Origin of the sequence: Geopseudomonas sagittaria (genome assembly GCF_900115715.1) — a bacterium.
Taxonomy (GTDB): Bacteria; Pseudomonadota; Gammaproteobacteria; order Pseudomonadales; family Pseudomonadaceae; genus Geopseudomonas; species Geopseudomonas sagittaria.
In genome coordinates this window covers 1-57,671 of the sequence record NZ_FOXM01000003.1, presented here as the reverse complement: position 1 = coordinate 57,671, position 57,671 = coordinate 1, and the positions used below count along the sequence as shown (strand labels likewise).

45 protein-coding genes and 1 pseudogene are annotated in these 57,671 nt (G+C 67.0%); 34 read left to right on the top strand and 12 right to left on the bottom strand.

Annotated elements, in window-relative coordinates:
• Complete coding sequence (locus BM297_RS04480) at window positions 1-603, top strand: FMN-dependent NADH-azoreductase (protein ID WP_092428739.1); 603 nt, start codon at window positions 1-3, stop codon at window positions 601-603.
• Between the two features lie 36 nt (window positions 604-639).
• The gene (locus BM297_RS04475) at window positions 640-1,050 is read left to right on the top strand and encodes an OsmC family protein (RefSeq protein ID WP_092428737.1); all 411 of its coding nucleotides are present in this window, start codon (window positions 640-642) and stop codon (window positions 1,048-1,050) included.
• A 125-nt stretch (window positions 1,051-1,175) separates the two neighbouring features.
• Here the strand turns inward: BM297_RS04475 and BM297_RS04470 are convergent, their stop codons facing one another.
• On the bottom strand, window positions 1,176-2,603 hold the full coding sequence (locus BM297_RS04470) for a mechanosensitive ion channel family protein (protein WP_092429278.1): 1,428 nt from the start codon (window positions 2,601-2,603) through the stop codon (window positions 1,176-1,178).
• A 363-nt stretch (window positions 2,604-2,966) separates the two neighbouring features.
• Here BM297_RS04470 and BM297_RS04465 point away from each other — a divergent pair, with 363 nt between their 5' ends.
• The 12 genes from BM297_RS04465 to BM297_RS04410 all read left to right on the top strand — a co-directional run bounded on the left by BM297_RS04465 (window position 2,967) and on the right by BM297_RS04410 (window position 15,806).
• Window positions 2,967-3,857: a VOC family protein gene (locus BM297_RS04465; RefSeq protein ID WP_092428735.1), complete on the top strand. Its 891-nt coding sequence runs from the start codon at window positions 2,967-2,969 to the stop codon at window positions 3,855-3,857.
• Between the two features lie 11 nt (window positions 3,858-3,868).
• Window positions 3,869-4,747, top strand: a complete 879-nt coding sequence (locus BM297_RS04460) for a CoA transferase subunit A (RefSeq protein ID WP_092428733.1) — start codon at window positions 3,869-3,871, stop codon at window positions 4,745-4,747.
• Between the two features lie 12 nt (window positions 4,748-4,759).
• Window positions 4,760-5,572 (top strand): CoA-transferase subunit beta, encoded by an 813-nt coding sequence (locus BM297_RS04455; RefSeq protein ID WP_092428731.1) that lies wholly within the window; start codon window positions 4,760-4,762, stop codon window positions 5,570-5,572.
• Window positions 5,573-5,582: 10 nt separating this feature from the next.
• Window positions 5,583-6,506 (top strand): enoyl-CoA hydratase, encoded by a 924-nt coding sequence (locus tag BM297_RS04450; protein ID WP_092428729.1) that lies wholly within the window; start codon window positions 5,583-5,585, stop codon window positions 6,504-6,506.
• Window positions 6,503-7,609 (top strand): NAD(P)H-dependent flavin oxidoreductase, encoded by a 1,107-nt coding sequence (locus tag BM297_RS04445; RefSeq protein WP_092428727.1) that lies wholly within the window; start codon window positions 6,503-6,505, stop codon window positions 7,607-7,609. The genes BM297_RS04450 and BM297_RS04445 overlap by 4 nt, the downstream gene beginning before the upstream one ends.
• 32 nt (window positions 7,610-7,641) lie before the next feature.
• Window positions 7,642-8,394, top strand: a complete 753-nt coding sequence (locus tag BM297_RS04440) for an enoyl-CoA hydratase family protein (RefSeq protein WP_092428725.1) — start codon at window positions 7,642-7,644, stop codon at window positions 8,392-8,394.
• Window positions 8,395-8,403: 9 nt separating this feature from the next.
• Window positions 8,404-9,567, top strand: coding sequence for an acyl-CoA dehydrogenase family protein (locus BM297_RS04435; RefSeq protein ID WP_092428723.1), 1,164 nt, complete (start codon window positions 8,404-8,406; stop codon window positions 9,565-9,567).
• Between the two features lie 10 nt (window positions 9,568-9,577).
• Window positions 9,578-10,636 carry an acyl-CoA dehydrogenase family protein gene (locus tag BM297_RS04430; protein ID WP_092428721.1) on the top strand — a complete coding sequence of 353 codons (1,059 nt, stop codon included), beginning with the start codon at window positions 9,578-9,580 and terminating at the stop codon, window positions 10,634-10,636.
• 3 nt (window positions 10,637-10,639) lie between these two features.
• Window positions 10,640-11,791 (top strand): acetyl-CoA C-acetyltransferase, encoded by a 1,152-nt coding sequence (locus tag BM297_RS04425; RefSeq protein ID WP_092428719.1) that lies wholly within the window; start codon window positions 10,640-10,642, stop codon window positions 11,789-11,791.
• A 142-nt stretch (window positions 11,792-11,933) separates the two neighbouring features.
• On the top strand, window positions 11,934-12,812 hold the full coding sequence (locus BM297_RS04420; RefSeq protein WP_092428717.1) for an SDR family oxidoreductase: 879 nt from the start codon (window positions 11,934-11,936) through the stop codon (window positions 12,810-12,812).
• Window positions 12,813-12,907: 95 nt separating this feature from the next.
• Complete coding sequence (locus BM297_RS22270) at window positions 12,908-14,566, top strand: methyl-accepting chemotaxis protein (RefSeq protein ID WP_281250234.1); 1,659 nt, start codon at window positions 12,908-12,910, stop codon at window positions 14,564-14,566.
• Between the two features lie 244 nt (window positions 14,567-14,810).
• Entirely contained in the window at window positions 14,811-15,806 is a 996-nt protein-coding gene (locus BM297_RS04410; protein ID WP_092428715.1) for a helix-turn-helix transcriptional regulator, read from the top strand.
• Window positions 15,807-15,987: 181 nt separating this feature from the next.
• Here BM297_RS04410 and BM297_RS04405 read toward each other — a convergent pair whose 3' ends face one another.
• Both BM297_RS04405 and BM297_RS04400 read right to left on the bottom strand, forming a co-directional pair.
• Entirely contained in the window at window positions 15,988-17,667 is a 1,680-nt protein-coding gene (locus BM297_RS04405) for an arylsulfatase (protein WP_092428713.1), read from the bottom strand.
• Between the two features lie 84 nt (window positions 17,668-17,751).
• The gene (locus tag BM297_RS04400; RefSeq protein ID WP_245768215.1) at window positions 17,752-18,960 is read right to left on the bottom strand and encodes an OprD family porin; all 1,209 of its coding nucleotides are present in this window, start codon (window positions 18,958-18,960) and stop codon (window positions 17,752-17,754) included.
• A gap of 384 nt (window positions 18,961-19,344) precedes the next feature.
• Between BM297_RS04400 and BM297_RS04395 the strand changes: the two genes are divergently transcribed.
• The 10 genes from BM297_RS04395 (at window position 19,345) to BM297_RS04350 (ending at window position 32,529) form a co-directional block, all read left to right on the top strand.
• On the top strand, window positions 19,345-21,630 hold the full coding sequence (locus BM297_RS04395) for a tetratricopeptide repeat protein (protein WP_245768206.1): 2,286 nt from the start codon (window positions 19,345-19,347) through the stop codon (window positions 21,628-21,630).
• Between the two features lie 108 nt (window positions 21,631-21,738).
• A complete protein-coding gene (locus BM297_RS04390; protein ID WP_092428707.1) occupies window positions 21,739-22,524 on the top strand; it encodes an SDR family oxidoreductase in 786 nt (261 codons plus the stop codon).
• A gap of 10 nt (window positions 22,525-22,534) precedes the next feature.
• Complete coding sequence (locus tag BM297_RS04385) at window positions 22,535-22,993, top strand: MaoC family dehydratase (protein ID WP_092428705.1); 459 nt, start codon at window positions 22,535-22,537, stop codon at window positions 22,991-22,993.
• 13 nt (window positions 22,994-23,006) lie between these two features.
• Window positions 23,007-24,221, top strand: a complete 1,215-nt coding sequence (locus BM297_RS04380) for an acetyl-CoA C-acyltransferase (protein ID WP_092428703.1) — start codon at window positions 23,007-23,009, stop codon at window positions 24,219-24,221.
• Between the two features lie 319 nt (window positions 24,222-24,540).
• Window positions 24,541-25,515 carry a YCF48-related protein gene (locus BM297_RS04375; RefSeq protein ID WP_092428701.1) on the top strand — a complete coding sequence of 325 codons (975 nt, stop codon included), beginning with the start codon at window positions 24,541-24,543 and terminating at the stop codon, window positions 25,513-25,515.
• A gap of 10 nt (window positions 25,516-25,525) precedes the next feature.
• Complete coding sequence (locus BM297_RS04370) at window positions 25,526-27,955, top strand: efflux RND transporter permease subunit (protein ID WP_092428699.1); 2,430 nt, start codon at window positions 25,526-25,528, stop codon at window positions 27,953-27,955.
• Window positions 27,956-28,232: 277 nt separating this feature from the next.
• A complete protein-coding gene (locus BM297_RS04365) occupies window positions 28,233-29,426 on the top strand; it encodes a helix-turn-helix transcriptional regulator (protein ID WP_245768205.1) in 1,194 nt (397 codons plus the stop codon).
• Window positions 29,427-29,519: 93 nt separating this feature from the next.
• On the top strand, window positions 29,520-30,287 hold the full coding sequence (locus BM297_RS04360; protein WP_092428695.1) for an SDR family oxidoreductase: 768 nt from the start codon (window positions 29,520-29,522) through the stop codon (window positions 30,285-30,287).
• 215 nt (window positions 30,288-30,502) lie between these two features.
• The gene (locus BM297_RS04355) at window positions 30,503-31,351 is read left to right on the top strand and encodes an SDR family NAD(P)-dependent oxidoreductase (protein WP_092428693.1); all 849 of its coding nucleotides are present in this window, start codon (window positions 30,503-30,505) and stop codon (window positions 31,349-31,351) included.
• 137 nt (window positions 31,352-31,488) lie between these two features.
• The gene (locus BM297_RS04350) at window positions 31,489-32,529 is read left to right on the top strand and encodes a 3-ketosteroid-9-alpha-monooxygenase, oxygenase component (protein ID WP_092428691.1); all 1,041 of its coding nucleotides are present in this window, start codon (window positions 31,489-31,491) and stop codon (window positions 32,527-32,529) included.
• Between the two features lie 130 nt (window positions 32,530-32,659).
• Here the strand turns inward: BM297_RS04350 and BM297_RS21770 are convergent, their stop codons facing one another.
• Window positions 32,660-32,830 carry a hypothetical protein gene (locus BM297_RS21770; protein ID WP_175526600.1) on the bottom strand — a complete coding sequence of 57 codons (171 nt, stop codon included), beginning with the start codon at window positions 32,828-32,830 and terminating at the stop codon, window positions 32,660-32,662.
• Window positions 32,831-33,212: 382 nt separating this feature from the next.
• On the opposite strand from BM297_RS21770, the gene BM297_RS04345 reads away from it, so the two are divergent.
• The 4 genes from BM297_RS04345 to BM297_RS04330 all read left to right on the top strand — a co-directional run bounded on the left by BM297_RS04345 (window position 33,213) and on the right by BM297_RS04330 (window position 39,974).
• The gene (locus BM297_RS04345; RefSeq protein ID WP_175526599.1) at window positions 33,213-34,235 is read left to right on the top strand and encodes a WD40/YVTN/BNR-like repeat-containing protein; all 1,023 of its coding nucleotides are present in this window, start codon (window positions 33,213-33,215) and stop codon (window positions 34,233-34,235) included.
• A gap of 17 nt (window positions 34,236-34,252) precedes the next feature.
• Window positions 34,253-36,661: an efflux RND transporter permease subunit gene (locus tag BM297_RS04340; protein ID WP_217648239.1), complete on the top strand. Its 2,409-nt coding sequence runs from the start codon at window positions 34,253-34,255 to the stop codon at window positions 36,659-36,661.
• 317 nt (window positions 36,662-36,978) lie between these two features.
• Window positions 36,979-38,556 carry a DUF1302 domain-containing protein gene (locus BM297_RS04335; protein WP_092428687.1) on the top strand — a complete coding sequence of 526 codons (1,578 nt, stop codon included), beginning with the start codon at window positions 36,979-36,981 and terminating at the stop codon, window positions 38,554-38,556.
• A 17-nt stretch (window positions 38,557-38,573) separates the two neighbouring features.
• Window positions 38,574-39,974 carry a DUF1329 domain-containing protein gene (locus BM297_RS04330; RefSeq protein WP_092428685.1) on the top strand — a complete coding sequence of 467 codons (1,401 nt, stop codon included), beginning with the start codon at window positions 38,574-38,576 and terminating at the stop codon, window positions 39,972-39,974.
• Between the two features lie 268 nt (window positions 39,975-40,242).
• On the opposite strand, the gene BM297_RS04325 is transcribed toward BM297_RS04330, so the two are convergent.
• On the bottom strand, window positions 40,243-40,722 hold the full coding sequence (locus tag BM297_RS04325) for a VOC family protein (RefSeq protein ID WP_092428683.1): 480 nt from the start codon (window positions 40,720-40,722) through the stop codon (window positions 40,243-40,245).
• Window positions 40,723-41,032: 310 nt separating this feature from the next.
• Here BM297_RS04325 and BM297_RS04320 point away from each other — a divergent pair, with 310 nt between their 5' ends.
• Entirely contained in the window at window positions 41,033-42,040 is a 1,008-nt protein-coding gene (locus BM297_RS04320; protein ID WP_092428681.1) for a PIN domain-containing protein, read from the top strand.
• 129 nt (window positions 42,041-42,169) lie between these two features.
• Here BM297_RS04320 and BM297_RS04315 read toward each other — a convergent pair whose 3' ends face one another.
• On the bottom strand, window positions 42,170-42,547 hold the full coding sequence (locus BM297_RS04315) for a hypothetical protein (RefSeq protein ID WP_092428679.1): 378 nt from the start codon (window positions 42,545-42,547) through the stop codon (window positions 42,170-42,172).
• A 580-nt stretch (window positions 42,548-43,127) separates the two neighbouring features.
• Entirely contained in the window at window positions 43,128-44,597 is a 1,470-nt protein-coding gene (locus tag BM297_RS04310; protein ID WP_092428677.1) for a flavin-containing monooxygenase, read from the bottom strand.
• Window positions 44,598-44,889: 292 nt separating this feature from the next.
• Here BM297_RS04310 and BM297_RS04305 point away from each other — a divergent pair, with 292 nt between their 5' ends.
• Window positions 44,890-45,522, top strand: coding sequence for a cell wall hydrolase (locus tag BM297_RS04305; RefSeq protein ID WP_092428675.1), 633 nt, complete (start codon window positions 44,890-44,892; stop codon window positions 45,520-45,522).
• 9 nt (window positions 45,523-45,531) lie between these two features.
• Window positions 45,532-45,612, top strand: a pseudogene (locus tag BM297_RS22075) (hypothetical protein); the annotation flags it as partial.
• 107 nt (window positions 45,613-45,719) lie between these two features.
• On the opposite strand, the gene BM297_RS04300 reads toward BM297_RS22075, so the two are convergent.
• Window positions 45,720-47,468, bottom strand: a complete 1,749-nt coding sequence (locus BM297_RS04300) for an FAD-binding protein (protein ID WP_245768204.1) — start codon at window positions 47,466-47,468, stop codon at window positions 45,720-45,722.
• Between the two features lie 128 nt (window positions 47,469-47,596).
• Window positions 47,597-48,838 carry an NADH:flavin oxidoreductase gene (locus BM297_RS04295; RefSeq protein WP_092428671.1) on the bottom strand — a complete coding sequence of 414 codons (1,242 nt, stop codon included), beginning with the start codon at window positions 48,836-48,838 and terminating at the stop codon, window positions 47,597-47,599.
• Window positions 48,839-49,459: 621 nt separating this feature from the next.
• Between BM297_RS04295 and BM297_RS04290 the strand changes: the two genes are divergently transcribed.
• The 3 genes from BM297_RS04290 (at window position 49,460) to BM297_RS04280 (ending at window position 52,956) form a co-directional block, all read left to right on the top strand.
• Window positions 49,460-51,208 (top strand): FAD-binding protein, encoded by a 1,749-nt coding sequence (locus BM297_RS04290; RefSeq protein ID WP_092428669.1) that lies wholly within the window; start codon window positions 49,460-49,462, stop codon window positions 51,206-51,208.
• Between the two features lie 84 nt (window positions 51,209-51,292).
• On the top strand, window positions 51,293-52,171 hold the full coding sequence (locus tag BM297_RS04285; protein ID WP_092428667.1) for an SDR family NAD(P)-dependent oxidoreductase: 879 nt from the start codon (window positions 51,293-51,295) through the stop codon (window positions 52,169-52,171).
• 65 nt (window positions 52,172-52,236) lie between these two features.
• A complete protein-coding gene (locus BM297_RS04280) occupies window positions 52,237-52,956 on the top strand; it encodes an EthD domain-containing protein (RefSeq protein ID WP_092428665.1) in 720 nt (239 codons plus the stop codon).
• A gap of 157 nt (window positions 52,957-53,113) precedes the next feature.
• On the opposite strand, the gene BM297_RS04275 is transcribed toward BM297_RS04280, so the two are convergent.
• From BM297_RS04275 to BM297_RS04265, 3 genes are all read right to left on the bottom strand, one after another.
• Entirely contained in the window at window positions 53,114-53,473 is a 360-nt protein-coding gene (locus BM297_RS04275; RefSeq protein ID WP_092428663.1) for a copper-binding protein, read from the bottom strand.
• Entirely contained in the window at window positions 53,470-56,643 is a 3,174-nt protein-coding gene (locus BM297_RS04270; protein WP_092428661.1) for an efflux RND transporter permease subunit, read from the bottom strand. Before BM297_RS04270 ends, BM297_RS04275 begins: the two co-directional genes overlap by 4 nt.
• The coding region (locus BM297_RS04265) for an efflux RND transporter periplasmic adaptor subunit (protein ID WP_139231017.1) at window positions 56,640-57,671 on the bottom strand (1,032 nt) is incomplete at its 5' end. The genes BM297_RS04270 and BM297_RS04265, both read right to left, overlap by 4 nt.

Here is a 57,671-nt window from a genome sequence, read left to right as displayed (position 1 = left end):
GTGAGCAAACTTCTGCAGATCAAGACCAGCCTGTTCGCCAATCAGGGCCACTCCAGCCAGCTTGCCGATGCCTTCATCGCCGCCTGGCAAGTCAGCCATCCCGATGCCGAGATCGTGACCCGCGACTTTGCCGTCGATCCGGTGCCGCATCTCGATGGCGCCGGCTTCCAGGCCTTCCTCACCCAGCCGGAGCAGCGCACCCCCGAGCAGCAGGCCAAGGTCGCCTATTCCGATGCGCTGATCGAGGAGCTGAAAGCGGCCGACATGCTGGTGATCGGTCTGCCGATGTACAACCTCGGCGTACCCTCGATGCTGAAGTCCTACTTCGACCACATCGCCCGCGCCGGCATTACCTTCCGCTATACCGAAACCGGGCCGCAGGGGCTGCTCGCCGGCAAGAAGGCCTACATCCTGGCGACGCGTGGCGGCCGCTATGCCGGCACGGCGTTCGACACGCAGACCGACTACGTGCGTAACTTCCTCGGTTTCATCGGCATCGCCGACGTCGAGTTCGTCTACGCCGAGGGGCTGAACATGGGCGACGAGAGCCGCGCCGCCGGCCTGAACGCCGCCCATGACGAGCTGGCGCGGATCACCGCCTGAGCATCGTCTTCACCAATCCCGCGAAAAGGAGCTGCCATGCCCGCTATCCCGACTGTCAAAGCAGTGCTGCAGGAAACCCCCTATCTCGTTTCCTTCACTGACGATCTCGGTCATGCCTGGAGTGCCGACGAGCCGACCGAGGTTGGCGGCGGCAACACGGCGCCGACGCCAGAGCGACTCATTCTGGCCAGCCTCGGCGCCTGTACCGCGATCACCCTGAAAATGGTCGCTGCGCGCCGTCAGCTGCCCCTGACGGGCGTCCAGGTCGAGTTGCAGCTGAATCCCAGCGGCAAGCCCGAGTCCGGCAACGACATCGTCCGCCAGATCACGGTCCAGGGCGACTTGAGCGACGAGCAGCGCGAGCAACTGCTGAAAATCGCCAATGCCTGTCCCATGCACAAGTTGCTGAGCGGCGAGATTCGTATCCACACCGACCTCGGGATCTGAAAACCGCCCATCCTGGCGTTGGCCTGCAGGGTCGCCGGCATTGCCCAGTCGCTGGCGGCGGATGAGCGGGGCCTGGTGTTTCCTCGGCACGGCGGCGCGCCCCCGCATACGGGGCGCAACCGGCATCAGGAATGCCGCAGCCAGCTGAGGAAGCCGCCTTTCTTGATCGCTACCGGCTTGTGCAGTAGCAGCGAGGCGCTGGCTTGCTGACGGAATTTCTGCAGCTTCGATAGCGCGCTACCAACCTCCGTGCGCTCCTTGAGGCACGCCTGGATCATGTCCTGGTCGATGCGATAGATCACGCTGGAAGTCAGCGCCGTGAACCGGGCCTGGGATGGCGCACCGAGCGTGACGCCTTCTTCCCCCATGACTTCCCCCGGCCCCATGCGCCCAGCCTCGACGAATCTATCTCCATCCGGTATCGAGGCGGATACCACACCCGTGCCGATCACCAGCAGCTGGTCGGTGGCTTCGCCGAACTCCAATACAACCTGGCCGGCGCTGAACTGCTGCGGGACCAGCTGCTGGCTGAGGCGGTCCTTCTCTTCGGCGTCCAGCGAGCGGAATATTTTCACGTCATCCAGCAATCGGCGTGGCCGGCTGGTCGGCACCTCAAGCTGGTGTTCGCCGGTCGGAACGCCGGCCGCCCTGAGGTGGCGGTAGGCCAGGTCGAACATCAGGTTGCGGGTTTCGACCTTGTCGGTTTCGGTGCTGACAAAACCACTGGCCTCGTACTCCACCGAGGTGAGGTCGGAGCTTTTGATCGAAACCTTGGCCTTGGGCGTCGGCAGCAGCGCACTGACCCCCTGAAGGGTCTTGTGCAGCGCATCCAGCACCAGGCGTGGCCGGACCTGGGCGGGCACGGTCACACTGATGGCGATATTACTGATATTGGCAGAGCGGTTGAGGTTGAGAATCTTGGCTTTGGCCGCTACCGAGTTGGGAATCACCAGGGTGCCGCCCTGGCTGGTCAGCAGATGGGTGGCGCGCCAGTCGATCTCGACGACCTTGCCCTCGGTGCCATCGATGGAAACCCAGTCATCCAGGCGATACGGTTTAGTCGTGTTGAGCACGATGCCGGAGAACACGTCGCTCAAGGTGTTCTGCAGCGCAAGACCGACGACGATGGCGACCACCCCCGAGGTCGCGAGCAGGCCTTTGACCGGCAGCTGCATGACGTAGGCTGCCGCAGCGACTACGGCGGCGAGGAATATCGCTGCGCCCAGGACATCCTTCAGCAAACGGCCGGCATGCCCGCTGCGGGGTATCAACAGCAGACCCAGCACCACGGTGAGGGTTCGGGCGCAGAGTAGCCACCAGGCGATGCCAAGCACGGTACCCATCATGCTCAAGGAGGCTTCCGTCCAGGGCGGCGGCTGCATCGGGCTCATGCCGGCCTCGAAGATCACCACACTGTAGACGGTGAAGAACACCAGCCGCAGGAGCACCCGCCAGACCTTGCGATCCACCGGCAGCAGACGCCAGCAGGCGAGGTCCGCAAGCAGGAGGCTGACGGCGAAGATCATGGGGTGGTTGTGAATCGCTGTGAGCATGAAGCTCTCCTGCATGATTTTCTTCCGAATTAAGGCGAGCCGAAGAGTCCCCCGACCCGCTCAGGATCGCCTGGAGGGACCCGGCGAAACGCCGGTCCCCAGCGGGGCGAGCAATCCGAGCCTCTTCTGGCGCTGGGGATGGGGGCCAGAATAACCGGTAGACCATGCGTTGGTGGCCTGACCACCAAGATACACATGCTCTAGCCAAAACCGGCGATGCAGGCCACGCCGCCCCCTGCAGTTCCCCGCCACCTCCAGGCCTGCTGCCCCTTCCCTTGCTTAGTCTCAACGGACGATGAGGCGCTGGCGCGGCCTGCCCACAATCGGCTCCAGTCATGAAACGACCATTTCAGGAGCAGGGGCATGATCGACATCCGTGGACTGAGTTACTTCGTTGCCCAGGTCGGCAATCTCGGCGACTGGCAGTGCTACGCCGAGGACGTGCTGGGCATGCCGACCAGCCCCGCGCCGGGCGGCGGCCTGTACGTGAAGATGGACGAGCGGCCGTTCCGCATGCTGGTGGTCGAGGGCGACTCGCCGCGCTACCTGGCTTCCGGCTGGGAGCTGGCCGGCGAGAAGGCCTTCCGCCAGGCCATCGCGGTGTTCGAGGCCAAGGGCATCGCCTGGCAGCCGGGCAGCGCCGAGGAGATCGAGCAGCGCGGCGTGCAGGCACTGGCCATCGTCGTCGATCCGGCGGGCAACCGGCATGAATTGAGCTGGGGTCATCGCTCCGACTGCCTGCCGTTCGTCTCGCCGCAGGGCGTGCCGCGCTTCCTCACCGGCGACATGGGCCTCGGCCACACCGTGCTGCCGGCGCCGAACTTCGACGCCACCCTGGCCTTCGTCACCGAGGTGCTCGGTTTCGAGGTCTCCGACATCTTCAACTTCCGTCCGGACCCGAGCGCCCCGGCGACCCGCATCCACTTCCTGCACTGCGCCAACGCGCGCCACCACAGCCTGGCGCTGGCCGAGTACCCGGTGCCGAGCGGCTGCGTGCACGTGATGGTCGAGGTCGACTCGATGACCGAGGTGGGCCGCGCCCACGACCGCATGCAGGCCCACGGCGTGCCGCTGTCGGCGACCCTCGGTCAGCACCTCAACGACCGCATGACCAGTTTCTACATGAAGACCCCCTCGGGCTTCGATCTGGAATACGGCTACGGCGGCCTGCAAGTCGACTGGGCCGAACACAGCGCCTTCGAGTTCACCCGCGTGAGCATCTGGGGCCACGACTTCTCCGCCGGCCGCGAATAAGGAGTACAGCGATGAACAAGCAACTGACGGCGGCCGATGCGGTCGCCCAACTGCGCGACGGCATGACCGTCGGCTTCGGCGGCTGGGGCCCGCGGCGCAAGCCGATGGCCATCGTCCGCGAGATCCTCCGCTCGGACGTCAAGGACCTCACCGTGGTCGCCTACGGCGGCCCCGAGGTCGGCATGCTCTGCGCGGCCGGCAAGGTGAAGAAGCTGATCTTCGGCTTCGCCACCCTCGACGCCATCCCGCTGGAGCCGTGGTACCGCAAGTGCCGCGAGGCCGGCCAGCTCACCGAGCTGATGGAACTGGACGAGGGCATGTTCGAGTGGGGCCTGCGCGCCGCCGGCATGCGCCTGCCGTTCCTGCCGACCCGCTGCGGCCTGGCCACCGACGTGCTCACCCACAACCCCGAGCTGAAGACCGTGCAGTCGCCCTACGCCGACGGCGAGGTGCTGCTGGCCATGCCGGCGCTCAACCTCGATGTGGCCTTCCTGCACGTCAACGACGCCGACCGCCTGGGCAACACCCTGGTGACCGGTCCGGACCCGTACTTCGACCATCTGTTCGCCCGCGCCGCCCAGCAGTGCTTCGTGTCCTGCGAGCGCCTGCACGAGCGCTTCGAGCTGACCGCCGCACAGGCGCGCTTCAACACCTTCGAGCGCTACCTGGTGACCGGCGTGGTGCACGCACCCTACGGCGCCCACCCGACTTCCTGCCCGTCCGACTACGGCTGGGACATGAGCCACTTCAAACGCTACGTCGCCAGTGCGGCGGAAGAGGGCGGCTGGCAGGCCTACGTCGACGAGTTCGTGACTGCCGGCGAGCTGGCTTACCAGGACAAGAACGGCGGCGCCGAGCGCCTGGGCAAACTGCCCCTGCCGGTATTCTGAGGAGGATGCGCGATGACCGATACCTGTGATTTCACCCTGGCCGAACTGCTGATCGTCGCCGCCTCGGAAGCCTGGCGCGGCAACGGCGAGGTGCTGGCTTCGGGCCTGGGCGTGATCCCGCGCCTGGGCGCCAGCCTGGCCAAGCTCACTCATAGCCCGGAACTGCTGATGACCGACAGCGAGGCGTTCCTGGTCGAGGAGCCGATCCCGCTCGGCCCGCGCGGCGACTACGTGCCCAAGTACTCCGGCGGCATGAGCTTCGAGCGGGTGTTCGAGTGCGTGTGGGGCGGCCGCCGCCACGCGATGATCGGCCCGACCCAGATCGACCGCTGGGGCCAGACCAACCTTTCGGCGGTCGGCGACTACCGCCAGCCGAAGATCGCCATGCTCGGCGTGCGCGGCCTGCCGGGCAACAGCATCAACCACATCAACTCGTTCTTCGTGCCCAGCCACAACAAGCGGGTGTTCGTCGCCGGCGAGGTGGACATGGTTTCCGGCGTCGGCTTCAAGCCCGAGCGCTGGGCCGAGGGCATGCGCCGCGACCTGATGGACATCCGCCGGGTGGTCAGCGACCTCTGCGTGATGGACTTCGAGGGGCCGGACCGCGCGGTGCGCGTGCGCTCGCTGCACCCGGGGGTGAGCTTCGAGGAAGTGCAGGAAGCCACCGGCTTCCCGCTGCTCAAGGCCGACGGCCTGGGCGAGACCGCGCATCCGACCGCCGAGCAGCTGGCGATCATCCGTCGCCTCGACCCGCACGACCTGCGCGCCTCCGCCCTCAAGGGCAATCCGCCCGGCATCCGTGCCGCCACCGTGGCCCAGGCCTGAGGAGTCCGCCATGAGCGTCCCGAGCAGCGACAGCGAATTCGTCACCCGTGCCGACGCCTCGGTCTACGAGACCGACACGCCGGTGCTCTATGCGGTGGCCGACGGCATCGCCACCCTGACCCTGAACCGTCCGGGGTTCAACAACGCGCAGAACTCGCAGATGACCTACGCCCTCGACGCGGCCCTGCGCCGCGCGGTGGACGACGACGCGGTCAAGGTCATCGTGCTGTGCGGCGCCGGCAAGCACTTCTCCGCCGGCCACGACATCGGCACGCCGGGACGCGACATCAACAAGCCGTTCGAGCGCGCCCACCTGTGGTGGGACCACACCAACAAGCCGGGCGGCGAGTACCTGTACGCCCGCGAGCAGGAGGTCTACCTCGGCATGTGCCGGCGCTGGCGCGAGCTGCCCAAGCCGACCATCGCCATGATCCACGGCGCCTGCATCGCCGGCGGTCTGATGCTGGCCTGGGTCTGCGACCTGATCGTCGCCAGCGACGATGCCTTCTTCCAGGACCCGGTGGTGCGCATGGGCATTCCGGGGGTGGAGTACTTCGCCCACCCCTACGAGATGAACCCGCGCATCGCCAAGGAATTTCTCATGTGCGGCGACCGCATGCCGGCCAGCCGCGCCTACGAGGTGGGCATGGTCAACCGCGTGGTGCCGCGTGACGAGCTGCAGGCGACCACCTATGCGCTGGCGGCGAAGGTCGCCGCCCAGCCGCGCATGGGTCTGGCGCTGACCAAGCAGGCGATCAACCACGTCGAGGATCTGGCCGGCAAGCGCACCGCGATGGACGCGGTGTTCGCCTGGCACCACTTCGCCCACGTGCACAACGAGCTGCTGTCCGGCGACAAGCTGGGCGGCTACGACGCCAAGGCCATGGCCAAGGCCAACAAGCAGGCCGCGGCCAGCGAAGGGGAAAGCGCATGAGTGCCCTGCTGCAGACGCCGCTGACCGAGGCGCTCGGCTGCCGCTATCCGATCGTGCAGACCGCGATGGGCTGGGTGGCCGACGCCAACCTGGTGATCGCCACCACCCGCGCGGGCGGCTTCGGCTTCCTCGCCGGGGCGACCATCCCGGCCGCCGAGCTGGAAGGCGAGATCCGCAAGGTGATCGCGGCCACTGGCGGCAGCAACTTCGGTCTCAACTTCCACATGTTCCAGGAAAACGCCGCGCAGTGCGTGGACCTGGCGATCAAGCACCGCCTGCGCGCGGTCAGCTACGGCCGCGGCCCGGACAAGCAGACCATCGCCCGCTTCAAGGCCGCCGGCGTGCTGTGCATTCCCACCGTCGGCGCGCTCAAGCACGCGCAGAAGGCCGTTGAGCTGGGCGCAGACATGATCACCATCCAGGGCGGCGAGGGCGGCGGCCACACCGGCGGCGTGCCGACCACCATCCTGCTGCCGCAGGTGCTGGATGCGGTGAAGGTGCCGGTGATTGCCGCCGGTGGCTACTCCACCGGCCGCGGCCTGGCTTCGGCGCTGGCCGCCGGCGCCGCCGGCATCGCCATGGGCACGCGTTTCCTGATGACCAGCGATTCGCCCACTCCCAAGGCGACCCTGCAGCGCTACCTGGCGGTCAACGACCCGCAGCGCATCCGCGTCACCCTGGCGGTGGACGGCATGCGCCACCGGATGATCGACAACCCGTTCATCAACCGCCTGGAAGGCGCCGGGCCGCTCGGCCGCCTGCGCATCGCCCTGGGCAGCGCCTGGCAGTGGAAGCAGCAGACCGGCATGAGCTTCGGCCACATGCTCGGCGTGCTGCGCCAGGCGCTCAAGGAAGACCCGGGCGCGGTGTCGCAGACGGTGATGGCCGCCAACCAGCCGGTGCTGCTGCAGCGCTCGATGGTCGACGGCTTCCCCGACGAGGGCATCCTGCCCAGCGGCCAGGTGGCCGCCGCCATCGGCGAGCTGCAGAGCTGCCAGCAACTGATCGACGAGATGGCCGCCGAGGCCGAACGCTGCCTGGCCGCGCTCTGTGCCCGCCAGGCCGCGGCCGATGCCGCGCCGGCGTGCACCACCACGAATTGAACCTGCCCCTGCCGATTGAGGAGACAACAACAATGAATCAGGCATTCATCACCCGGATCGACGCGGGCATCGCCGAACTGACGATCGCCAAGCCGCCGGTCAATGCGCTGGACAGCCAGGAATGGCTGGGACTGGCGCGCTCGATCGACGAGCTGGGCGCCAACCCCGAGGTGCGCGTCATCGTCATCCGCGCCGAGGGCCGCGGCTTCTGCGCCGGGGTCGACATCAAGGAACTCGACGCCCATCCCGAGCGCATCGTCGCCGTGAACAAGGGCAACTACGAGACCTTCCGCGCCGTGCACCGTTGCCCGGTGCCGGTCATCGTCGCGGTGCACGGCTTCGTCCTCGGCGGCGGCATCGGCATCACCGGCGCGGCCGACATCGTGGTCGCCGCCGAGTGCGCCACCTTCGCCCTGCCGGAAGTGGACCGCGGCGCCATGGGCGGCGGCGCCCACCTGCAGCGCCTGTTCCCGGTGCAGAAGGTGCGCTACCTGTTCTTCACCGGCGACAAGATCGGTGCTCGCGAGGCAGCCCAGTACGGCTTCATCGAGCGCGTGGTGCCCAAGGAGCAGCTGCGCGAGACCGCGCTGGAGATCGCCGCGAAGATCGCCGCCAAGAGCCCGGAGATGATCCGCATCGCCAAGGAGGCGCTCAACGGCATCGAGGACGGCAACCTCGAAGACAAGTATCGCTGGGAGCAGGGCTTCACCCTGCAGGCCTACACCAGTCCGGACTCGGCGGAGACCCGCCGGGCCTTCGTCGAAAAGCGCGACGCCAAGTTCTGAGGACGCACCATGGACCTTGCCTATACCCCGAAACAACAGGCCTTCCGCGCCGAGGTGCGGGCCTGGCTGGCGGACAACCTGCCGCGTGAGCCGCTGGCCAGCTACGACACCCGCGAAGGCTTCGAACAACACCGCGAATGGGAAAGCCGCCTGTTCGACGCCCGCCTGTCCATGGTGATGTGGCCGGCCGAGCTGGGCGGGCGCGGCTGCGACCTCACCGAATGGCTTATCTTCGAGGAGGAGTACTACGGCGCCGGCGCACCGATGCGCGTCAACCAGAACGGTCAGCTGCTGCTCGGCCCGACCCTGATGGAGTTCGGCACCGAGGAGCAGAAGAAGCGCTTCCTGCCGCGCATGGCCGCCAGCGCCGACATGTGGGCGCAGGGCTGGTCGGAGCCGAATGCCGGCTCGGACATGGCGGCGATCACCAGCAAGGCGATCCGCGACGGCGACCACTACGTGCTCAACGGCCAGAAGACCTGGTCGACCCGCGCGATCTTCGCCGACTGGCTGTTCGGCCTGTTCCGCAGCGATCCAGGCTCCAGCCGCCACCACGGCCTGTCCTTCCTGCTGGTGCCGCTGGATGCGCCGGGCGTGACCATCCGCCCGATCAAGGCGCTCAACGGCAAGGACGCCTTCGCCGAAGTGTTCTTCGACGACGTGCGCGTGCCGGTGGACAACCGCATCGGCGCCGAAGGGCAGGGCTGGCACGTGGCGATGGCCACCGCCGGCTTCGAGCGCGGCCTGCTGCTGCGCTCGCCGGCGCGCTTCCAGTACACCGCGCGCAAGCTGGTCGAGCTGTACCGCGCCAACCAGGCCAGCGCCGACCGCGACCCGAGCATCCGCGAGGCGGTCTGCGAGGCGTGGATGGCCGCCGAGGCCTACGCGCTGTCCGCCTACCACACGGTCGGCCGCCTGGCCCGCGGCGCGCGCATCGGCGCCGAGTCGAGCACCAACAAGATTTTCTGGTCCGAGCTGGACTTGCGCATGCACGAGACCGCCATGCGCATCCTCGGCGCCCGCGGCGAGCTGCTCGCCGGGGCCCCCGAGAGCGGCGACGACCACGGCTGGCTGGAAGGCTTCCTGTTCGCCCAGGCCGGGCCGATCTACGCCGGGACCAACGAGATCCAGCGCAACATCATCGCCGAGCGCATGCTCGGCCTGCCGAAGTAAGGGGCGGATCATGGACTTTACCTTTACCGACGACCAGCTCGCCTTCCGCGAGGCGGTCAGCCGCTTCCTGATGACCGAAGCGGCCCCCGAGATGCTCCGCGACGTCTGGGAAACCGATGCCGGCCGCTCTCCCGAACTGCGCAACAAGATCGCCGAGCAGGGTCTCACCGGCCTGTCGGTACCCGAGGACTGCGGCGGCCTGGGCATGGACGACGTGGCCTGGGCGCTGATGACCCAGGAGCTGGGCTACTACGCGATCCCCGACTCGCTGGCCGATACCGCCTACGTCGCCAGCGGCCTGCTCGCCGGGCTCGGCGATGGCGTGAGCGGGCGCGCCGACTGGCTGGCGCAGGTCGCCGAGGGCAGCATCCGCATCGCCGTCGGCCATCCGGTCAACCCGCTGGTGGCCGACGCGCACCTGGCCGACCTGCTGCTGCTCGCCCACGGCGACGAGGTGCATGCCGTGCCGCGCCCGCTGGCCGACGTGATCGCCAATCCGAGCATCGACGCCTCGCGCCGTCTCAGCCAGGTGGTGTGGGAGCCGAGTTCGGCGACCCGCGTCGCCGCCGGCGAGAGTGGTCGCGCGCTGTGGGCGCAGACCCTGGACCGCGGCGCCCTGGCGGTGGCCGGGCAGTCGCTGGGCCTGGCCCAGCGCATGCTCGACCTGTCGGTCGACTACGTGGCCCAGCGCAAGCAGTTCGGCAAGCCGATCGGCAGCTTCCAGGCGGTCAAGCACCACCTGGCCGACGTCGCCACCCGGATCGAGTTCGCCAAGCCGGTGCTGTATCGCGCCGCCCACGCCCTGGCGCAGGGTGCGCGCGACGCCGCGGTGCATGTCTCCCACGCCAAGCTGGTGTGCGGCGAGGCGGCCTGGCTGGCGGCCCGTCACGGCATCCAGGTGCACGGCGCCATGGGGTACACCTGGGAGGTCGACCTGCAGATGTTCATGAAGCGGGCCTGGGCGCTCGACGCCTCCTGGGGCGACCGCGCTTTCCACAAGTCCCGGGTGGCCGGTTTCGTGCTGGCCGACGGCGCCCCGCTGGGGCCGGGCAACACCTTCGAGGAGTAACCCATGGCTGAAGCCTATATTGTCGATGCCCTGCGCAGCCCGACCGGCAAGCGCAAGGGCGGTCTGTCCCACGTGCACGCCATCGACCTCGGCGCCCACGTTCTCAAGGCGCTGGTCCAGCGCAACCCGATCCCGGCCCACGAGTACGACGACGTGATCTTCGGTTGCGTCGACACCATCGGTTCGCAGGCCGGCGACATCGCTCGCACCAGCTGGCTGGCCGCCGGCCTGCCGCTCAACGTGCCGGGCACCACCGTGGATCGCCAGTGCGGTTCGTCGCAGCAGGCGCTGCACTTCGCCGCGCAGGCGGTGATGAGCGGCACCCAGGACGTGGTCGCGGTCGGCGGCGTGCAGACCATGACGCAGATCCCGATCTCCTCGGCGATGCTAGCGGGCCAGCCGCTCGGCTTCGCCGACCCGTTCTCCGGCAGCAAGGGCTGGCAGGCGCGCTTCGGTGACCAGCCAGTCAACCAGTTCTACGCCGCCCAGCGCATCGCCGATCACTGGCAGCTCAGCCGCGCGCAGATGGAGGCCTTCGCCCTGGAGAGCCACTGCCGCGCGCTGGCCGCCATCGCCGGTGGCCGCTTCACCCGCGAGATCGTGCCGCTGGAAGGCGTCTGGTACGACGAGACGCCGCGCGAAACCACCCTGGAGAAGATGGCCAGCCTGGAGCCGGTGGGCGCGGAGTACCCGGCGATCACCGCGGCGGTATCCAGCCAGACCTGCGACGCCTCGGCGGCGCTGCTGGTGGTCTCCGAGGCGGCGCTCGAGCGCTACGGCCTGACTCCGCGGGCGCGTATCCACCATATCAGCGTGCGCGGCGACGACCCGATCTGGCACCTCACCGCGCCCATCGAGGCGACCCGCCATGCCCTGAAGAAGGCCGGCATGACGATGAACGACATCGACCGGGTGGAGATCAACGAGGCCTTCGCCTCGGTGGTGATGGCCTGGGCCAAGGAGCTGGACTACGACCCGGCGCGCACCAACGCCAACGGCGGCGCCATCGCCCTCGGCCACCCGCTGGGCGCCACCGGCGCGCGGCTGATGACCACGCTGCTGCACGAACTGGAGCGCACGGGCGGCCGCTACGGCCTGCAGACCATGTGCGAGGGCGGCGGCCAGGCCAACGTGACCATCATCGAAAGGCTGTGAGACCACGCCCCGTAGGGTGGGTTAGCCGCGCAGCGGCGTAACCCACCGGTGCGACCGACCAATACGCCGGGCCTCGTCCCGGATGGTGGGTTACGGCCTGCGGCCTAACCCACCCTACGTTCTACCGGATAAGGAAAAAACCATGGCTATCTGTGCAGGAAGAACCGTGATCATCACCGGCGCCGGCGGCGGGCTGGGCCGCGCCTATGCGCTGGCCTTCGCCGCCGAGGGCGCCAACGTGGTGGTCAACGACATCCGCCAAGCCGCCGCCGACGACGTCGCCGGCGAGATCCGCGCCGCCGGTGGGCAGGCCATCGCCAACGCCGACGACATCACTCGCCTGGAAAGCGCCCAGCGTATCGTCGACGCCGCGCTGGCGGCCTTCGGCGAGGTGCACGTGCTGGTCAACAACGCCGGCATCCTGCGCGACCGCATGTTCCTCAGCCTCAGCGAAGAGGACTGGGACCTGGTCATGCAGGTGCACCTCAAGGGCCACTTCTGCCTGGCCAACATCCTCGCCCGCCGCTGGCGCGACCAGGCCAAGGCCGGCCAGCCGGTCGACGCGCGGATCATCAACACCAGCTCTGGCGCCGGCCTGCAGGGCTCGGTGGGGCAGTCCAACTACTCCGCAGCCAAGGGCGGCGTCGCCGCGCTGACCCTGGTGCAGGCCGCGGAACTGGCCCGCTACGGCATCACCGCCAACGCCCTGGCCCCGGCGGCGCGCACCTCGATGACCGAGAGCGCCATGGCCGAGGTGGTGAAGAAGCCCGAGGATGGCAGCTTCGACCTGTGGGCGGCGGAGAACGTCGCGCCGCTGGTGGTCTGGCTGGGCAGCGCGCAGTCGCGCCACGTCACCGGCCAGGTGTTCGAGAGCCAGGGCGGGCGCATCTCCCTGGGCGACGGCTGGCGCACCGGGGTGACCCGCGACAAGGGCGCGCGCTGGCTGCCGGAGGAGATCGGTGCCGCGGTCGACGCGATCCTCGCCGAAGCGCCCAAGGCGCAGAAGGTGTGGGGGACCTGAGGGAGCGGTGAATGTCGCGACGCCTCGGCCTGGTGGCCGGGGCGTCGTTCATTTTGGCCTGGAGAGCATGCATGGATTGGTTGAGACGACAGACAGTGGGCACCAAGTTGGTCTGTGGATTTTTTCTGGTATCGCTGATCGGCGCCTTCGTCGGTCTGCAGGGCATTATGAAGGCCGCGCAGCTGAAGGAGCTGGCGTCCCTCATGTACGAGCGCGAGGCCACCGGCCTGCGTCATGCCAGCGAAGCGAACAGCCAGTTCTTGGCCGCGGCCTCGGCCATTCGCAGCGCGATCCTGACGGCGTCGATCGAGGAGCGGCAGGAGTATCTGAACGAGCTGGATGAACACCTGGAGCTGATACGCAGCGAGATGGCCAGGGCCGGGGAAACCTTCGTCAGCGAGGATGACAAGACGCGGCTCGGCTATCTGCTGGAGGTGCAGGCGGAATTCGAGCAGAACATCAAGGATGTGGTCCGCCGCCTCGACGGCGAAGATGTGCCCTATCCGCGCTCCTCGACCGAATACCTGCTCACCTCCATTCGGCCGGTTGCCGACCAGGCTACCGAGATGATGACTCAGCTGGTCGAGAGCAAGATGGGCAACGCCGCCGAACTCAGCCATCAGACCGACGAGATCTACGCCGACATCCGTCTGCTGATGATCGGCCTGACCGTCGCTGGTCTGCTGGCCGGTGTGCTGATCGGCGTGCTCCTGACCCGCGGCCTGACCCGCCAGCTGGGCGGCGAGCCGGCCGCGGTGGCCGATCTGGCGACCAGCATCGCCAATGGCGATCTCACCGCGCGCATCGACATGTCGCGGGCGTTGCCGGGCAGCGTGACCCACGCGATGCAGCGGATGCAGGGTTCGCTGACCCAGCTGGTCGGTTCGGTACGCGCTAGCAGCGAGAGCATCGCCAGCGGCTCGGCGCAGATCGCCAGAGGCAACGTCGACCTGTCGGCGCGTACCGAGCAGCAGGCGGCCTCCCTGGCGCAGACGGCGGCCAGCATGGAGGAGCTGACCGCCACGGTGCAGCAGAATGCCGACAACGCCCGCCATGCCCGTGCGCTGGCCAACGATGCCTCGAGCACTGCGGAGCACGGCCGCGAAGTGGTGCACGGGGTGGTCGAGACCATGCAGGGCATCACCGACAGCTCGCAGCGCATCGCCAGCATCATCAACGTGATCGACTCGATCGCCTTCCAGACCAACATCCTCGCCCTGAACGCCTCAGTGGAGGCGGCGCGCGCCGGCGAGGAAGGCCGCGGTTTCGCGGTGGTGGCCGGCGAGGTGCGCAACCTGGCCAGCCGCTCGGCCTCCGCGGCGAACGACATCAAGGCACTGATCGAGGAGTCTACGCGCCGGGTCGAGGATGGCTCGCAACTGGTCGAGCAGGCCGGCAGGACCATGGCCGACGTGGTCGGCGCCGTGCGCCGGGTGGCCGACATCATCGACGAGATCTCGGCGGCCTCCCAGGAGCAGAGCCAAGGCATCGCCCAGGTCAACGCCGCCGTCGCGCAGATGGAACAGGTGACCCAGCAGAACGCCGCACTGGTGCAGGAGGCGTCCACCGCGTCGCTCTCGCTGGCCGACCAGGCGCAGACGCTGCAGGAGGCGGTTGCAGTATTCCGGCTGGGCGACGAACCGCAGCAGCCGGATGCGTTGCCGCCGCGCGAGCTTCCCAAGCGCGAAGTCGTGGCGCCGGCAGTGGCTGCCAGGGCGTGCGGCGTCAGGGACGGGGCCTGGGAGACCTTCTGAGCGGCAGCCGACGAGCGCCGGGAAGGGCTCGCCGGCTGCCGGCGGCAGCATTGATCATCTGGTCGATAAGCTGACCGGTGCTCGCCGGAACAGGATTCTCTCGTGAGTCATGTAGTTGTGATTTTCGCTGGCGAATGGCAGTAGACTGTCCCGCGTTTGAACGCCAGCCCGAAAATAACAACAGAAGCCCCGCCCGAACCGCTCAGAGGGTATCGGCAGCCGGGGCGCATGAGAGGCTCTCGTGATGGACAGTCACGCCCATTCCCTTGCGACTCGCCCGGCGAGCGGCAGCTTGCCCTTCGCCGGGCGGCCCTGGTTGGCTTCCCGCGATCTGGAGGAGGTCGCGACGCTGCTCAGCAGTCAGGTCGAGGAACGCAGCCTGCAGCCCTGTCGACGCGGCCAGGCCGATATCCATTTCAACATGCAGGTCATGCCGCAGCTGAAGCTGTTCGGTGCCGAATGGGGACTCGAAATCGGGGTCCGCTCGATGCCACTGGCCAGCTGGCATGGCATCCTGCCCTTGCAGGGCGCGGTGAGCAGCCTTCCGGACGGGCAGTGCGCCGCGGCCGGGGAGCAGCTGGTGTTCACCCCCGGCCACGAGGTGGACGTGGTCTGGCACGAGGGGACGCAGGCGGTGGTGATCGCGCTGGATGCGTCATGCTTGTCCGATCATGTGATGCGCCACCATCAGCGCGAGGTGGCGCAGTTGCCTGCCCAGGCCCAACTGATCGGGCGTCAGCACCCGGCCCTGGTCAGCCTCGGCAACCTTCTCAGTCTGGTGGACAGCGAAGCGGGCCGTCCCTCGGGGCTGTTGGCGACCCCGATAGGCCAGCAACACCTGCAGCAGCTGTTCTGCGAGAACCTGCTGCATCTCATCCCTTCCCTGAGCACCCTGCCGCAGCGCAGCCTGCTGCCCGGTACCGTGAAGCGGGTGGTGGACTTCATCCATGCCCATCTTGACCAGCCGCTGTGCATCAGCCAGTTGGTCGCCGTCAGTGGCGCCAGCCGACGCAGCCTGGAACAGGCCTTCCGACAGAGCCTGGGCACCAGCCCGCAGCGCTATATACAGAGCTGCAGGTTGAAGGCTATCCGCGAACTGTTGCTGCGCCACCAGCCGGGTGAGTTGCAGTTGTCCGAGCTGGCTTTCCGTTGGGGCTTCGCCCAGCCCAGTCATTTCACCACGGCCTACAAGCAGGCCTTCGGGGAACTGCCGTCGCAGACTTTGTCTCGGCTTCCTTGAGTGGCAGGCGGATGCAGATCCCTGTGCGCCTGGCTGCCTTGCCGGTGCATCCGGTCGATGTCTTGGCCGCACGGTTACATGGCGATGGCTTCAGGAAGTGAAACACCCTGCCAGCGAGCAAGCCGGGCAGGGTGTCGGGTGAGCTTCTCGGCAGCCCCGGCGTTCCCGCCGGGGCTTTCGGTCATTGGCCTTGTTGGAAACAGTGATCGTACAGGCAGGTTTCGAAGCCGTACTTGATCTTTACCGGGCCGAGCAGCACGTTGTTGCGCTGCACATAGGCATCCCACTCCTGGGTCAGCTCGGCCAGCTTGGCCGGCTCCTGCTTGGCCAGGTCGTGGGCCTCGACCGGGTCCTTGGCCAGGTTGTACAGCTGCCACTGCGCGGAGCCGTAGGGCGCGGTCATCCAGGTCATCTTCCAGTCACCCTTGCGCAGGGCGCGGCGGCCGAACAGCTCCCAGCCGACGGCGCGCTCGGGCATCGCCTGGCCGTGCAGGCCGGGCAGCATGGACACGCCCTGCATGGGCTGCACCTCGCGGCCGCGGAACTGCGTGCCGGGATGCTCGACGCCGGCCAGTTCGAGGATGGTCGGCATGACGTCCATCACGTGGAAGAACTGGCCGTTCAGCTGGCCGGCCTGCGCCTTCAGGCTGGAGTGGCTGAGGATCACCGGCACCGTGGTGCCGCCCTGGCTGGTGAAGCCCTTGAAGAACGGGAACGGGGTGGCGCCCACCTGCGCCCACTGCGCGCCGTAGTCGATGTAGGAGCCCTTGCGGCCCATGTTCTCCAGGCTGTTGTCGAACTCCTTGGCCATCCATTCGCGGTTGCCCGGCAGGTCGATGGGGCTGTTGCCGTCGGCGCCGTTGTCGGACATGAACAGCACGAAGGTGTTGTCCAGCTCGCCGCTCTGGCGCAGGTAGTCGAGCATGCGGCCGATGTGATGGTCCATGTTGTCGACCATCGCGGCGTACACCTCCATGCTGCGTGCCTCACGCTGGCGCTGTTCCTCGGTGAGCTGCTCCCAGGTCGGCAGTCCTCCCTCCATCGGCGTGTTGGCGCTGACCCCCTTGGGCACGATGCCCAGCTCCTGCATGCGCTTCAGGCGCTGCTGGCGCAGGGCTTCGTAGCCTTCGGCGTAGCGGCCCTGGTACTTGTCGATCCACTGATCCGGCGCATGCAGCGGCCAGTGCGGCGCGGTGTAGGAGAGCACGGCCAGGAATGGTTTCTTTTCGGCCTTGTCGCTCTCGATGTAGTCGATCAGGCGATCGGTGTAGAACTCGCTGGAGAAGAAGCCCTTGGGCACCTCGACCTGCTTGCCGTCTTCGCGGTAGATGGCCTTGGGATCGACGCTGATGATCGCCTTCTGGTCGTCGAAGTGGCTGGCGCCGCCCTGCACCAGGATGAACGAGCGGTCGAAGCCGCGCGCCTTGGGGCTCAGCTCCTCGGTGCGGCCCAGGTGCCACTTGCCGGTGGTGTAGGTGTTGTAGCCGGCGTCCTGCATGACCTCCGCGAGGTTGGCGACCCGCTGGTTCAGATAGCCCTCGTAGCCCGGCTTGCCTTTCTGGTTCTCCTGCAGCAGCTCGCCCATGTTGCCGAGGCCGGCCTGGTGGCTGTCGGTGCCGCTGAGCAGCATCGAGCGGGTCGGCGAGCAGGTCGGCGCGGCCTGGAAGTTGGTCAGGCGCACTCCCTCGCTGGCCAGGGCGTCGAGGTTGGGTGTCTCGATCTCGCCGCCGAAGCTGCCCAGGTCGCTGTAGCCCATATCGTCGGCGATGATGATGAGGAAGTTGGGCTTCTCGGCGGCCTGACAGCTCAGACTGACAAGACCGGTGATGCAGAGCGCCACGCTCAGGTGCCTCAGGTTCATGGTGGAGTCCTTCTTTTTCTTGTTGTTGGTGGTGGCCATGGCTGGCCGGATCGCACTCGCGGTGTGTTTGGCGCGGCAGTCGATCTACCAGAGCTTCCAGGTGTAGGTGGCGATCAGCCGGTTCTCGTCGTAATCGCTGCCGTGCTCGAACTTGCTGTCGATGTTCATCCAGGCGAGGCCGACGCCCTTGAGCGGGCCGCTCTGCACCACGTAGTTCAGCAACAGGTCGCGCTCGCTCTCGCTCGAATCGCTGAGGTTGCCGCCACGGTCGATGCCGGTGCCGCGGAGGTAGCGGGTCATCAGTCGCAGCCCCGGCACGCCCAGCGCGGCAAAGTCGTAGTCGTAGCGTGCCTGCCAGGAGCTCTCGTTCGGCCGGATGAAGGCCACGGCCGACCAGTTCACCAGGAAGGGTTGCGGGGTGAAGCCGTTCAGGGTGGGGAAGGCGCTGTCGCCGAGCATGCGCTGGTAGCCCAGGCTGAAGGTGTGGCCGCCTTTTGTCAGGGCGCCCAGCAGGCCGTAGGAGCGATTGTCGATGTCGCCGTACAGCGCCTCGCCATCCTCGCGGTTGTCGTAGTAGCGCAGATCGGTCTTCAGCGAGTAGCCATCGCCGAGGGAGACGTTGTGGGCCAGGCCCAGGTAGTGCTGCTGGTAGATGTCTTCCAGCTGGCCGTAGAAGTAGGTGGCCGACAGGCCCGGGGTGAAGGCGTAGGTGCCGCCGGCGAAATTGAGCCCGTCGCTGGGGCGGCGCGGACCGTTGGGGCGGGTGAACAGGTACAGCTTCTCGTGATCGGAGGATTCGCGGGTGCTGATCTCGTTGAAGCGGCCGGCGGTGAGGCTCAGTCCGTCGATTTCCTGCGAAGCGACCTGGAAGCCGTGGAAGGTGCTGGCCAACTGGCGGGAGTCGTCGAAGTAGGCGACCGGCAGGCGCGGGCGGTGTTCGCCGACCGTCAGTTCCGTTTTCGAGTAGCGCACCTTGGCGGTCAGCGCCGAGCGGCCGTAGTCCTGCACCTGCTCGCCCTTGCTGTCGTCGTAGGGCAGCACGGTATCCGGTCCGCGCCCGCCACCGCCGTCCAGGCGGTAGGCGTATTGCGCCGAGGCATCCAGGCCGAACTGCAGGGGCCCTTCGGTGTAGCCGGACTGGAAGCGCAGGTCGAAGCCCTGGCTCCAGCTGCCCACCCGGGAGATCGGCGCGGCGTCGCCGCGGAAGTCGCGATCCAGATAGAAGTTGCGCAGGCCCAGGTTGAGCTGGCTGTCCTTGGCGAAGTCGGCGTGGGCCGCCAGCGGGCAGAGCATGCCGAGCAGGCTGGCGACCGAGATGCAGGTACTTGCCAGACTGATCTGGCGCGCTGGTTCGCAGCGCCTGATCTGGCCAGCAGCGCTCGGATCGCCGGGTCGAGTGGAAGCGAGTGAGGTCGTGACAGTCGGTGTCATGGAAAGCTCCGCAAGCATTTTTGTTGTTGTTTTGCCGAGCCAGTATTTCCAAGCCTGATTCCGTAGCGTTATCCGCTGCGCGCAACGGATATCGTCAAAGCGCAGCTATTCGCCGTGAGGGCTTTTCGCCGATCAGGCCTGCGGGCAGCATGGGGCTGCTGCTTGTGCCCCGAGCATGCCTGTCCTGGGATGAACGCCATGTCGAACGCTCCCCGCTCACCTTTCGCCAGCCGACGCAGCCTGAGCATGATCCTGCTGGCCGCCGGCCTGTCGTTGCTTGTCGGACTGACCTGCTGGCACCGCTTGGGTGTCGCCAATGAGAAGGGCGGCCGCGGGCCCGAGTTCGTCGGCAGCCAGACCTGTGCGGGCTGCCACGCCCCGCAATTCCAGGCCTGGCAGGGCTCGCAGCACGCGAAATCCATGCAACATGCCAGGCCCGGCACGGTGCTCGGTGATTTCGCCGACGCGACCTTCACCTATGCGGGGATCGAGTCGCGCTTCTACCGTCGCGACGGGCGTTTCTTCGTGCGCACCGACGGTGCCGACGGGCAGCTTGCCGAGTTCGAGGTCCGCTACACCTTCGGCGTCGAGCCGCTGCAACAATATCTGGTGGAGTTTGCGGACGGACGTCTGCAGGCCTTGTCCATCGCCTGGGACACTCGCCCGGCCAGTGCGGGCGGGCAGCGCTGGTTCCACCTGTACCCCGATGAACAGGTCGGGCACCGCGACGAGTTGCACTGGACCCGGCCTTCGCAGAACTGGAACTACATGTGTGCGGACTGTCACTCGACCGATCTGCGCAAGGGCTACGACGCCGCCACCGATACCTTTGCCACGCGCTGGGCGGAGATCAACGTCGGCTGCGAGGCCTGCCATGGCCCGGCCTCGAAGCATCTGAGCTGGGCGCGCGAGGGGGGCGGCGATCCTGGCAAGGGCCTGACGTTGCTTCTCGATGAACGCCGTGGCAGCGGCTGGCGCCGGGCCATCGAGCAGGTCACGGCGCACCGCGCGACGCCGCTGCAGGGGCGCAAGGAGCAGGATGTCTGCGCGCAATGCCACTCGCGGCGCAGCCAGATCGCCGAGGGCTACCACGCAGGCAAGCCCTTCCTCGATCACTACCGTCCGGCGCTGCTGCAGCCCGGCCTCTACCATCTGGACGGCCAGCAGCGGGAGGAAGTGTTCGTCTCCGCGTCCTTCGAGCAGAGCCGGATGCACGCGGCGGGGGTGACCTGCAGCGATTGTCATGAACCGCATGGCCAAAAGCTGCGCGCGGAGGGCAATGCGCTGTGCGGCCAATGCCACCTGCCCAGCCACTTCGACAGCCCCAGGCATCATTTCCACCCGGCGGGATCGCCCGGGGCCCAGTGCGTGAGCTGCCACATGCCGGAGTCCACCTACATGGTCATAGATCCGCGGCGTGACCACAGCCTGCGCATTCCGCGCCCCGATCTGAGCGCCCGACTGGGCACGCCCAATGCCTGCAACGCCTGCCACACGGAGCAGTCGGCCGAATGGGCGGCGCAGGCGATCCGCGAGCACCACCCGCAGCCGCTCGAGGGCTACCAGCGCTTCGCCGACGCCTGGGCGGCCGACGAGCGCAACCTGCCCGGTGCGTCCACGGCGCTGGCCAAGCTGCTGGATGACCCGGCGCAGCCGCCGCTGGTGCGCGCCAGCGCGGCCAGCCGCTTGCACGGGCATTCGGAAAGGGTGGCTTGGCCGGCGCTGCGCAAGGCGCTGGACGATCCGAGCCCGCTGGTGCGCCAGGCGGCGCTGGGAGCCTTCGAGTCGCTGCCGGCGAGCCAGCGCGGCGAGTGGCTGGCGCCACTGTTGAGCGACCCCGTCCTTGGCGTGCGCAGCGAAGCGGCGCGCCTGCTCGCCGACGTGCCCTTGCCGGAATCCCGGCAAGCCGACTACGCGCGTGCGCTGGGTGAATACGAGGCCGCGTTGCAGTTGGATGCCGACCGTGCCGACGGGCGCACCGCCCTGGCCCGCTTGCGCAGTCGTCAGGGGCGTGCGGCGGAGGCCGAGACGCAGCTTCAGGCGGCGCTGCGCCTGGATCCTCTGTATCAGCCGGCCTATCTGGAACTCGCCGAGCTGCAGCGCAGCGCCGGGGGCGAGTCCCAGGCCGAGGCGGTGCTGCGCCATGGGCTGGCACAGCGGCCGCAGGCGGCGCTGCTGCACTACGCGCTCGGGCTTGCTCTGGTGCGTCAGCGGCGCAGCGGCGAGGCGCTCGAGCGCTTCGAGCAGGCCCGGCAACTGGCCCCCGAAGATCCGCGCTTCGCCTATGCGCTGGCCCTGGCCTTGCGGCCAAGCTCGCCGGAGCGGGCGCTCGCGGTGGTCGAGCAGGTATTGCGCGAACACCCGCATGAGTCCGATCTGCTCTGGCTTGCCGGCGTCTACAGCCTGGAGCAGGGGCGACCAGCCGCAGCTGCGGCCTATGCCGAGCGGCTGCTGGTGGTCAGTCCCGGTTCGCCCAAAGCCATGGCGCTGTTGCAAAAGGCCAGAAGCCGCAGTGCCGGGGGTGATTCATAGCCTGGACAGGCCTGCTGCCGAACGCCATCCCCCGTCCGTTTTGACGATGTGACGCCCCCGATCGCCCCGTATACCTGTGGCAGACCCTTTACCGATGAGGTTTCTGCCATGCGACAAGCTCCCCCCTACGTGCCCGGCCACCAGCTGCTGGCCGGCAAGTCCGTCCTGATCACCGCCGCCGCCGGCGCCGGCATCGGCTTCGCCGCCGCCAAGCGCTGCGCGGAGGAGGGCTGCCGGGCGCTGATGATCTCCGACATCCACCCGCGCCGCCTCGAGGAGGCGGTCGAGCGCCTCAAGGCCGAGACCGGCCTCGCCGCCGTCTACGGCCAGCTGTGCAACGTCGCCGTGGAGAGCGAGGTGCAGGCGCTGGTGGCCGCCGCCGAGCAGGCTCTGGGCGGCGTCGACGTGCTGATCAACAACGCCGGCCTCGGCGGGCAGAAGCTCGTCGTCGAGATGAGCGACGAGGAGTGGTCGCGGGTACTCGACATCACCCTCACCGGCACCTTCCGCATGACCCGCGCCATGCTGCCGCACATGCAGCAGCGCGGCCGCGGGGTGATCGTCAACAACGCCTCGGTGCTCGGCTGGCGCGCGCAGAAGGAGCAGGCCCACTACGCCGCGGCCAAGGCCGGGGTGATGGCGCTGACCCGCTGCAGCGCGCTGGAAGCCGCCGAGTTCGGCGTGCGCATCAATGCCGTGTCGCCGTCCATCGCCCTGCACGACTTCCTCAAGAAGGCCTCCAGCGAGGAGCTGCTCGCCAGTCTGGCCAGCCGCGAGGCCTTCGGCCGCGCCGCCGAGGTCTGGGAAGTGGCCAACGTGATGGTCTTCCTGGCCAGCGACTACGCCTCCTACATGACCGGCGAAGTGCTGTCGGTCAGTTCCCAGCAGGCCTGAGGAGCGCGCCATGACCACCATCTTTTCCAGTGCTGCCGAGCTGCTCGCCGCCGAGGGCCAGGACCTGGGTGCCACCGACTGGCTGCAGATCGACCAGGCGCGGGTCAACCTGTTCGCCGAGGCCACCGGCGACCACCAGTGGATCCACGTCGACCCCGAGCGCGCCGCCAGCGGCCCGTTCGGCGGCTGCATCGCCCACGGCTACCTGACCCTGTCCCTGGTCAACCTGTTCCTGCCGCAGCTGATCGAGGTCGACAACCTGCGCATGGGCGTCAACTACGGCTGCGACCGCGTGCGCTTCCCGGCGGCGGTCAAGGTCGGCGCGCGGGTGCGCGGCCGCGCCGAGATTGTCCGCGTCGAGGCGATCGGCGCAGCGGTGCAGGCCACCGTGCGGGTCAGCGTCGAGATCGAGGGCGGCGACCGCCCGGGCTGCGTGGTCGACACCATCAGCCGCTACACCTTCAACTGAGCGAGAGATTCCCATGCAAGCCAATCCGAACGATGCGGTGATCGTATCCACCGCGCGCACCGCGCTGACCAAGTCCTTCCGCGGCTCCTTCAACGACACCGAGGCGCCGGTGCTCGGCGGCCACGTGGTGCGCGCGGTGGTCGAGCGCGCCGGCATCGAGCCGGGCGCGGTGGAGGACGTGATCATGGGCGCGGCGGTGCAACAGGGCACCCAGGCCTACAACATCGGCCGCCTGTGCGCCTACACCGGCGGCCTGCCGGACACCGTGCCGGGCATGGCGCTGGACCGCATGTGCGCCTCCGGCCTGATGACCATCGGCGTCGCCGCCAAGGGCATCATCGCCGGCGAGATGCAGGTGGCGGTGGCCGGCGGCGTCGAGTCGCTGTCGCTAACCCAGACCAAGCACAAGAACAGCTACCGCGCGCAGTCGCTGGCGGTACAGGAAGTGGTGCCGGCGGCCTACATCCCGATGCTGGAGACCGCCGAGATCGTCTCGCGCCGCTACGGCATCGCGCGCGCCGCCCAGGACGAGTATTCCCTGCAGAGCCAGCAGCGCACCGCCGCGGCGCAGGCCGCCGGGCTGTTCGCCGACGAGATCGTGCCGCTGGCCGCGCGCAAGCTGTGCTTCGACAAGGAGGGCAACCCGACCGGCCATGAGGAGGTGCTCGCCGACCGCGACGAGTGCAACCGCCCGTCGACCAAGCTGGAGGATCTGGCCGCGCTGAAGCCGGTGTGGAAGGACGGCAAGTGGGTGCCGCAGGGCGAGTTCATCACCGCCGGCAACGCCTCGCAGTTCTCCGACGGCGCCGCGGCGACCCTGTTGATGAGCCGCGCCGAGGCCACCCGCCGCGGCCTGGCGCCGCTCGGCGTGTACCGCGGCATCGCCGTGGCCGGCTGCGCGCCGGAGGAGATGGGCATCGGCCCGGTGTTCGCCGTGCCCAAGCTGCTCAATCGCTTCGGCCTGACCGTGGCCGACATCGGCCTGTGGGAGATCAACGAGGCCTTCGCCTGCCAGGTGATCCACTGCCGCGACGTGCTGGGCATCCCCAACGACCGGCTCAACGTCAACGGCGGCGCCATCGCCATCGGCCATCCGTTCGGCATGTCCGGCGCGCGCATGGTCGGCCATGCCCTGCTGGAAGGCCGTCGCCGCGGCGTGCGCTACGTGGTGGTGGCCATGTGCATCGGTGGCGGCATGGGTGCCGCCGGCCTGTTCGAGATCGCCTGAGTTACGCCCATCCCCCAGGGCAATCGCATGACGCCATGCCACTCGGCCATGGCGTGTATAGGGGCGCATTCATTCGCCAAAACGCCTCGCAAAGGCGAATGAATTCGCCCCTACAGCGGGCTCATCCGATAGCCCAGCCCATCCCCATTCCCCCCCTCTGTGCCGGCGTACTCCTTATGGACGATGCCGGCACAGCTCTGTCTTGCGGACTATCGGGCCGTATCAACGCCTGCGTCGCGCGGCCGCCGCGTCGCGGTCGCCCACAACAAGAACAAGGGAAAGACAGCATGAAAGCACTCAATCACCTGTGGAGGTCGCCATGCGCCAGCTGATCGCCTACGCCATGTCGGCCGTGGTGGCGGCGACCGCCGTGTACGCCTTCTCGCACCGCACGCCGCCCCCCCTGCCGGCCACCCAGCTGCGCACCGACCGCCTGCTGATCAACGATATGGCCGTCGACGGCCGCCGGGTGGTCGCCGTCGGCGAGCAGGGCATCATCCTCACCAGCGACGACCTCGGCGACAGCTGGCAGCAGGCCAGCGTCGAGCCCAAGCGCGGCAGCGCGCTGACCGGCGTGGCGGCACTCTCCGCCGAGCGCCTGGTGGCGGTCGGTCACGACGGCTGGATCCTGCGCTCCGAGGACGGCGGCAAGAACTGGCAGGAAGTGCTGATCGACGCCGAGCTGGCCGAGCCGCTGCTCGGCGTGTGGGCCGGCGGCGAGAACACCGTGGTGGCCTACGGCAGCTACGGCAAGTACTTCGTCTCCAGCGATGGCGGGCGCAGTTGGCAGGCCCGCGAGCTGCCGGTGGACGGCTATCACCTCAACGGCATGGCCGGCGGCGCCGACGGCAGCCTGATGCTGGTCGGCGAGCAGGGCACGGTGCTGCGTTCGGCCGACGGCGGGCAGAACTGGGAAGCGCTGCCGGCCTTCTACAAGGGCTCGCTGTTCGGCGTGGTACGCCTGTCGGCGCAGCGCTGGCTGGCCTACGGCATGCGCGGCCACGTGTTCGTGACCGCAGACTTCGGCAAGAGCTGGACCCAGGTGCCGCTCGGCCATACCGCGCCGCTCTACGGTCACGCCCGGCTGCCCGGCCAGAGCGGCGTGCTGGTGGTTGGCGGCGGCGGCGTGGTTACCCGCTTCGATCGCGAGGGCATGCTGCTCGACAGCCTGCGCCTCGAGGGCCTGGGCACGCTGACCTCGGTATCGGCGCTGGACGAACGGGTGCTGGTGGTCGGCGGCGAACATGGCGTGTTCAAGAGTTTCCGCGGCGGCGTCGCCGCCGTGCAGGACTGAGGGTGACCAGATGAAAGAGCAAACCTCCCGGGTGGATCGCTGGGTCGAGGCCTGTGCCGACCTGCTGATGGCCCGCCGTCGCGCGCTGATGGCGCTGTTCGTCGCCATCACCGTCGGCCTGGGCGCCAGCGCCCTGCAGACCCGACTGGATCCCGGCTTCAACAAGCTGATCCCGCTGCGTCACGATTACATGGTGAACTTCCTCGAATACAGCAAGATATTCAGCGGCGCCAACCGCTTCCTGGTCAGCGTGCGCTGGAAGGGCGAGGGCGACATCTACAACCCGGTGTTCCTCGATACCCTGCGCAAGGTCACCGACGACGTGTTCTTCACCTCCGGGGTCAGCCGTTCCAGCGTGACCTCGCTGTTCACCCCCAACGTGCAGTACGTCGAGGTGACCGAGGACGGCTTCTTCGGCGACGTGGTGGTGCCGCCGCGCTTCGCCGGGACCCTCGAGGACCTCGAGCAGGTGCGCAACAACACCGCCCGTTCCGGGCAGGTCGGCCGCCTGGTGGCCAACGATCTGAAGGCGGCGATGGTGCGCGCCGACCTGCAGGACGTCGACCCGAAGACCGGCGAGAAGGTGTCCTACACCGAGGTGGCCAAGCGTCTGGAGGAGATCCGCGCGCGCTACAACAACGAGCAGATCGAGATCAACGTGGTCGGCTTCGCCAAGCTGGTCGGCGACGTGGTCGAAGGCCTGGGCGCGGTGATGGGCTTCTTCGTGGTGGCCTTCCTGATCACCGCGGCGCTGCTGTGGGGCTATTCGCGCTCGCTCAAGCTGACCGTGGTGGCGCTGGTGGTGGCGCTACTGCCGGTGGTCTGGCTGCTCGGCCTGCTGCCGCTGCTGGGCCTGGGCATCGACCCGATGTCGATCCTGGTGCCGTTCCTGATCTTCTCCATTGGCGTGTCCCACGCGGTGCAGATGACCAACGCCTGGAAGCAGGACGTGCTGGCCGGCGCCGACGCGCAGACCGCGGCCCACGCGGCCTTCTGCAAGATCTTCATCCCCGGTTCGCTGGCGCTGCTGATGAACGCCGTGGGCTTCGCGGTGATCATGCTGATCGACATCCCCATCGTCCACGAGCTGGGCGTGACCGCCTGCCTGGGCGTGATGCTGATGATTGTCACCAACAAGATGATGCTGCCGATCATCATCTCCCACCTGCGCCTGGAGCGTTCGGCGCAGTGCCGCAACAAGCCGGACCCGCAGCGCAAGCACGCCCTGTGGTGGCGGGTGTCCGGCCTGGCCAAGCCCGGCCCGGCGCTGGTGGTATTCGCCCTCAGCCTGGCCCTGCTCGCCGTCGGCACCATGAAGGCCCGCGAGCTGCAGACCGGCGACATCGGCGCCGGCGCGCCGGAACTGCGCAGCGACTCGCGCTACAACCGCGACAACGCGCGGATCGTCGGCAGCTACGCCATCGGCCTCGACGTGCTGACGGTGTTCGTCGAGGTCAAGGACCACCCGGAAGCCTGTCTGACCCCGCAGGTGATGCGCGCGGTGGACCGCTTCGACTTCGCCGTGCGCCACGTCGCCGGGGTGCAGTCGGTGTCCAGCGTCACCGCCGCCGGCAAGGTGGTGATCTCCGGCAACAACGAGGGCAACCCGCGCTGGTCGGCGATCCCCAACTCCGAACGCGGGCTGCAGCAGGGCTCGCGCGCCTATTCGTCGGAGCTGGGCATGGTCACCGACGGCTGCCAGCAGATGCAGATCCTGATGTTCCTCACCGACCACGAGGGGGCGACCGTCGCCCACGTGATCAAGGAGGTCAAGCGCATCATCGCCGCCGACGTCACCCCCGGGGTGAGCTTCCGCCTGGCCGGCGGCAACGCCGGCATCATGGCGGCCTCCAACGAGGCGGTGGACCGCGCCGAGGTGATGATGCTGGCCGCGCTGTTCGGTTCGGTGGCGCTGTTCTGCTGGCTGACCTTCCGCTCCCTGCGCGCGGTGCTGTGCATCCTGGTGCCGCTGGCCATCGTGGCGATCCTCTGCAACGCGCTGATGGCGCTGCTCGGCATCGGCCTCAAGGTCGCCACCCTGCCGGTGGTGGCGCTGGGGGTGGGCGTGGGGGTCGACTACGGCATCTACCTCTACGAGCGCATCCAGCACGAGATGGAGGCGGGCCGCGACCTGCGCCATGCCTTCTACGAGGCCATGCGCCAGCGCGGCACGGCGGCGGTGTTCACCGCGCTGACCATGTCCATCGGCGTGTGCACCTGGGCCTTCGCCACCCTCAAGTTCCAGGCCGACATGGGCGTGCTGCTGGCCTTCATGTTCCTGGTCAACGTGTTCGGCGCGATCTTCCTGCTGCCGGCGATGGCCGCCTGGTTCAACCAGGGTCGGCCGCTGGTGGTGGCCCGCACGGCGGCTGCAGCGGACGCCAACGACGGATCGGCCGCCGCGCTCGACAGTCGCCGCGACGCCCCGGTCGGGGTGTAGGGCGCAGGACCCGTGCCGGGTCGGCGACTGGCGTCGGGGTATTCGACCAATTGCGGTTGTAGCGCCCCCGGGTTTGCTGGAAGCTGTCTGGCACGAGGTTTTCCGGAAGAGAGGCAGCCGGGAACCGTTGTGCAAGGTTTTGTGTGCGCAGCACCGGAGGAGGGTAATTGCCGGGCAGGTGGAGTCTGCCGGTACCCGGTTTTCCGGTGCGACCTGTCGAATGGACAAAAATAACAAGGGGCCGGCCAACGAGCCGGCTTCCGCAAGAGGTGATAGGGTGGAAAAGACAACTGCAGACCTCCATGCCCTGGCGGGCCTGGATCTGGCCGAATACGATCGCCTGGTCGCGGCCCTGTACGACGCGGCGATGGACAGCCGGCTGTGGCACATCCCCATGGAGCAGCTGCGCGACCTGTTCGTCGCCAACTACGTGACCCTGATCCTGCGTGTCCCCGACCAGTCGGATGCCGGCCTGATGATCGTCGCCGGCAACGTCGAAGGCGAGGGCAAGGTCACCTACCTGACCTATCCGCACTCCAGCACCCCGTTCATCAACCAGCCGGTCGACAAGGTGTTCACCGTCGACGACCTGATGAGCGAGAAGGACTGGCGCGAGTCCTCCTACTACCAGCACTGGTGCGGGCCGAAGGGCGTCTACCACGTGATGGGCGTGGACATCGCCACCCCGGATTCCGGCAAGCTGCGCTTCCGCATCACCCGTCCGGAGTCCGCGCCGAAGTTCTCGGTGCGCGACCGCGCCCTGTGCGAGCTGATCCTGCCGCACCTGCGTCGCGCCCTCAACATGCACAACCAGCTGGACCGCAGCCAGTCGATGGGCGCTCTGTATTCCCAGGCGATCGGCCGCCTGTCGGTGGCGACCATCGTGCTCGACGAGAGCGGCCGCGTCCTGCAGCAGAACGTCATCGCCCAGGAGATCCTCGCCGGCGCCGACGGTCTCAAGCTGGTCGGCGGACGTCTGGAAGCCTCCTACCCCAGCGACAATCGCGAACTGCAGCGCCTGGTGCGCAGCGCCTTCGCCCGCCAGGGCAAGGAGAGTCCGCCTATCGCCGAGGCGGTGTCGATCGCCCGGCCTTCCGGCCAGGTCAGCCTGGTGGTGGTGGTGGAGTCGGTGCCCTCGCTGGAATGGGCGGAAAGCAAGGGCCAGCCGGCGGTGGTGGTGTACATCCGCGATGCCGTCGGCAAGTCGCTGGCCAGCACCGCGGTGACCAAGCAGCTGTTCAACCTGACGCCGGCGGAGACGGCGCTCTGCCTCGAGCTGGCCAACGGCCTGTCGCTGGAGGAGGCCGCCGAGGTGCTGAACATCCGCCGCAACACGGCGCGCGCCCATCTGCGCGCGATCTTCTCCAAGACCGGCGTGCGCCGGCAGACCGAACTGGTGCGCATCATGCTCAACAGCGTGATGGCGGTGGGCCAGGCCGAGATCCCTACCCAGCGGCTGCGCGGCGGCTGAAGCCCCGCCTGCGCGAATCGTCCGCTTGGACGATTCGTCCCGCTTCGCGCCGCCCCTAGAGTGGGGCAGATCCAGCCATCGAGGAGAGTTTCCATGCCAGTCACAGCTGTCAGCGGTTCCGCGTCGGGCATCGGCGCCGCCGTGTGCGCCGCCCTGCGCGCCGCCGGCCACCAGATCATCGGCATCGACCGCGCCAACGCCGAGGTGATCGCCGACCTGTCCACCCCCGAGGGCCGCCAGGCGGCGGTCGAGGCCGTGCTCGACCGTTGCGACGGCGTGCTCGACGGCCTGGTGTGCTGCGCCGGCCTCGGCGTCACCGCGCCGTCCAGCGGCCTGATCGTCGCGGTCAACCACTTTGGCGTCAGCGCGCTGCTCGAGGGCCTGGCCGATGCACTGGTCCGCGGTGAGCACGGCGCGGCGCTGGTGATCGGCTCGGTGGCCGCGACCCAGCCGGGCGCCGACAGCCAGCCGATGACCGAGGCCATGTTGGCCGGCGACGAGGCGCGCGCCGTCGCCCTGGCCAACGAGCTGAACCAGGCGCACATCGCCTACGCCACCTCCAAGTATGCGGTGACCCGCTACGCCCGGTTGAAGGCGGTGGAGTGGGGCGGCCGCGGCCTGCGCCTCAACGTGGTGGCGCCCGGCGCGGTGGAGACCCCGCTGCTCCAATCCTCCAAGGACGATCCGCGCTTCGGCCAGGCGGTGCGCGACTTCGTCGCTCCGCTGGGGCGTGCCGGCCAGCCGGCGGAGATCGCCGCGCTGGTGGCCTTCCTGCAGTCGCCGCAGGCGAGCTTCGTGCACGGCAGCGTGGTGTTCGTCGATGGCGGCATGGATGCCATGGTGCGTCCGGCGCTTTTCTGATTGCTGCAGCCGTCCAGACGAGGCCACCCGCGGGTGGCCTCGTCGTTTCTGGTCCGTATTGACGATGCCGGGCGGCATGTCCGGCGCCAAGACTGAGCCGCCTGCAGGGGCGAATTCATTCGCCAGCGTGGCCGCGTCAGGCGAATGAATTCGCCCCTGCAGCGGATTGTGCGATTGCCCTGACCGGGCCGAGGATTTCACTCAAGGAGTCTGCAATGAACAAGGTGGCATTCATCACCGGCGCCAGCCGGGGCATCGGCCGCGAGACGGCGCTGGCCTTCGCTCGCGCCGGCTTCGACGTGGCGATCAGCGCGCGCACGCTGGAGGAGGGCGAGGCCCACCAGCACGCGCTGCGCAACCCGGACGGCACGCCGCTGCCCGGCAGTCTGGCCTCGACCGCCGCGGCCATCCGCGAGTCGGGCCGGGAAGCCTTCGTGGTGCGCATGGATCTGCTCGACGCGGACTCGGTGTGCGCGGCCTGCGCCGCGGTGCTCGAGCACTTCGGGCGCATCGACGTGCTGGTCAACAACGCCATCTACCAGGGCGGCGACCTCAACCTGCCGTTCCTCGAACTCGAGGCGGACACCCTGCTGCGCGTCTACCAGGGCTACCTGCTGGCGCCGTTCCTCGCCTCCCGCGCGGTGCTGCCGCAGATGCTCGAGCGCGGCGACGGGGTGATCATCAACGTTACCTCCGGCGCCGGCGAGAGCGATCCGCCGGTGGCGGCCGGCCGTGGCGGCTGGGGCTACGCCTACGGCGCCGGCAAGGCCACGGTGTCGCGCCTGTCCGGGGTGTTGAGCACCGAGCTGGGCGAGCGCGGTATCCGCGCCTATACCGTCAACCCCGGTGTGGTCACCACCGAGGCGCTCAAGGCCACCATCGGCGACAAGGGCGTCATCGCCCTGCGCGGCGGCGTGGCGCCGCCCGAGGTACCGGCGCGGGTCATGCTCTGGCTGGCCACCGCCCCCGAGGCCGAGCGGTTCCAGAAGCGCACCATCGCCGCCCAGCCGTTCGCCCTGGAGCAGGGCATCATCGCCGACTGGCGCGTGCCGGTCGGCGCCTGAAATCGCGTTATCTAGTCCAAGCGGATGATGAGCGCGCCGCGTCTGTCGGTGAAGATCGTAGGACGCTGCCGGCTGGCCCGCCTCGAGACGCGGCCAGCCGGTGTCCCGCCTTGCGTGTGCTCAACGGAGAAAGCCAGATGACCTTTCCGGCAGACAATCACAATTCCAACAATGCCCTGCCTGCCCGCTACGCCCGTGGCTGGCACTGCCTGGGTATCGCCGACGACTATCGCGACGGCAAGCTGCATACCCTGAACATCTTCGGCAGCCGCCTGCTGGCGTTCGCCGACGAAAGCAGCAAGATCAGCGTCCTCGACGCCCACTGCCCGCACATGGGCGCCGACCTGTCGCAGGGCACCCTGGAGGGTAACCGCGTGGTCTGCCCGTTCCACCACTGGAAGTTCGAGGGCAGCGGCCGCTGCGTCGAGATTCCCTACTGCGAGCGCATCCCGCCCAAGGCCAAGACCCGCACCTGGCTGACCTGCGAGGAGAACGGCCTGCTGTTCGTCTGGAACAACCCGGAAGGCAAGGCGCCGGCCGAGGGCGTGGTGATTCCGCACCTGCCGGAAATCGACAGCGACGAGTGGTCGCACGATTGGCACCTCGACACCCTGATCATCGAAACCCACCCGCGCGAACTGGTCGACAACCTCGCCGACGCCCAGCACTTCGGCCCGGTGCACGGCACGCCGACCAAGTACTTCGCCAACGTGTTCGAGGGCCACATCGCCCACCAGATCTTCCACGGCGACTCGATTCGCCTGGGCGGCGACCTTGTTGCCGAGTCCGCCTACTTCGGCCCGGCCACCCACTTCACCCGCATGCGCGCGGTGTTCGAGGGGCTGGAAGTGCACTCGATCCTGCTCAACTGCCATGTGCCGATTACCACCAACAGCTTCGAGCTGCGTTTCGGTTGCCTGGTGAAGAAGATGCCGGGCTGGAGCGAGGAGCAGAACGAGGCGCTGGCCAAGGAGTACGTGCAGCAGAACCGCACCTCCTTCTACCAGGACGTGGATATCTGGAAGCACAAGGTGTGCATCAACAACCCGGTGCTCGCCGCGGGCGACGGCCCGGTCTACCAGCTGCGCGAGTGGTACCAGCAGTTCTACACCGACGAGGCCGAGGTGCCGGCAGCGATGAACGAGCGCCGCGAGATCGTCACCGTCGACAAGCGCTGATCCACCTGCCACATACAAACCGCCCGGCATTCGCCGGGCGGTTTCGTTTCGATCTCAGGCGAGCACCGACTCCGGGCTGGGCTGGGCCGGGCACGGGGCTCGGAGCCGGGATCTGCGCAGTCGGGCGGCGCTATTGGAACAGCTGGCCGAGCGAAATGGAGGGCGCGACGAACTGTGCCGAGCAGCGCTGGCAGCTGTCCGCCTGGGCGAGCAGCGCGGGCTGGCCAACGGGCAGCAGGGCGGGGGAAAGGGTGGTGCAGGCAGAGAAAAGGGTCAGGTAGATCAGCTTTCTTGTTTTCATTGTTTTTGTTCTCGCTATCGAACTGCAGGCAGCGAGCCGACGGCTTGCCGTCGCGTCTCAAGGCCACCATAGGAAGCGAGTGTACTTTTGTCCTAGTCCGAACGGACTAGATGCGACGAGCGGTTTCTCCACGGCCGCAGGCACATGGCTGTCGCCTCGACGGTCTACAGACCAGCCGAGAGCCTCCCCCGGTCCCATGCCGAAAGCATCGTCCGAATGAGGGAGGGATGCCCCCCCTTGTCTGATCGGACGATGTGCGTGCCCCTTCGCGCCGCCACAGTCTGGCTATCCCCCAGTACCGCAGTCTGCTTTGGGACGGTCAGGTCTGGGTCGACGAGGAGGAGTTATGCAGCCAGCCACAACAATCAACAATGAATCGGCCTTGCGCACGGTACCGCCTGCGGCGGTCGGCACCCGGAGGCCACCCAGCCGTTCGCGCATCTGGGTCGGACTAGGCATCGTCGGCCTGGTGGCCGCGGGTACGGTCGCGTCTTTCCTGCCCCGCCCCAGCCCGGTGTTTCCGGCCAGCAGCGGCCAACCGCACCTCATGCTGATCAATGGCGCGGCACAAGCCGATGGCAAGCACCTGGTCGCCGCCGGCGAACTGGGTCATCTGTTCTACAGCCAGGACGTCGGCCAGCCATGGAGCCCGGCCGCCGTGGTTCCCCAGCGCGGTTCGACCCTGACCCAGGTGTTCTTCGCCGACCCGTCGCTGGGGCTGGCGGTCGGCCATGACAACTGGATCCTGCGCAGCGAGGACGCCGGGCAGAGCTGGCAGGAGGCCCATTTCGACGCCGAAGCCGCCGAGGCGCTGATGAGCGTGTGGGGCACTGCGCAAGGGGCGCTGTTCGCCACCGGCAGCTTCGGGCGCTTCCTGGTGTCGGACGATCGCGGCAAGACCTGGCAGCCCCGCGACACCGGCCTCGGCGACCGCCATTTCTATGGCATCGCCGGCGCCGGCCAGCAGCGCCTGATGCTGGTCGGCGAGACCGGCCTGGTCGCGCGCTCGGCCGATGGCGGGCAGAGCTGGCAACGCCTGCCGGACTTCTACAACGGCAGCTTCTTCGGCCTGATCGCCCTGTCGGCCAGCGACTGGCTGGTCTACGGCATGCGCGGCAAGGTGTTCCGCAGCGGCGATTTCGGCGAGTCCTGGCAGGAGGTCGACGCCGATACCGGCCTGTCGCTGTATGGCGGCACCCGCACCCGCGATGGCCGGGTCGTGCTGGTCGGCGAGGGCGGCGTGGTCACCCAGTCCGGCGATGGCGGCCGGACCTTCAAGCGCCTGAACGACGGGGGCGCCGGCAGCCTGTCCAGCGTCGCCGAGCTGGCCGATGGCCGGCTGATCTTCACCGGGCAGTCCGGCATCAGCGTGGCCGGCGCACCGGCCGAATCTCCGATCCCCTGACACGAGCGGACTCTCTCATGGACAACAACAAGAATACCCAGTGGGTCGACCGCTGCGCCGACCTGCTCATGGCCCACCGCCGCTGGCTGCTGCTCCTGTTCATCCTGCTGACCGTGGTGTTTGCCGCGACGGCCACCCGGATCAAGCTGGATCCCGGCTTCTACAAGATGATCCCGCTGCAGCACCCGTACATGCAGACCTTCACCGAGTACCAGAAGGCGTTCCCGGGGGCCAACCGCGTGCTGGTGAACCTGCGCTGGAAGGGCGAGGGCGACATCTACAACGTGCAGTTCCTCAAGGCCCTGCGCGAGGCGACCGACGAGGTCTTCTTCATTCCCGGCGTCGATCGCACCCGGGTGTCCTCGCTGTTCACCCCCGACACCCGCTACATCGAGGTCACCGAGCAGGGCTTTTACGGCGACGTGGTGGTGCCGGCGAAGTTCGGCGGCTCGGCAGAGGACCTGGCGATAGTGCGCCGCAACGTGGCGCGCGCCGGCGTCATCGGCCGCCTGGTGCAGAGCGACCTGCGCGGCGCGCTGATCCGCGCCGACCTGCAGGAAATCAATCCGGAGACCGGCGCGAAGGTCGACTACGTCGAAATCGCCAAGGCGCTCGATGCGGTGCGCGCCAAGTACGCCAGCGAGCAGATCGAGGTCGACATCATCGGCTTCCCGGTGCTGATCGGCGACATCATCAGTGGCCTGTCCGGGGTGTTCGTGTTCTTCCTGCTGGCCTTCGGCATCACCGCGCTGCTGCTGTTCGCCTACTGCCGTTCGCTGCGCATGACCCTGCTGGCCCTGGTGGTGGCCCTGCTGCCGGTGATCTGGTTGCTCGGCCTGCTGCCGCTGCTGGGCTACGGCATCGATCCGATGTCGATCCTGGTGCCGTTCCTGATCTTCTCCATCGGCGTGTCCCATGCGGTGCAGATGACCAACGCCTGGAAGCTGGAGGTGCTGGGCGGGGCAAGTTCGCTGGCCGCGGCGCACAGCTCGTTCCGCCATATCTTCGTGCCGGGCGCCCTGGCCCTGCTGGCCAACGCGCTGGGCTTTGCGGTGATCATGCGCATCGAGATCGACAGCGTGCGCGAACTGGGCATCACCGCCTGCCTCGGTGTGCTGCTGATGATCATCACCAACAAGATGATGCTGCCGATCCTGCTTTCCGGCATGCGCCTGGAGGATTCCGCGCGCCGCAGCAGAACCGCCGGCGGCCAGCGTCATCCGTTCTGGTGGAAGCTGTCGGCGGTGACCAATCCCGCCACGGCCCTGCTGGTGGCCGTCGTCTGCCTGGGCCTACTCGGCCTGGGGATCGCCGAGTCGCGCAAGCTGGTGGTCGGCGATATCGGCAGCGGCGCACCCGAGTTCCGCGAGGACTCGCGCTACAACCGGGACAACGCCAGCATCGTCGGCAACTACGCGATCGGCGTGGACGTGCTCAGTGTCGTGGTCGAGGCCAAGGGCTTCGAGGGCGACGCCTGCCTGCACTACTCGGTGATGAATGCGGTCGATCGTTTCGCCACCTTCATGCGCGGCGTGCATGGCGTGCAGTCGGTGGTCAGCGTCCCGGACATGGCCAAGGTGGGGATCACCGCCAACAACGAAGGCAACCCGCGCTGGTCCGCGCTGCCGCGCAGCAGCCAGGCCCTGCAGCAGGGCGCCGAGGCCTACAACCCGGATCTGGGCATGAACACCCAGGGCTGCACCGCGATGCAGGTGCTGATCTACACCAAGGACCACGAAGGGGCGACCCTGCATCACCTGATCGAGGAGATCCAGCGCTTCATCGCCGAGCAGCCGAAGGCCGATGAGGCCGGCCTCCCCGTCGAGTTCCGCGTGGACGAGGCATTCCGCCTGGCCGGCGGCAACGCGGGGGTCATGGCGGCGACCAACGAGGCCGTGGAGCAGGCCGAGGTGGAGATGCTGGCGGCGATCTTCGGTGCCATCACCTTGATGTGCTTCCTGACCTTCCGCTCCTGGAAGGCCGTGCTGTGCATCATCGCGCCGCTGGCGGTGGTGTCGGTGCTGTGCAACGCCCTGATGGCGGTGCTGGGCATCGGTCTGAAGGTGGCGACCCTGCCGGTGGTGGCCCTGGGGGTCGGGGTGGGCGTCGACTACGGCATCTACCTGTTCGAGCGGGTCAAGCACCAGATCGAGCATGAGGGGCAGGACCTGCGCACGGCCTTCTACGAGGCCATGCGCCAGCGCGGCACCGCGGCGATCTTCACCGCGGTGACCATGGCGGTTGGCGTCGCCACCTGGGCGTTCTCGCCGCTGAAGTTCCAGGCGGACATGGGCATCCTGCTGGCCTTCATGTTCCTGGTCAACGTGTTCGGCGCGGTGCTGCTGCTGCCGGCCCTGGCCTGTTGGCTGAACGTCGGTGGCGAGCGCAGCGCCAGCAAGCAGCCCGCTGTGGCTCCGTCCGCCTGATCTACTCCGGGGGCTGTCAGCGACAGGTCAGCCCCCGGCAATTCCAGTGACTTCGAATGCGCGCCTGTACGACGCGCAGGGGGACTTTCGTGCCTGCGAAAAGTGTTCCCCGATAGCCAGAAAGACGCCGATCCGCCTAGTCCGAACCAAGTATGTGAGCGACTTTCGGGCAGGTAATCATGAAATCACTCGGCGATCAGCGTGCGGTTGTCGAGACAGGAGCCAACTAGTGTGCGCCTTGCAAATGGCGAGTCTGCCGAGATTCAAGGGCGTATCAGGAAAACAATAACCAAGGTCCTCCAAGAGGAGCTGAACTGATGAATTACAAATACAAGAAACGCGGCCTATCCCGCTTGCCGCATCATTTCAAACTCAGCCTGCTTGGCTGTGCCGTAAGTGCTCTGGTAATGCCCGCAGCCTATGCCGGCTCTTTCGAATTTGGCGATGGTATCGAGGTCGATTACCTGACCACATTGAACTACGGTCTCAATGTTCGTGCCGAAAAGCAGGCGGACGAACTGTTGAGCAATATCAACGGCGACGACGGCAACCGTAACTTCGATCGCGGCAGTGCCTTCAACAATCGCGTCAGCCTGCTCGCCGAAATGGATATCCACAAGGGCGATTATGGTCTGATGATCCGCGGCTCCACGTTCTACGACTTCGCCTACAACACCAGTAACGACAACGACTCGCCGAATACCGTCAACAAACTCGGCGCTCACGACGAGTTCACCTCGGAAGCCGAGGACCGCGTAGGCAGCCGTACCCGTCTGCTCGATACCTATGTGTATGGCGGCACCACCGTGGGTGACAGCGGTTTCCTCGACATGCGTCTCGGCAACCAGGTCGTTGCCTGGGGCGAGAGCCTGTTCATCTCCGGTATTTCCGGGGTGCAGGGGCCGGTCGATGCCACCAAGAGCAACATCCCCGGCACCGAGATCAAGGAAATCCTCCTCCCCGAGCTGCAGGCTTCCGGGCGCTTCTCGATCAATGACTTGACCCTGCTCGGTTACTACCAGTTCAAGAACCACCCGTATGAGCTGTCGCCGGCGGGCGAGTACTTCTCCTACGCCGACATGATCGGCCCGGGCGGCCAGTTCATCCGCTTCGCCCCGGGCGACATGGCCACCCTGCTTGGCTTCGGTGCGGCGCTGACCCGTACCGAGACCGAAAACGCCCGCGACGGCGGCGAGTGGGGCGTCGGTGCGCGCTACAAGCTCACCCCCTACACCGAGGTGGGCGCCTACCGCCTGCGCTACCACGAGCGCACGCCGAGCCTGCTGCTCAACATCGACCCCGTCACCTTCTTCCCGACTTCCTACACCCTCAAGTACTTCGAGGATGTCGACCTGACCGGTGCCAGCATCTCCACTCGCCTCGGCGACTGGCAGGTTTCCGGCGAGGTCAGCTACAAGGATGGCCTGTCGCTGCTGACCAAGACCGGCGTGTCGCGCGGTCAGGCGACTCAGGCGCAGGTTTCGATGCTGAAGACCTGGGGAGACAGTTGGATCGCTCCGCAGACCTCCTTCGCCGGCGAATTCGGCGCGGTGCACATCAACGACGTGGACGATGGCGGCATCGACGCCCTCGCCAACGACCGCAATGCCCAGTTCGGCCAGTTCATGGTGACCATGACCTACCCGAACGTGTTCAACGGCTGGGACCTGGATGTGCCCTTCAGCTACGGCCACTCCTTCAATCAATCCTCCGTCAGCACCTTCGGCTTCGGCGGCGATGGCGACTCGCGCGCCAGCCTCGGCGCCAAGTTCAAATACCTGAACAACTTCGAAGTAGGCGCCACCTATAACGCCTACCTGGGTTCGGCCGACCAGTTGGAGCGACCGTTGGCCGATCGGGACTTCGTGGCCATCAACTTCAAGTACAACCTGTAAGAGCAGGAGAGACAGCGATGAAAAAGACTCTTTTCCGAGCCAGCCTGCTGAGTGCAGGCATCCTCTGCGCCTTCAGCCAGTCCGCCTTGGCCAAGGTATCCCCCGAAGAGGCCGCGCGCCTGGGTAAGGACCTGACCTGCTCCGGCGCCGAGAAGGCCGGCAACGCCGACGGCAGCATTCCGGAGTTTTCCGGCAAGTGGCTGGGCGCACCCGACCACATCAAGCACGAGGGGACCGGCAAGTTCTGGGAAAACCCCTACGCCGGCGAAAAGCCGCTGTTCACCATCACCGCGCAGAACATGGATCAGTACGCCGACAAGCTCAGCGACGGGCTGAAGGCGCTGTTCAAGAAGTACCCGGACACCTTCAAGATGCCGGTCTATACCAGTCACCGCGACTTCCGCTTTCCCGACTGGGTCTGCGATGCCTTCAAGAAGAACGCCACCACGGCCGAACTGGTCGACGACGGCCTCGGGCTGAAGGCGGTGACCGGCTCCCACCCGTTCCCGATTCCGAAAACCGGCCTCGAGCTGCTCTGGAACATCAACAACACTGGCCCGCAGCCGCACAAGACCGAGCTGACCACCCAGGATGTGGTGGTCTACCCGGATGGCAACCTGGCCTGGGGCAAGACCGAGAACAAGTTCCTCGGCGTGCGTTCCGAACCGGGGGCCATGCGCGACACCACGGACTTCACTCCGCCATATGGCGGCATCCAGTCGCTGACCATCCAGAAGACCCACCTGCCGCTGCGCGACAAGGGCACCGTCTACGCCACGCGAGAAACCTTCAACTACAAGACTTTGCCGCGCGATGTCTACCTGTACAACCCGGGTACCCGCCGCGTGCGCCAGGCCCCCTCGTTCGGCTTCGACATGCCGCAGGGCGCCGGTGGTTTCCGCACCGTCGACGAGCACCACATGTTCAACGGCTCGCCCGAGCGTTATGACTGGAAGATCGTCGGCAAGCGCGAGATGTACATTCCCTGGAACGCCTTCGGCACCAACCAGGCCGACGTGAAGATCGCCGACCTGATCAAGCACAAGGGCCACGTCAACACCGACCCCATGCGCTTCGAGCTGCAGCGCGTCTGGGTACTGGAGGCCACCCTCAAGCCCGGCTTCCGCCACCAATACGCCAAGCGCGTGTTCTACATCCAGGAGGACACCTGGGGCTCGGCGCTGTCCGACCAGTACGACGGCCGTGGCCAGCTGTGGCGTACCGTGCTGGGCAACTGGATGTGGGCCTACGAGTCGCAGACTCCCTACTGGGGCATCGCCGCGCATCATGACCTGATCTCCGGCGCCTACCTGGTGGACAACATCGCCAACGAGACCGGCGCGCCAGTCCTGGAAACCAAGGAAAACTGGACGCCAGCCATGTTCAGCGCCGAGGCGGCGGCTCGCTGGGGTCGTTGATCCGGTAGCAAGCGGTAGAAACGGAGCCCTCCCCACCATGTGGGGAGGGCTTTTTTGCGTTCGAGCCCATTGATCGTTCCCACGCTCCGCGTGGGAACGCAGCCAGTGACGCTCTGCGTCACAGGAGCGGATGCGGAGCGTCCAGTAAGGAACTCCCACGCAGAGCGTGGGAGCGATCAAAAAAGCAGCCATCCCGAATGGGCACATTCTCCTGATGAGGGCTCAGGAATGCACAATGACTGCCAGGGACTGCACAGCCAAACTCGGGTTACCCCTTCAGCGCCGCTTCGATCGCCGCGATATCGATCTTGCGCATGGTCATCATCGCGTCGAACGCGCGCTTGGCCTCTGCACGATCCGGACTGGCAATCGCGGCCGACAATACGCGGGGGGTGATCTGCCACGACAGCCCCCACTTGTCCTTGCACCAGCCGCATTCGCTTTCCTGACCACCGTTGCCGACAATCGCGTTCCACAAACGGTCCGTCTCGGCCTGGTCGTCGGTCGCCACCTGGAACGAGAAAGCCTCGCTGTGCCTGAACGCCGGCCCGCCGTTGAGCCCGAGGCAAGGGATGCCCATCACCGTGAACTCGACGGTCAGGACATCGCCCTGCTTGCCCGCCGGGTAGTCGCCAGGCGCACGCAGGACAGCACCCACCGCGCTGTCCGGGAAGGTCGCGGCGTAGAAGGTCGCAGCCTCCAACGCAGTGCCGTCATACCAGAGACATATCGTGTTCTTGCTGACCATCTTGGCTCTCCGCGATTGGGGCTGAGGCATGGAGTCTAGCCGCGTAGCTGGCCTGGGGCGGCGATAGGGCAGGTCGCTTGCCGGCCTTGGTGGGGCATCGTCGCGGGGCATGAGCTGATCTTCGGTGTCGTGACCGGCAGCTGTCGGCCAAAAGCGGCCGCTGGTGATAGAGTGCAGTCGACCAAGAATCGCGTCCAGACGTAACCACGAAACACCTAGAGGCGACTCAGAATTTTTAGTGTTAATAGGCCAGCATCAGGTGCTGACCAAAGAAAAGCTTAGCGAATAGACATGGATAAATGGAGCTTCAATGCATTTAATATTGCTCGACACCTGCGTTTGGCTGGATATTTCTTCCAAAAAAGCAGATCTGCCGATGCTCGCCGCCCTAGAGCATCTAGTTGAAATCGAGGCCATTAAGATCCTAGTACCAGACTTGGTAATTGCAGAGTACAATCGAAACAAAGAGAGAGTTATAGATGCGACACGTAAACGGCTGTCTGCCGAGTGCAAATTAGTCAAAGGAATAATCGAATCCTTTGGTGGCGATGGAAAGCAGATTGCGCTAGCCACTATAGATGATGTGAATCATCGACTGCCGATACTATCCGAAGCAAATGAAGCATCCGTTAATCGCGCAGTTAAGCTATTTGAGTCTGCAATTCAAATCCAAATTTCAAGCTCAGCCAAAATAAAAGCTGCTGAGCGAGCAATAGCCAAGCGAGCTCCTTTTCACAAACAGAAGAATAGCATTGCTGATGCGGTACTAGCCGAAGCGTTCCAAGAATATCGGGCAGAGCACCCTGGCCGCTTCGATAGCTTTCGGTTCGTGACGCATAACGTGACCGATTTTTCAGGTACTGACCACAGAGAGCCTCACGCAGATTTCGCTGAGATCTTTGATGGCAAAACCTCCATGTACTTCAATTCGATAAACTCGGCTATTGACGACCTGCTCGACATGGAAGAATTTCACTACGAGCACGAGTTCTTCTGGGAAGACCAGACACGAGGACTCCAAGAGATATTAGAAGCGATGGATGAACTCGTAGATAAGGTTTGGTACAACAGGCACATGAACAGGATGTACGGTATTGAGAGTGGTGAGATCGAGATCGTGCCAGAGGGTACTGAGCGCTACGGGAATGATGTTATACATCATCACATCCTCGAAGGAGCATTGGCATCAGCGCAAAAGGTAAGAGATAAGTACGAGGACACTGGCCCGTGGAATGACTTTGAGTGGGGAATGATCAACGGAAAGCTATCAGCCCTACGATGGATATTGGGAGAAGAGTGGGACGAACTCTATACGTGACCACAATGAGAACCTGCGCAGAAAGACATCTATCGACCAGAAGCGATCACTCACGAAGGGCCGCTTCCGACCCTTTGCATAGGTCGGGGATGTCTACCGGAGCGGGGGTGGTCCAGTCCCCTTTTGGATCTAGCTTTCGATGTAGCCAGCCAAACGTATTACGTCGCTCACATTTTCAAGTCTGACAGTAAGCTCTCCAGCGTTAGTTTCTTTTGCACCGGGAATTCGACCAAGGATTTCCTCGCGCGAATATTTTTGGAGCCGAAGGCATGGCTTCCTGAAATAGAACAACATCCATCTTTGGTTCGGAATGAATGCAAAATCCCAGTCGTTGCCACGCAAGAAACGAAAATCCTTGATGTGCCCGTGCGAGCCAGGGAAGAAGTCATAGCCTTTCAGCGTTGAGGCCCATCCAACCATGTACAAGAACGCGTGTTTAGCTTCTGGAGTGCACAGGATCTCGTAGTATTCCCGGTAAAGCTCGTTGTTCTCAGCTCCGCGCAGCATCTCGCCATCTCCCAAGGCTTAGTGAAAGATCACAAGTATGGGTACGCGCCCTGGTTTCAGGCACGCGGCCCGTCGGAACCATCCATCAGCTCCTGGCTACTGTTGCGTGACACCGGCGCAAAGAGGTCGGTCTGGGCCCGTCCCGGTTCCACCAAGTTCATGAGAGTGACGCCAACTTCTGGTAGCGGTAGCCCGGCAGGTAGATTCGATCGAACCCAGCCAGCGCGGTGCTGACGAGGTCGTGGGTGTCGCTGCTCAGGGGGCGTCGCCCCCATTTCTGGAGACGCATCGAATGACTGCTCCTGGCCGCTTGCTGCCAGTCGCGCCTGCGGCATTGGTCAACCCGAACGCCATCCGTGGCCAGGCCCAAACAAATTGGCTGACAGGTGAAGAGCAAGACAGCACCAGCCCGCTGATGCACTGGCCATGTTTGTCGGGATTGGCGTTTCGAGGAGCCGGGAGGAAGCTGCCTGCCCGCTGCGATAAGCGGACGGGCAGGGTGCTGTAGTCGCCCGTCGGCAATCGTCCAAATCACAACGGGCACCCCGCCAATCCAGCGGGACACCCGTCCATCTCCAGTTCAACGCAGCACAAAAGCCTCCAGCTTCGGCCCCGCCATCTCATCCTTGAAGCGCTGCTGCGACCACGGCCAGGTGTTGGGGATGCCGTCGGCGTCCAGGTACCAGCTGTTGCAGCCGGAGCCGAACACCGTCTTGCGTGCGGCGTCCTTGCGGGCTACGTCGTAGGCATCCAGCGCGGGCTGTGCGGCGCTCACCTCCTGGCACTGGCCGCTGCGCACCAGCTCGATCAGTTGGGCGATGTAGCCCCACTGTAGCTCGGCGATGTCGATCAGCGAGAAGTTGCCGACCGGCCCGGTGGGACCGTTGAGCATGAAGAGGTTGGGGAACTCGGGAATCGAGATCGCCATGTAGGCGGTCGGCCCCTTGGCCCAAGCTTGCTCCAGGGTGTGGCCGTCGCGGCCGGTGATCAGCATCGGGCGCATGAACTGGTCGGGCTTGTAGCCGGTGGCCAGCACCAGCACGTCCAGCTCGTGCAGCTGGCCGTCGCGGGTGCGCACGCCGCCGGCCTCGATGCATTCGATGCCGTCGGTGACCAGCTCGGCGTTCGGATGCTGGATCGCCTGATAGTAGTCGGGCGAGTAGATCAGCCGCTTGCAGGCGGCGCGGTAGGTGGGGCGCAGCTTTTCGCGCAGCACCGGATCGCTGACGCTCTTCTCCAGGTTGTCGCGGGCGATGGCCTCGATCTCGAGGATGCCCGGCGAGTTGGCGTCGAGCACCGCGTTGGTGAAGCGCTCGACGTTGGCCAGGTAGGTTTCCTCGTTCTGCATGCGCTTGAGCAGGGCGCGGTCGGCGCGGAAGGCGGCCTTCTGCTCCTCGCTGTAGTACGGGTTCTCGACCGGGAAGATCCACTGTGCGGTGCGCTGGAAGTGCTTGAGCTTGCCGGCGCGGGCGGCCAGCGCCGAGACGATCTGCACGCCGGTGGAGCCGTTGCCGACGATGCCGATGCGCCGACCGTCCAGCGGGATGCTGTGATCCCAGCGCGCGCTGTGCAGCAGGTCGCCCCGGAAGCTGTCCAGGCCGCGCAGGTTCGGGGTGCTGGGGTGGTGCAGCACGCCGGTGGCGGCGATGACGATGTCCGCGCTGTCGGTGAGGCCGCTCTTCATCTCCAGCTGCCAGCGGCCGTCGACGAATTCGCAGCGGACGATTTCCTCGTTGAAGCGGATCATCTCGTCGACCCGGTACTTCTTCACCGTGCGCTCGAAATACTCCTGGATTTCCGCGCCCGGCGGCAGGAAGCGGCTCCAGTCGGGGTTGGGTTCGAAGGAGTAGGTGTAGGCGTGCGAGGGCACGTCGCAGGTCAGGCCGGGGTAGGTGTTCTCGCGCCAGGTGCCGCCGATGCGCGAGGCCTTCTCGTAGATGGTCACGTCGGCGAAGCCCGCCTCGCGCAGCTTGATGCCGCTCAGAATGCCGGCCATGCCGGCGCCCATCACCACCACCCGCAGATCGGGTCTTGCCGTTGCGTTGTTCATGGTCACACCTTTTTGTTGTTCGTGGGACCAATCTAGGGAGTTGTCGGCGGGCGGACATGACCGGTCCCGGCTAGTCCTGTCGGACGATAGCGGCCGCGCCCTGCGGGCCGGCCGAATCCCGCGGGAGCGGCGGCCTCGGCGTTTTTCAAGGTCGAGGTCTTGCGGATTTCTCTCGATGGGGGCGACTCCGGGTGGCCGGCTGGCAGGACGTCTGGCGACTACAATCAAGTCGAGTCAGCGCTACAACTTTGCCGTTTCAGCGCTCAAGCCAGTTTTCGCAGAAGGGTCGACCATGCGATTCAAATGGGTAGCTACCTGTTTCGCGATTATCCTTCTGTTCTTGCTTCTGTTCTTGATGACTAGCCAGGAGCAAGAAAATGGAACGGCTGAAGACGCTGAAGACAAGGCGCAGGTTCTGGAACAGAAAGCAGCAGAGGAGGGCAGCGAGACACCTGTGCGCAAGTCCGAGGCCATCACCCCCACCGAAGTGCAGGCGGTCGATCCCGCAGGCGCAGCGCCTCTGGACGATGCAATCACCTGCCTTGCACGCAGCATCTACTGGGAAATCAAAGGCGGGGCGGCTGTCGAGATGGAAGCCGTCGCCAGCGTGGTCATGAACCGGCTGGGCCATGAAGGCTTTCCAGACACGGTATGCGCGGTGGTCAAGCAAGGTTCCGAACAGCATGCCTGCGAGTTTTCGTGGTGGTGCGACGGGCGTCCGGATCAGGTCAAGGAAGACGACCGCTATGCCCTGGCCAAGGAAGTCGCGCGCAAGGCGCTCAACCAGCAGCTCAAGGACCGAACCCGTGGCGCTCTGTATTTTCACGACAGGACGGTGAAGCCGGCTTGGGCGAAGGAATACATCAAGACGGCCGAAACCCGGAGTTTTCTTTTTTATAGGCCCCGTGACGGGACGGCGCGCTAGGCAAACGTAGTGGTCGAGGCGTTTGTCGAGCGTCTCGACCTGGCGACCCGGGAGTTCGGCGGAGTGGTACCTGCGGCGACCGGACGCCCGTGATACCACCCCACCGTCCGCGAATAATTTCGCGCCACACCTCATGCGATTGCCTGGCCATGCCTGCTGCTCGGACGACGAGAGCAGGCGCCGCCCGCCAGATCGGCTCAGGCGTGCTGGGCCTGTGCCTGCATCGGCTGCTGCAGCGCCCGCTGGCCGGCGACATGCGCGCCGGCGCGGCGGCCGGAGAAGATGCAGTCGGCGGCGGACAGTCCGGAGATGTACAGGTGCGATGGCAGGCCGATGGCGGTGCGGCCGGCGGCGTACAGCCCGCCGATCGGCGTATCGTCGGCGCGCAGCACCTGGCCGCTGTCCTCGTCGATGCGCAGGCCGCCGACGGTCATCGCCGACAGGGGGAACAGGCGGCTGCGGATCGATACGTCGATGGCGTAGAACGGTCCCTCGGCGATGGCGTGGATGTCCTTCTGGTCCTTGCCGAAGTGGTCGGCCTGCCAGCCGGCCGCTGCCAGGTTGTAGTCGTCGACCGTCTTGCCGAGCACCTGGGGATCGAGGCCGCACTTGCGCGCCAGCTCCGCGAGGGTGCGCGCCTTGCGCGAGGCGAACAGCAGGGCGAGGATCGCCGGCTGGCGCTGGAACGGCAGCATGTCGTCCTTGCGCACTTGGCGCCATGCCTTGCGGTACAGGGCACGGTCGAGGATCAGCAGGCCGGCGCCGTTCTGCTCGTCGCCCATCACCTGGCCGATGGCGGCGCCGTAGAGCATCTCGTCGCAGTAGCGCTCGCCGCGGCCGTTGACCAGCATGGCCTCGGCGAAGGCCTTGGGCGGGTTGAGGAAGCGCCAGCTGCTGATCCGCCCGAGCCGGTCGGCGGCGCCACCGACGCTCTGGCCGAGACGGATGCCGCTGCCGTTGTCGCCCAGCGAGCCCAGCGGCATGCTGTCGGCGTAGCCCGGCGCGTAATGGTTGGCCATCGCACGGTTCTGGATGAAGCCGCCGCTGCTCAGGCACACGCCGTGGCGGGCACGGATGCGCCGCTCGACGGCATGCGTGCTCTTCAGTGCTTCGGCCTTGCGCCAGTAGCGCAGGGCGATGGCCCCGGTGAGGCCGGAGCCGGGAAAGCTGGCCGGCAGCATCAACTGGAAGCGCGCAGCCTGCTGCATCAGCCGGCTGAATTCCGCTGCCGCCGCGCCGGGCGGAATCTGCAGGACCTTGACCCCCACCACGTTGTCGTCGTGGTCGACGATCAGCTGGCGGACCTCGGTCTGCGCCATGAAGCGCACGCCCAGCCGACTGGCCCGCTCGCGCAGCGGATCGGTCATGCGCACGCCGAAGCCGATGGGGGCGGAGGTGGGCGGCGAGTAGACCTTGTGGCCGCGCGCCGCCGGCCGAGCGACGGCCGCAGCGCGCGGCGACAGCGAGCTGTCGGAGTGGTACAGGTGATAGCCCGGCGGCGGATAGGAGGTCTTGCCCGCATACAGGGTGCTGTCGAAGCGCACGCCGTGGCGACTCAGCCAGTCGATCATCTGCGGGCTCTGCTCGCAGAAGCGGCGCAGGGTGCTGTCCTTGACCACGCTCTGGGTCTCCAGCTTGAGGTAGCGGAACATGTCCTCCACCGAGTCCTCGACGCCCGCTTCGCGCTGGATCGCGGTGCCGCCGCCGGCGTACACCACGCCGCCGTTCATCGCCGTCGAACCGCCGCCGTCGAAGGCATCCATCGCCAAGACCTCCAGCCCGTGCTCGGCGGCCTCCAGCGCCGCGGCGATGCCGGCGCCGCCGTAGCCGACCACCACGAAGTCGGCGGCATCGTCCCACGGCACGGCCGCGGCGTCGGCCACCCTTTCCGGCTGGCGAACGGGGGAATACCAGTGGGGGCTACCGGGTTCATCGCGCTGGGTCACGTCGGGCATCTCCTTGGGTCGTTGTTGTTCGGGGCGTGGCCGGAGGCAGGGCAAGCCCGGTCCGTAGGGCGAGTTCACTCGCCTTGGCGGGGTATTTTGGGGCGAATGAATTCGCCCCTACAGGTTGGTCAGGAGCGGGCGGGCTGGGCGTTGAGCTGCGGATCGCCGGGGGTACCCAGCACGCAGCTGGTGCCGCCGGGGGTGTACATCATGGCGACGCAGCGGTTGCAGGAAGTGCAGCCGGAGGCGCCGTCGCCACCCGCGGCCAGCTTGTTGACGAACTCGGGATCGAAGATCAGCCCGCGGCCCAGGGCCACCGCCTCGAAGCCTTCGCCGAGTGCCTGGTGGACGTTGGCCGGGGTCTTCACGCCGCCCAGATAGGCCAGCGGCATGCTGACTGCCGCGCGTACCTTGCGCGCATGCTCGAGCAGGTACAGCTCGCGGAACTCCACCTTGGGCTCGGTGAAACTCTGGATGGTCATCGCCGCGCGCACGATGGGGTTGCTGACGCTGACGCGGTTTTCCTTGGGGAAGGACGAGCCGAACAGGGTGGTGGTGGACTCGACGTTCATTCCCGCGCTCAGCACCAGCAGATGGGCGCCTTCGCGCTCGAGGATGCGCGCCACCGCGGCGCCGTCCTCGGCGGTGTGGCCGCCTTTCGCCCCCTCGGTGACGCTGTACTTGCAGATCACCGCCAGGTCGCGGCCCACCGCATCCAGCACGCGGCGCAGCACCAGGGAGGGGAAGCGCAGGCGCCGGTCGAGGCTGCCGCCCCAGTCGTCGCGGCGCTGGTTGTACAGCGGCGAGATGAACTGGCTGAGCAGGTAGCCGTGGCCCATGTGGATCTCCACGGCGTCGAAGCCGGCCTCGCGAGCGAGCAGGGCGGCGTTGGCGAACTCGTCGGCGATGCGGTGCATGTCGGCTTCGTTCATCGCCTGCTTGAGGAAGCGGCCGCTCATGATGCCGACCTTGTTGAAGCCGCCGCTGGCCGACAGCGGCCGGCGGGTGGACAGCTCCTCGAGGAAGGTGAAGCAGCCGCCATGGGTGATCTGCGCCGAAGCCGCGCCGCCGTGGCGATGCACGGCATCGGTCAGTACCCGCAGGTGGGGGACGGCGTCGCGATCGAGGGTGATCTGGTCGGGGAAGGTGCGGCCGTCGCGGCTCACCGCGCAGTAGGCGACGGTGGACAGCGCGGTGCCGCCGGCAGCCATCGCCTCGTGAAAGCGCACCAGCTGCTTCGAGGGCGTGCCGCCCCTGGCCATGCCTTCGTTGGTGGCGGACTTGATGAAACGGTTTTTCAGCGTCAGCGGGCCGATCTTCAGCGGGCTGAACGGCGACGGCGAGGCGGGCAGGATCTTGTTGTTATGCATGCTGAGTCCCAGCGATTCGACTGCAGGTGGAAAGCCTGGCGCGGCCCGGGTCAGGGTAATGGTGTTCCCATTGCTTCCGGTAGCGGGCCCACACAGGAGTCCGGTGGCTGTGTGCCCACCATAGCAGCGTGCGCAGTGGCGACCTCGTCCGAAAAGACTAATTTCCGACCAATATCCTCTGGCGGCACGGGGCGTGTCGCCGGAGCCAATCTGCCCGCCGGCAGTGTGCTGCTGGCATGTGCTGGATAAAAAAGCGCGGCACCCCTTTCGAGGATGCCGCGCAAAGACGCTCAAGCGGATTCACTCAACCTGTCGCGCCGTGGAGACATTGTTTCGCCCATTGCCCGGGCGATCTGCCGGATGCCCGGGACTGCGATTGCCCGAAGGCGCTGATGCTGGTGACCACTATGTGAAGAGTCCGGAGGCCGGGCATCGTCCGATGGGACTAAGCGATGGATAGGTACTTGTTTGCCGAAGTTGCGGTGTTTTTTTGATTAGTCCCATCGGACGATGTGACGCACGGTCACGCCGACAAAAATCCGGACAACCGTTTGACGGGAACCGGCTCGCAAGGCGCCTGCTTCCCGTGGCTCGCAGAACAAGAACTCCAGGAGCAAGGCGATGAGCGAAGGGAAGGGTGTCTGGGACCTCAGTTGCGATGTACTGGTGGTCGGCAGCGGCGCCGGGGCGATGACTGCGGCGTTGCGCGCCCACGACCTCGGCCTGCAGGTCTTGCTGGTCGAGAAGAGCGACCGCTACGGCGGCACCTCGGCCATTTCCGGGGGCGGCATCTGGATTCCCGACAACCATCGCATCGCCGCTCTGGGCGGACAGGACTCGCCTGACGATGCCATCCACTACATCAAGACGGTGACCCGCGGCCTGGTGGACGATGCACGCATCGGGGCTTACGTCGCGAACGCCCGCAAGATGGTCGAATACCTCGACCGGCAGACCCGCGTGCACTTCGAGGCGCAGCCGGAGTATGCCGACTACTACCCGGAGGTCGAGGGCGGCAAGAGCGGCTATCGCTCGATGGACCCGCTGCCCTTCGACGCCCGCGACCTGGGCGACGATTTCGAGCTGATGCGCGCGCCGTCGGGCAACACCCTGATGCTGGGACGGATGAGCATGACCATGAAGGAGGCGCGGGTGATGATCTGCCGCGCTCCGGGCTGGATGCGCGCGACCCTCAAGGTGATGTGGCGCTACTGGAGCGACATCCCCGGCCGCCTGCGCTCGCGGCGCGACCGTTACCTCACCCTCGGCAATTCGCTGGTCGCCGCGCTGCGCTGTTCGCTGCGCGACCGCCGGGTGCCGCTGTGGCTGGAAAGCCCGCTACAGGCGCTGATCGCGGAAAACGGCCGGGTCATCGGCGCGACTGTGCAGCGCGACGGCCGCAGCCTGCGTATCCGGGCGCGCCGCGGGGTGATCCTCGGTGCCGGCGGCTTCGAGCGCAACCAGGCCATGCGCAACCAGTATCACCCGCAGCCTTCGCAGGCCAACTGGAGCGCGACGCCGCCCAACAACACCGGCGACGCGATCCGCGCCGGCCAGGCGCTCGGCGCCGCCACCGCGCTGATGGAGCACAGCTGGTGGGCGCCGACCGTGCACGTCGAGGGCAAAGAAAAGCCGCGTGCGCTGTTCGTCGAGCGCGCCCTGCCGGGCTGCATCCTGGTCGACTCGGCAGGCGCGCGCTTCGTCAACGAAGCCGCGCCTTACACCGACATCGTCTACGCCATGTACGCCAACCACAGCGAACAGAAGAGCAGCATTCCGTGCTGGCTGGTGTTCGACGCCGAATACCGCCACAAGTATCCCTGCGGCCCGCTGCTGCCCGGCTACGCTCAGCCGGACCGGCAACTGTGCGCGCAGGTGCGCCGGGGCATCCACAAGGCCGACAACCTGGCCGAGCTGGCGCGCGACATCGGCGTCGATGTCCAGGGGCTGGTCGATACCGTCGCGCGCTTCAACGCCATGGCCGAGGCGGGCATCGACCGTGACTTCGGCAAGGGCGACTCGGTGTTCGACCGCTACTACGGCGACCCCGGCGTCCAGCCCAACCCCTGCCTCGCGCCGCTCCGGCGCCCGCCCTTCTATGCGATGCGCATCGACGCCGGCGACATCGGCACCAAGGGCGGCCTGCTGACCGACGCGCAGGCCCGCGTGCTCGCCGAAAACGGTCAGCCGATCGACGGCCTGTACGCCATCGGCAACACCGCCGCCTCGATGATGGGCGCCACCTATCCCGGCGCCGGCTCGACCATCGGGCCGGCGATGACCTTCGGCTACCTGGCGGCCAACCATATCGGCAACCGCAGCGACGCGGCAGCGAACGCCGGATCGCAGGCGCAACCGCTCGAGGTCTGAAACACCGCGGGATCGGCACGGCCGCGGCCGGCCGATTCCGCGGTGCCGCTCCGCCCTTCAGCACCATCACCGAGAGGATCAAGCATGAGTTCAGAGAATCGCCAGGTCGCCGTGGTCACCGGCGCCAGCCGCGGCGTCGGCAAGGGCGTCGCCCTCGCGCTGGGCGACGCCGGCATGGTCGTCTACGTCACCGGCCGCTCGACCGCGACCAGCGGCTCGCAGCTGCGCGGCCAGGTGCTGCCGGGCTCCATCCAGGCAACCGCCGAGGCGGTGACCCGCGCCGGCGGGGTGGGCATCGCCGTGGCCTGCGACCACGGCGACGACGAACAGGTCAAGGCACTGTTCGAGCAGGTCGGTCGCGAGCAGGGGCGCCTCGACCTGCTGGTCAACAACGCCACCTTCCTCCACGAGAACCTCATCGATCCCGGCCCGTTCTGGGAGAAGCCGCTGGAGCTGGTCGGCATCCTCGATGTCGGGCTGCGCTCGGCCTACGTCGCCAGCTACTACGCCGCGCCGCTGCTGGTGGCCGGCGGCCACGGCCTGATCACCTTCGTGTCCTCCTACGGGGCCAGCTGCTACATGCACGGCCCGGCCTACGGGGCGCAGAAGGCCGGCTGCGACAAGCTGGCCGCCGACATGGCCGTGGATCTGGAGGGCACCGGCGTCGCCGCGGTGTCCCTGTGGCTGGGCCCGCAGCGCACCGAACGCACCGCGATTGCCGGCGAGCAGCGCCGCGACCAGTACGAGGCCTTCCTCGCCCAGGCGGAAACCCCCGAGTTCAACGGCCGGGTGATCCACGCCCTGCTCAATGACCCGGCGCTGGCCGGGCTGAGCGGGCAGACGCTGGTGACCGCCGAGCTGGCACCGGGTTACGGCATCAGCGAGGAGGGTGGCCGCCTGCCGCCGTCCTACCGCGAGCAGCTGGGCGAGCCGCGTGTGCCGCATCCGGCGCGGGTGATCTGACCACCATTCCCAAGCGCCCGGGCCCTGGTTCGGGCACGTTCCATCCCTTCAGAGGCAGCGTATCCATGGAAAAAGTCGTCTACGTCGTCTGGCGCGAGCGCCAGACCAACCCCGAAGAATTCGCCCGTCTCCTGCGTAACGAGGTCGCCGAGCAGTTGCTGGCCCTCGGCGCCCGCGGTTTGCAGGTGAACGTCGCCGACGCCGCGGTCGAGCCGGCCGCCGGCCTGCGCCAGGCCAACCTGCAACCGCTGATGGACGGCACGGTGTCGCTGTGGCTCGACAGCGCCATCGCGCAGTTCCGCCGCCCGTTCGATGAGGTGATCGCCGCCGCAGTGGAGCGCATGGCCGCCTACCTGGTCACCGAGTCGGTGCCGATCCGCAACACCCGTTTCCCGGCCGTTCTGGGCGAGCGCACCTACGGCTTCGCCCAGCTGGCCTTCCTCAGCCGCCCGCCGCGGCTCACCCACGAGGCCTGGCTGGACATCTGGCACAACCGGCATACCCAGGTGGCGATCGACACCCAGGACAACTTCCAGTACGTGCAGAACGTGGTGGTGCGCGCGCTGACCCGCGGCGCGCCGGCCATCGAGGCCATCGTCGAGGAGTGCTTCCCGCCGGCGGCGATGACCGACCCGCAGAGCTTCTTCGACGCTCCCGGCGACGAGGAGAAGTTCCGCCGTAACCTGGCGGCGATGATGGAAAGCTGCAACCGCTTCATCGACTACGACAAGATCGACGTGCTGCCGACCAGCCAGTACCTGATCAGCAAGCCTGCGGCCGTCTGACCGCGGCGCGTGTAGGCAACCGGGACCCGGAGTCCGCCAGTGGCGGGCTCCGGGTTGGTTTTTTGGGGGGCATTGCTGATGGGCATGCCCCCTTCAATCTGAAATCCGCTACATGGCCCTTGCCTGGATTGCTCCGTCGTGCGCCAAGGGGCCAGGCTCAATCGGCTTTCCGAATGGAGACGATCCTGGCGGTCATGCCCTGGCTCTGGAATTCGAAATTCACCTGGTCGCCGACCTTCAGCCCCTTCAGCTGCTCGGGCGTTGCGGCAAAGCCCATGGTCATTGGCGGCCATTGCAGGCTGGGAACGGGGCCGTGCGCGAGCGTGACAGTCCCTTTGCCGGCGTCGATCGCCTTGATCGTGCCGCTGGCCTTGGCGGTGGGGGCCACGCTGGCCGGCTGCTCCATCGGCATGGGCTGACCCATTGGCATCCTGTCCATGGGCTTGTCCTGCAGATCCGCCGCTGCGGCGGTCTGGACGAGGGTGGTGGTCAGGATGGTGGCAAGGACGTATTTCATCGCAGGGTTGCTCCTGTGGAGTTGGAGGGTCGTTCAGCTGACGCTTGGTGGGGGGACGAGCGGCGCATCAGTCGATAGGCCGCCGGGATGACGAGCAGGGATAGCAAGGGTGCGCTGAGCATGCCACCGACCATCGGGGCGGCGATACGGCTCATGATCTCGCTGCCAGTGCCGCTGCCCCAGAAGATCGGCAGCAGGCCGGCGACGATCACCGCCACGGTCATTGCCTTGGGACGCACGCGCTGCACGGCACCCTGGCGAATCGCCTCCAGCAGTGCCTGCTCGCTGTGCTCGCCGGCCGCCTCGCACGCGGCCCAAGCGTTCTTCAGATAGAGCAGCATGATCACGCCGAACTCGGCGGCCACTCCGGCCAGGGCGATGAAGCCGACGCCAGTGGCCACCGACAGGTTGTAGCCCAGCAGATAGAGGAACCATACCCCGCCGGTGAGGGCGAACGGCAAGGTCGCCATGATCAGCAGGGCCTCGTCGAAGCGGGCGAAGGTCAGGTAGAGCAGCACGAATATGATCGCCAGGGTCGCCGGCACCACCAGCGCCAGCCGGGCGTTGGCCCGCTCGAGGTACTCGAACTGCCCCGAATAGCTCAGGCTCATTCCCGCCTGCAGACGGACCTGGGCATCGACGGCGTGGCGCAGGTCGGCGACCACGGCGGCGATATCCCGCCCACGCACGTCGATATACACCCAGCCCGAGGGGCGGGCGTTCTCGCTCTTGAGCATCGGCGGGCCATCACTGACCGCGATCCTGGCCACCGTGCCCAGGGTGATCTGGCTGCCTTGCGGCGTATGGATCGGCAGTTGCTGCAACGCGCCGAGCGAGTCGCGCCACTCGCGGGGATAGCGCACATTGATCGGGAAACGGGCCAGCCCCTCGACGGTCTCGCCGACGTTTTCGCCGCCGATGGCGCTGGCCACTATCGACTGCACGTCGGCGATGTTCAGCCCGTAGCGGGCGGCCGCGCGGCGGTCGATGTCCACGTCGACGTAGCGCCCGCCGGTCAGGCGTTCGGCCAGCGCCGAGCTCACCCCCGGCACGTCCCTGGCCACACGCTCCACGGCCTGGGTGGCTGCGTCTATCGCCGCCAGATCGGTACCGGCGATCTTGACCCCGATGGGGCTCTTGATCCCGGTGGCGAGCATGTCGATGCGGTTGCGGATCGGTGGAATCCAGATGTTGGTCAGTCCCGGCACCTGGACCACCCGGTCCAGCTCCTCCACCAGCCGCTCCGGCGTCATGCCGGGTCGCCACTGCGCGCGCGGCCTGAACTGGATGGTGGTTTCGAACATCTCCAGCGGCGCCGGGTCGGTGGCGGTTTCGGCACGTCCGGCCTTGCCGAACACATGCTCGACTTCCGGGACCGTCCTGATCAGGCGGTCGGTCTGCTGCAGCAGCTGCGCGGCCTTCTGCGCCGACAGCCCGGGCAGCGCCGAAGGCATGTAGAGCAGGTCGCCCTCATCCATCGCCGGCAGGAATTCGCCGCCGAGGCGGGAAATCGGCCACAGCGCGCTGAGAAACACCAGCAGTGCCGCCAGCAGGGTGGTCCTGGGCCGGCGCAGCACCGCGTCCAGCGCCGGCCGGTACAGGCGGATCAGCCAGCGATTCAGCGGATTGCGCTCCTCCCGCGGGATCCGTCCGCGAATCCAGTAGCCCATGAGTACCGGCACCAGGGTCACCGCCAGGCCGGCGGCGGCCGCCATGGCGTAGGTCTTGGTGAAGGCCAGCGGGCCGAACAGGCGGCCCTCCTGGGCCTCCAGGGTGAACACCGGGATGAACGACAGGGTGATGATCAGCAGGCAGAAGAACAGCGCCGGCCCGACTTCGGTGGCGGCGTCGGTCATCACCTGCCAGTGGCGCTCGCCGGTCAGTGTCTCCCCGGGATGAGCCGCGTGCCAGGCTTCGATTTTCTTGTGCGCGTTCTCGATCATCACCACCGCCGCATCCACCATGGCGCCGATGGCGATGGCGATGCCACCGAGGGACATGAGGTTGGCGTTGATCCCCTGGTGGCGCATCACGATGAACGCGATGAGCACGCCGATCGGCAGCGAGATGATGGCCACCAGGGAGGAGCGCAGGTGCCAGAGGAACAGCGCACAGACCAGGGCGACGACGATGAACTCCTCGACCAGCTTGTGGCCGAGGTTGGCCACCGCGCGGTCGATCAGCTTGCTGCGGTCGTAGGTGGTGACGATTTCCACCCCGGCGGGCAGGCTGCCCTGCAGCTCGTCGAGTTTGGCCTTGACCGCGGCGATGGTATCGCGGGCGTTCTTGCCGCTGCGCAGGATCACCACGCCGCCGACCGCTTCGCCTTCGCCGTCGAGTTCGCCGATGCCGCGGCGCATCTCCGGTCCCAGCTGGATACTCGCGACGTCGCCGAGGGTCACCGGCACGCCGCCAGCACCGAGCTTGAGCGGGATGGCACGGAAGTCGTCGAGCGTCTTCAGGTAGCCGGAGGCGCGCACCATGAACTCGGTTTCGGCCATTTCCAGCACAGCGCCGCCGGTTTCCCGGTTGGCCTGGCCGATGGCCGCGATCACCTCGGCCTGGGTGATGCCCCGGCTGGCCAGTCGGGGCGGATCGAGCAGCACCTGGTACTGCCTGACCATGCCGCCGACGGTGGCCACTTCGGCGACGTTGGCGACGGTCTTCAGCTCGAACTTGAGGAACCAGTCCTGCAGGGCGCGCAGCTGCGCCAGGTCGTGGCGGCCGCTGCGATCCACCAGGGCGTACTGGTAGATCCAGCCGACCCCGCTGGCATCCGGCCCCAGCGCCGGCCGGGCGCCCACCGGCAGGCGGCTCTGCACCTGGCTCAAGTACTCCAGCACCCGCGAGCGCGCCCAGTAGAGGTCGGTGCCGTCCTCGAACAGCACGTAGACGTAGCTGTCGCCGAAGAACGAGTAGCCACGTACCGTTTTCGCTCCCGGCACCGAGAGCATGGTGGTGGTCAGCGGATAGGTGACCTGGTTCTCGACGATCTGCGGCGCCTGCCCCGGATAGGGGGTGCGCACGATCACCTGCACGTCGGAGAGGTCCGGCAGTGCGTCGAGTGGGATGCTGCGCAGCGACCAGACGCCCCAGGCGGTGACGAGCAGGGTGGCCAGCAGGACCAGGAAGCGGTTGGCTACCGACCAGCGGATCAGCGCGGCGATCATGGCTGGTCTCCCTGCTTTTCCAGGCGTTCGACCACCAGCCCTGCGTCGCTCTCGCGCACCGCGAAGCGCACCCGATCGCCAACCTTCAACCCCTGCTGCAGGATCGGATCGGCCAGCGGGAAACTCATGGTCATGCCGGGCATCCCCAGCGTGCGGAACGGGCCATGGGCGAGGGTCACGCTCAGGTCGCCGATCTCGACGACTGTCCCCTCGGCTTCATGCAGGGCGGGAAGATCGACGGCAGGCTCCGGCGTTGCCGTCGTCTCCACAACCAGTCCCCTGAGACTGGCCTCGGAGTCGAGCAGGAACTGTCCGGAGACGACCACCTGCTGGCCTTCTTCCAGGCCGCTCAGCACCACCGTCCGGCCGTCGCTTTCCTGCCCTGGACGCACCTCGACCGGCCGGTAGCGCCCTGCGTCTTCGGCGAGCATGACCAGCGCCCGCCGGCCGGTGCGGATGACGGCCTCGCTCGGCACCCACAACACGCCCTGTTCGCTCGCCCGATTCAGGCGTACCTGCGCTGTCAACCCCGGTCGCAGGCGCCCGTCGGGGTTGGCCAGTTCGACGCGGACGCGCAGGGTACGGCTATCGGCGTTCGCCTCGGGCAGGATGGCGGCCACCCGGCCCGTCAGCACCTCGCCGGCGAAGGCCGGCAGGCGCGCCTCGACCGTCTGGCCGGCGGCCAGCACCCCGGCCTCGGCTTCCGGCACCGCCAGCTCCAGCCAGACGCTGTCCAGGCCGTTGATCCGCGCCAGGGTTGCGCCGGCCGCCACGCTCATGCCCGTGCGCACCGCCAGTTCCTGCAACACGCCGCTGATGGGGCTGGCGATGGTCAGGGTTGGCTGGGCCTTGCCGCTGCGCTCCACCCGGGCGATCAACGTCGCCGGCATCCCGGCCAGGCGCAGGCGCTGGCGGGCTGCCGCCAGCAGTTCGGCATCGCCACTGCGCGCAAGGGCGAGAAACTCTTCCTGGGCGGCGGCCCATTCCGGTACCAGCAGGTCAGCCAGCGGCGCGCCGGCTGCCAGCAC

Coding starts and splice junctions, on each gene's coding strand:
- BM297_RS04340 (WP_217648239.1), top strand. CDS start 34,253: ATGGACAACAACAAGAATACCCAGTGGGTCGACCGCTGCGCCGACCTG.
- BM297_RS04475 (WP_092428737.1), top strand. CDS start 640: ATGCCCGCTATCCCGACTGTCAAAGCAGTGCTGCAGGAAACCCCCTAT.
- BM297_RS04310 (WP_092428677.1), bottom strand. CDS start 44,597: ATGAACAACGCAACGGCAAGACCCGATCTGCGGGTGGTGGTGATGGGC.
- BM297_RS21770 (WP_175526600.1), bottom strand. CDS start 32,830: ATGAAAACAAGAAAGCTGATCTACCTGACCCTTTTCTCTGCCTGCACC.
- BM297_RS04460 (WP_092428733.1), top strand. CDS start 3,869: ATGAACAAGCAACTGACGGCGGCCGATGCGGTCGCCCAACTGCGCGAC.
- BM297_RS04370 (WP_092428699.1), top strand. CDS start 25,526: ATGAAAGAGCAAACCTCCCGGGTGGATCGCTGGGTCGAGGCCTGTGCC.
- BM297_RS04320 (WP_092428681.1), top strand. CDS start 41,033: ATGCATTTAATATTGCTCGACACCTGCGTTTGGCTGGATATTTCTTCC.
- BM297_RS04275 (WP_092428663.1), bottom strand. CDS start 53,473: ATGAAATACGTCCTTGCCACCATCCTGACCACCACCCTCGTCCAGACC.
- BM297_RS04390 (WP_092428707.1), top strand. CDS start 21,739: ATGCGACAAGCTCCCCCCTACGTGCCCGGCCACCAGCTGCTGGCCGGC.
- BM297_RS04380 (WP_092428703.1), top strand. CDS start 23,007: ATGCAAGCCAATCCGAACGATGCGGTGATCGTATCCACCGCGCGCACC.
- BM297_RS04470 (WP_092429278.1), bottom strand. CDS start 2,603: ATGCTCACAGCGATTCACAACCACCCCATGATCTTCGCCGTCAGCCTC.
- BM297_RS04385 (WP_092428705.1), top strand. CDS start 22,535: ATGACCACCATCTTTTCCAGTGCTGCCGAGCTGCTCGCCGCCGAGGGC.
- BM297_RS04405 (WP_092428713.1), bottom strand. CDS start 17,667: ATGAACCTGAGGCACCTGAGCGTGGCGCTCTGCATCACCGGTCTTGTC.
- BM297_RS04420 (WP_092428717.1), top strand. CDS start 11,934: ATGGCTATCTGTGCAGGAAGAACCGTGATCATCACCGGCGCCGGCGGC.
- BM297_RS04455 (WP_092428731.1), top strand. CDS start 4,760: ATGACCGATACCTGTGATTTCACCCTGGCCGAACTGCTGATCGTCGCC.
- BM297_RS04330 (WP_092428685.1), top strand. CDS start 38,574: ATGAAAAAGACTCTTTTCCGAGCCAGCCTGCTGAGTGCAGGCATCCTC.
- BM297_RS04440 (WP_092428725.1), top strand. CDS start 7,642: ATGAATCAGGCATTCATCACCCGGATCGACGCGGGCATCGCCGAACTG.
- BM297_RS04450 (WP_092428729.1), top strand. CDS start 5,583: ATGAGCGTCCCGAGCAGCGACAGCGAATTCGTCACCCGTGCCGACGCC.
- BM297_RS04290 (WP_092428669.1), top strand. CDS start 49,460: ATGAGCGAAGGGAAGGGTGTCTGGGACCTCAGTTGCGATGTACTGGTG.
- BM297_RS04410 (WP_092428715.1), top strand. CDS start 14,811: ATGGACAGTCACGCCCATTCCCTTGCGACTCGCCCGGCGAGCGGCAGC.
- BM297_RS04395 (WP_245768206.1), top strand. CDS start 19,345: ATGATCCTGCTGGCCGCCGGCCTGTCGTTGCTTGTCGGACTGACCTGC.
- BM297_RS04430 (WP_092428721.1), top strand. CDS start 9,578: ATGGACTTTACCTTTACCGACGACCAGCTCGCCTTCCGCGAGGCGGTC.
- BM297_RS04400 (WP_245768215.1), bottom strand. CDS start 18,960: ATGCTCTGCCCGCTGGCGGCCCACGCCGACTTCGCCAAGGACAGCCAG.
- BM297_RS04280 (WP_092428665.1), top strand. CDS start 52,237: ATGGAAAAAGTCGTCTACGTCGTCTGGCGCGAGCGCCAGACCAACCCC.
- BM297_RS04375 (WP_092428701.1), top strand. CDS start 24,541: ATGCGCCAGCTGATCGCCTACGCCATGTCGGCCGTGGTGGCGGCGACC.
- BM297_RS04350 (WP_092428691.1), top strand. CDS start 31,489: ATGACCTTTCCGGCAGACAATCACAATTCCAACAATGCCCTGCCTGCC.
- BM297_RS04335 (WP_092428687.1), top strand. CDS start 36,979: ATGAATTACAAATACAAGAAACGCGGCCTATCCCGCTTGCCGCATCAT.
- BM297_RS04305 (WP_092428675.1), top strand. CDS start 44,890: ATGCGATTCAAATGGGTAGCTACCTGTTTCGCGATTATCCTTCTGTTC.
- BM297_RS04295 (WP_092428671.1), bottom strand. CDS start 48,838: ATGCATAACAACAAGATCCTGCCCGCCTCGCCGTCGCCGTTCAGCCCG.
- BM297_RS04285 (WP_092428667.1), top strand. CDS start 51,293: ATGAGTTCAGAGAATCGCCAGGTCGCCGTGGTCACCGGCGCCAGCCGC.
- BM297_RS04445 (WP_092428727.1), top strand. CDS start 6,503: ATGAGTGCCCTGCTGCAGACGCCGCTGACCGAGGCGCTCGGCTGCCGC.
- BM297_RS04270 (WP_092428661.1), bottom strand. CDS start 56,643: ATGATCGCCGCGCTGATCCGCTGGTCGGTAGCCAACCGCTTCCTGGTC.
- BM297_RS04355 (WP_092428693.1), top strand. CDS start 30,503: ATGAACAAGGTGGCATTCATCACCGGCGCCAGCCGGGGCATCGGCCGC.
- BM297_RS04465 (WP_092428735.1), top strand. CDS start 2,967: ATGATCGACATCCGTGGACTGAGTTACTTCGTTGCCCAGGTCGGCAAT.
- BM297_RS04325 (WP_092428683.1), bottom strand. CDS start 40,722: ATGGTCAGCAAGAACACGATATGTCTCTGGTATGACGGCACTGCGTTG.
- BM297_RS04435 (WP_092428723.1), top strand. CDS start 8,404: ATGGACCTTGCCTATACCCCGAAACAACAGGCCTTCCGCGCCGAGGTG.
- BM297_RS04425 (WP_092428719.1), top strand. CDS start 10,640: ATGGCTGAAGCCTATATTGTCGATGCCCTGCGCAGCCCGACCGGCAAG.
- BM297_RS04315 (WP_092428679.1), bottom strand. CDS start 42,547: ATGCTGCGCGGAGCTGAGAACAACGAGCTTTACCGGGAATACTACGAG.
- BM297_RS04360 (WP_092428695.1), top strand. CDS start 29,520: ATGCCAGTCACAGCTGTCAGCGGTTCCGCGTCGGGCATCGGCGCCGCC.